Source organism: Flavobacterium sp. LHD-80, assembly GCF_030929605.1.
GTDB lineage: Bacteria > Bacteroidota > Bacteroidia > Flavobacteriales > Flavobacteriaceae > Flavobacterium.
On record NZ_JAVFVS010000001.1, the window covers coordinates 288,358 to 346,028 of the forward strand.

General features: G+C 33.8%; 50 protein-coding genes (2 of these 50 only partly in view). 26 read left to right on the forward strand and 24 right to left on the reverse strand.

The genetic code is table 11. The features are described from left to right. The 3 genes from RB619_RS01220 to RB619_RS01230 form a co-directional block, all read left to right on the forward strand. Positions 1-747, forward strand: partial view of an AraC family transcriptional regulator gene (locus tag RB619_RS01220; protein WP_308093117.1) — the 3' portion only. Its footprint begins 126 nt before the window's first position; 747 of the gene's 873 nt are visible here — the last part of the coding sequence; the start codon falls outside the window, past its left edge; it ends in the stop codon at positions 745-747. Positions 748-1,055: 308 nt separating this feature from the next. Then, positions 1,056-1,925 (forward strand): alpha/beta hydrolase-fold protein, encoded by an 870-nt coding sequence (locus tag RB619_RS01225; RefSeq protein ID WP_308093119.1) that lies wholly within the window; start codon positions 1,056-1,058, stop codon positions 1,923-1,925. A gap of 99 nt (positions 1,926-2,024) precedes the next feature. Continuing rightward, positions 2,025-2,546: a hypothetical protein gene (locus RB619_RS01230; protein ID WP_308093127.1), complete on the forward strand. Its 522-nt coding sequence runs from the start codon at positions 2,025-2,027 to the stop codon at positions 2,544-2,546. A gap of 76 nt (positions 2,547-2,622) precedes the next feature. On the opposite strand, the gene RB619_RS01235 is transcribed toward RB619_RS01230, so the two are convergent. Then, the gene (locus RB619_RS01235; protein WP_308093134.1) at positions 2,623-3,594 is read right to left on the reverse strand and encodes a TerC family protein; all 972 of its coding nucleotides are present in this window, start codon (positions 3,592-3,594) and stop codon (positions 2,623-2,625) included. Positions 3,595-3,980: 386 nt separating this feature from the next. Continuing rightward, a complete protein-coding gene (locus RB619_RS01240; protein ID WP_035648945.1) occupies positions 3,981-4,997 on the reverse strand; it encodes a glutamine synthetase beta-grasp domain-containing protein in 1,017 nt (338 codons plus the stop codon). 427 nt (positions 4,998-5,424) lie between these two features. Between RB619_RS01240 and RB619_RS01245 the strand changes: the two genes are divergently transcribed. The 13 genes from RB619_RS01245 to RB619_RS01305 all read left to right on the forward strand — a co-directional run bounded on the left by RB619_RS01245 (position 5,425) and on the right by RB619_RS01305 (position 19,711). Next, positions 5,425-7,614, forward strand: a complete 2,190-nt coding sequence (locus RB619_RS01245) for a glutamine synthetase III (RefSeq protein WP_308093138.1) — start codon at positions 5,425-5,427, stop codon at positions 7,612-7,614. 393 nt (positions 7,615-8,007) lie between these two features. Continuing rightward, complete coding sequence (locus RB619_RS01250) at positions 8,008-8,625, forward strand: hypothetical protein (RefSeq protein WP_308093140.1); 618 nt, start codon at positions 8,008-8,010, stop codon at positions 8,623-8,625. A gap of 64 nt (positions 8,626-8,689) precedes the next feature. Further along, complete coding sequence (locus RB619_RS01255; protein WP_308093142.1) at positions 8,690-9,172, forward strand: hypothetical protein; 483 nt, start codon at positions 8,690-8,692, stop codon at positions 9,170-9,172. 4 nt (positions 9,173-9,176) lie between these two features. After that, positions 9,177-9,914, forward strand: coding sequence for a CsgE family curli-type amyloid fiber assembly protein (locus RB619_RS01260; RefSeq protein WP_308093144.1), 738 nt, complete (start codon positions 9,177-9,179; stop codon positions 9,912-9,914). A gap of 75 nt (positions 9,915-9,989) precedes the next feature. Beyond that, entirely contained in the window at positions 9,990-10,466 is a 477-nt protein-coding gene (locus tag RB619_RS01265; RefSeq protein WP_308093147.1) for a curli assembly protein CsgF, read from the forward strand. Positions 10,467-10,519: 53 nt separating this feature from the next. Beyond that, positions 10,520-11,896: a CsgG/HfaB family protein gene (locus RB619_RS01270; RefSeq protein WP_308093149.1), complete on the forward strand. Its 1,377-nt coding sequence runs from the start codon at positions 10,520-10,522 to the stop codon at positions 11,894-11,896. A 73-nt stretch (positions 11,897-11,969) separates the two neighbouring features. Beyond that, complete coding sequence (locus RB619_RS01275; RefSeq protein ID WP_308093153.1) at positions 11,970-13,460, forward strand: carboxypeptidase regulatory-like domain-containing protein; 1,491 nt, start codon at positions 11,970-11,972, stop codon at positions 13,458-13,460. Between the two features lie 189 nt (positions 13,461-13,649). Next, entirely contained in the window at positions 13,650-14,828 is a 1,179-nt protein-coding gene (locus RB619_RS01280) for an AIR synthase related protein (protein WP_308093155.1), read from the forward strand. A 99-nt stretch (positions 14,829-14,927) separates the two neighbouring features. Continuing rightward, complete coding sequence (locus tag RB619_RS01285) at positions 14,928-15,284, forward strand: hypothetical protein (RefSeq protein WP_308093157.1); 357 nt, start codon at positions 14,928-14,930, stop codon at positions 15,282-15,284. Positions 15,285-15,527: 243 nt separating this feature from the next. Next, positions 15,528-16,136 carry a GNAT family protein gene (locus RB619_RS01290; protein WP_308093159.1) on the forward strand — a complete coding sequence of 203 codons (609 nt, stop codon included), beginning with the start codon at positions 15,528-15,530 and terminating at the stop codon, positions 16,134-16,136. 339 nt (positions 16,137-16,475) lie between these two features. After that, on the forward strand, positions 16,476-18,812 hold the full coding sequence (locus RB619_RS01295; protein ID WP_308093160.1) for a GH92 family glycosyl hydrolase: 2,337 nt from the start codon (positions 16,476-16,478) through the stop codon (positions 18,810-18,812). 6 nt (positions 18,813-18,818) lie between these two features. Further along, the gene (locus RB619_RS01300) at positions 18,819-19,187 is read left to right on the forward strand and encodes a hypothetical protein (RefSeq protein WP_308093163.1); all 369 of its coding nucleotides are present in this window, start codon (positions 18,819-18,821) and stop codon (positions 19,185-19,187) included. An 80-nt stretch (positions 19,188-19,267) separates the two neighbouring features. Then, a complete protein-coding gene (locus RB619_RS01305; protein ID WP_308093165.1) occupies positions 19,268-19,711 on the forward strand; it encodes a hypothetical protein in 444 nt (147 codons plus the stop codon). A 99-nt stretch (positions 19,712-19,810) separates the two neighbouring features. On the opposite strand, the gene RB619_RS01310 is transcribed toward RB619_RS01305, so the two are convergent. The 15 genes from RB619_RS01310 to RB619_RS01380 form a co-directional block, all read right to left on the reverse strand. Further along, positions 19,811-21,670, reverse strand: a complete 1,860-nt coding sequence (locus RB619_RS01310; protein ID WP_308093166.1) for a PDZ domain-containing protein — start codon at positions 21,668-21,670, stop codon at positions 19,811-19,813. Between the two features lie 101 nt (positions 21,671-21,771). Beyond that, complete coding sequence (locus RB619_RS01315) at positions 21,772-22,050, reverse strand: DUF2805 domain-containing protein (protein ID WP_155100609.1); 279 nt, start codon at positions 22,048-22,050, stop codon at positions 21,772-21,774. A gap of 120 nt (positions 22,051-22,170) precedes the next feature. Continuing rightward, entirely contained in the window at positions 22,171-22,998 is an 828-nt protein-coding gene (locus tag RB619_RS01320) for a sterol desaturase family protein (protein WP_308093168.1), read from the reverse strand. Positions 22,999-23,206: 208 nt separating this feature from the next. Beyond that, on the reverse strand, positions 23,207-23,449 hold the full coding sequence (locus RB619_RS01325) for a GlsB/YeaQ/YmgE family stress response membrane protein (RefSeq protein WP_308093171.1): 243 nt from the start codon (positions 23,447-23,449) through the stop codon (positions 23,207-23,209). Positions 23,450-23,480: 31 nt separating this feature from the next. After that, positions 23,481-24,188, reverse strand: a complete 708-nt coding sequence (aqpZ, locus tag RB619_RS01330) for an aquaporin Z (RefSeq protein ID WP_308093173.1) — start codon at positions 24,186-24,188, stop codon at positions 23,481-23,483. A 33-nt stretch (positions 24,189-24,221) separates the two neighbouring features. Beyond that, positions 24,222-24,578: a DoxX family protein gene (locus RB619_RS01335; RefSeq protein WP_308093174.1), complete on the reverse strand. Its 357-nt coding sequence runs from the start codon at positions 24,576-24,578 to the stop codon at positions 24,222-24,224. A gap of 88 nt (positions 24,579-24,666) precedes the next feature. Next, positions 24,667-25,563: a DMT family transporter gene (locus RB619_RS01340; protein ID WP_308093175.1), complete on the reverse strand. Its 897-nt coding sequence runs from the start codon at positions 25,561-25,563 to the stop codon at positions 24,667-24,669. A 219-nt stretch (positions 25,564-25,782) separates the two neighbouring features. Beyond that, positions 25,783-26,943, reverse strand: coding sequence for a peptidylprolyl isomerase (locus RB619_RS01345; RefSeq protein ID WP_308093176.1), 1,161 nt, complete (start codon positions 26,941-26,943; stop codon positions 25,783-25,785). Positions 26,944-26,975: 32 nt separating this feature from the next. Further along, positions 26,976-28,052 carry a peptidylprolyl isomerase gene (locus RB619_RS01350; RefSeq protein WP_308093177.1) on the reverse strand — a complete coding sequence of 359 codons (1,077 nt, stop codon included), beginning with the start codon at positions 28,050-28,052 and terminating at the stop codon, positions 26,976-26,978. 15 nt (positions 28,053-28,067) lie between these two features. Next, positions 28,068-28,757 (reverse strand): gliding motility-associated peptidyl-prolyl isomerase GldI, encoded by a 690-nt coding sequence (gldI, locus tag RB619_RS01355; RefSeq protein ID WP_308093178.1) that lies wholly within the window; start codon positions 28,755-28,757, stop codon positions 28,068-28,070. A 6-nt stretch (positions 28,758-28,763) separates the two neighbouring features. Further along, entirely contained in the window at positions 28,764-29,771 is a 1,008-nt protein-coding gene (locus RB619_RS01360; protein ID WP_308093181.1) for a bifunctional oligoribonuclease/PAP phosphatase NrnA, read from the reverse strand. 148 nt (positions 29,772-29,919) lie between these two features. Next, the gene (locus RB619_RS01365; protein WP_308093184.1) at positions 29,920-31,176 is read right to left on the reverse strand and encodes a voltage-gated chloride channel family protein; all 1,257 of its coding nucleotides are present in this window, start codon (positions 31,174-31,176) and stop codon (positions 29,920-29,922) included. Positions 31,177-31,358: 182 nt separating this feature from the next. Beyond that, the gene (locus tag RB619_RS01370) at positions 31,359-31,742 is read right to left on the reverse strand and encodes a RidA family protein (protein WP_035648901.1); all 384 of its coding nucleotides are present in this window, start codon (positions 31,740-31,742) and stop codon (positions 31,359-31,361) included. 162 nt (positions 31,743-31,904) lie between these two features. Beyond that, entirely contained in the window at positions 31,905-32,210 is a 306-nt protein-coding gene (locus RB619_RS01375; RefSeq protein ID WP_308093188.1) for a chaperone modulator CbpM, read from the reverse strand. Continuing rightward, positions 32,200-33,120 (reverse strand): J domain-containing protein, encoded by a 921-nt coding sequence (locus RB619_RS01380; protein ID WP_308093190.1) that lies wholly within the window; start codon positions 33,118-33,120, stop codon positions 32,200-32,202. Before RB619_RS01380 ends, RB619_RS01375 begins: the two co-directional genes overlap by 11 nt. Positions 33,121-33,420: 300 nt before the next feature. On the opposite strand from RB619_RS01380, the gene RB619_RS01385 reads away from it, so the two are divergent. Then, entirely contained in the window at positions 33,421-34,143 is a 723-nt protein-coding gene (locus RB619_RS01385; protein ID WP_308093192.1) for a hypothetical protein, read from the forward strand. Between the two features lie 163 nt (positions 34,144-34,306). Here RB619_RS01385 and RB619_RS01390 read toward each other — a convergent pair whose 3' ends face one another. Beyond that, complete coding sequence (locus RB619_RS01390; RefSeq protein ID WP_308093193.1) at positions 34,307-34,834, reverse strand: hypothetical protein; 528 nt, start codon at positions 34,832-34,834, stop codon at positions 34,307-34,309. A gap of 231 nt (positions 34,835-35,065) precedes the next feature. Here RB619_RS01390 and guaA point away from each other — a divergent pair, with 231 nt between their 5' ends. The 4 genes from guaA to RB619_RS01410 all read left to right on the forward strand — a co-directional run bounded on the left by guaA (position 35,066) and on the right by RB619_RS01410 (position 41,150). Further along, on the forward strand, positions 35,066-36,595 hold the full coding sequence (guaA, locus tag RB619_RS01395) for a glutamine-hydrolyzing GMP synthase (RefSeq protein WP_308093196.1): 1,530 nt from the start codon (positions 35,066-35,068) through the stop codon (positions 36,593-36,595). A 62-nt stretch (positions 36,596-36,657) separates the two neighbouring features. Continuing rightward, positions 36,658-38,574, forward strand: coding sequence for a LysM peptidoglycan-binding domain-containing protein (locus RB619_RS01400; protein WP_308093199.1), 1,917 nt, complete (start codon positions 36,658-36,660; stop codon positions 38,572-38,574). Positions 38,575-38,670: 96 nt separating this feature from the next. Further along, on the forward strand, positions 38,671-40,749 hold the full coding sequence (locus RB619_RS01405) for a LysM peptidoglycan-binding domain-containing protein (RefSeq protein ID WP_308093209.1): 2,079 nt from the start codon (positions 38,671-38,673) through the stop codon (positions 40,747-40,749). Then, positions 40,749-41,150, forward strand: a complete 402-nt coding sequence (locus tag RB619_RS01410; RefSeq protein WP_308093212.1) for an OsmC family protein — start codon at positions 40,749-40,751, stop codon at positions 41,148-41,150. Before RB619_RS01405 ends, RB619_RS01410 begins: the two co-directional genes overlap by 1 nt. A gap of 50 nt (positions 41,151-41,200) precedes the next feature. Here the strand turns inward: RB619_RS01410 and RB619_RS01415 are convergent, their stop codons facing one another. From RB619_RS01415 to RB619_RS01435, 5 genes are all read right to left on the reverse strand, one after another. After that, the gene (locus RB619_RS01415; RefSeq protein WP_308093214.1) at positions 41,201-43,057 is read right to left on the reverse strand and encodes a beta-galactosidase; all 1,857 of its coding nucleotides are present in this window, start codon (positions 43,055-43,057) and stop codon (positions 41,201-41,203) included. 84 nt (positions 43,058-43,141) lie between these two features. After that, positions 43,142-44,518 carry a Gfo/Idh/MocA family oxidoreductase gene (locus RB619_RS01420; RefSeq protein WP_308093216.1) on the reverse strand — a complete coding sequence of 459 codons (1,377 nt, stop codon included), beginning with the start codon at positions 44,516-44,518 and terminating at the stop codon, positions 43,142-43,144. Between the two features lie 72 nt (positions 44,519-44,590). Then, positions 44,591-45,913: a DUF3472 domain-containing protein gene (locus RB619_RS01425; RefSeq protein WP_308093220.1), complete on the reverse strand. Its 1,323-nt coding sequence runs from the start codon at positions 45,911-45,913 to the stop codon at positions 44,591-44,593. A gap of 81 nt (positions 45,914-45,994) precedes the next feature. Further along, positions 45,995-47,692 carry a RagB/SusD family nutrient uptake outer membrane protein gene (locus tag RB619_RS01430; RefSeq protein ID WP_308093223.1) on the reverse strand — a complete coding sequence of 566 codons (1,698 nt, stop codon included), beginning with the start codon at positions 47,690-47,692 and terminating at the stop codon, positions 45,995-45,997. Positions 47,693-47,702: 10 nt separating this feature from the next. Further along, a complete protein-coding gene (locus RB619_RS01435; RefSeq protein ID WP_308093225.1) occupies positions 47,703-50,765 on the reverse strand; it encodes a TonB-dependent receptor in 3,063 nt (1,020 codons plus the stop codon). A 584-nt stretch (positions 50,766-51,349) separates the two neighbouring features. Between RB619_RS01435 and RB619_RS01440 the strand changes: the two genes are divergently transcribed. After that, entirely contained in the window at positions 51,350-51,991 is a 642-nt protein-coding gene (locus RB619_RS01440; protein WP_308093228.1) for a sugar-binding protein, read from the forward strand. A gap of 200 nt (positions 51,992-52,191) precedes the next feature. Here the strand turns inward: RB619_RS01440 and RB619_RS01445 are convergent, their stop codons facing one another. After that, positions 52,192-53,229 carry a LacI family DNA-binding transcriptional regulator gene (locus tag RB619_RS01445; RefSeq protein ID WP_308093230.1) on the reverse strand — a complete coding sequence of 346 codons (1,038 nt, stop codon included), beginning with the start codon at positions 53,227-53,229 and terminating at the stop codon, positions 52,192-52,194. Between the two features lie 233 nt (positions 53,230-53,462). Between RB619_RS01445 and RB619_RS01450 the strand changes: the two genes are divergently transcribed. The 4 genes from RB619_RS01450 to nagB form a co-directional block, all read left to right on the forward strand. Beyond that, a complete protein-coding gene (locus RB619_RS01450) occupies positions 53,463-54,554 on the forward strand; it encodes a galactokinase family protein (RefSeq protein WP_308093232.1) in 1,092 nt (363 codons plus the stop codon). A 9-nt stretch (positions 54,555-54,563) separates the two neighbouring features. Beyond that, positions 54,564-55,439: a sugar phosphate nucleotidyltransferase gene (locus RB619_RS01455; protein WP_308093235.1), complete on the forward strand. Its 876-nt coding sequence runs from the start codon at positions 54,564-54,566 to the stop codon at positions 55,437-55,439. 174 nt (positions 55,440-55,613) lie between these two features. Further along, entirely contained in the window at positions 55,614-56,987 is a 1,374-nt protein-coding gene (locus RB619_RS01460; protein WP_308093238.1) for a sugar MFS transporter, read from the forward strand. Positions 56,988-57,018: 31 nt separating this feature from the next. Then, positions 57,019-57,671, forward strand: partial view of a glucosamine-6-phosphate deaminase gene (gene nagB, locus RB619_RS01465; RefSeq protein ID WP_308093240.1) — the 5' portion only. Its footprint extends 1,276 nt past the window's final position; the window shows 653 of its 1,929 coding nt (coding positions 1-653); its start codon is at positions 57,019-57,021; its stop codon lies beyond the right edge, outside the window.

Sequence of the window (57,671 nt, forward strand, 5' to 3'; positions counted from 1 at the left end):
TTGGTTTATATTAATGGAGGTGCGGGAAAAAGACAAATAGGAAGCCATGTTTCTTATTACACCAATGGAGATTTGATATTAATAGGTGCAAATTTGCCACATTGTGGTTTTACAAATGAACAAACGGGAAATAAAAAAGAAACCGTTATTCATATTAAACCAGAATTTTTAGGGAATGATTTTTTTGTTGCACCCGAAATGAAAAGAGTGCAGAATATTATTAGTCAGTCAAAAGCCGGAATTGCTTTTAACGGAGAGACTAAAAAACAGATTGGCAAAAAAATCGAAATGATGGAGCATCAGCTTCCTTTTGAGCGTTTGCTGACACTTTTGAGTATTTTAGATGAATTAGAAGCATCAGATGAATATACGGTTTTAAATGCTGACGGATTTTCGTTAGAATTGCAAACACAGGACAGTGATCGTATGAATTTGGTTTTTAATTATGTGAAAGATCATTTTCAGGAATCTATAGCTATTGACGAAATTTCAAATCTGGTTAGTATGACGACGCCTTCGTTTTGTCGCTATTTCAAAAAGATTTCGAATAAAACATTTACTGAATTTGTAAATGAATATCGTTTAGTTCACGCTTCTAAACTTTTGGCAGAAAAACAAATTAGTATTAATGAAGTTTGTTATGAAAGCGGTTTTAATAATTTCAGCCATTTCAGCAAATCGTTCAAACAATATACAGGTAAAAGCGCATCGCAATACCGTTTAGAGCACAAAATTATAATTAGTTAGTTTTTTTAGGCCACTGATTACACAGATTGAAATGATTTTTTTGCTGCCACGAATTGCACTAATTTTCACGAATTAAAATTTGATAAAGTTTTAAATTTTGTCAAAGTTGGAATCGCATAATTAAAAATTAGTGGGAATTAGTGTAATTCGTGGCAAAATAATTTGATCAAAAATATAAATCCATAGAATCATTTTAATCTGTGGCAAAAAAAACAAATCCGATTAGCAAAAGCTGGTCGGATTTTTCATATATTTTATTTTGAAAAAAGTATATTTACATTCCCTAATCAGAAAAAAAATATATAAAAATGAAGAAATTTAAAATGCTGTTGTCTGCATTTTTGCTTTGCGTAACTACCATGACATACGCTGCAAAAGTAGATACTTTACAAGTTGCCAGTACCGCGATGGGTAAAACCTATAAAGCGGCGGTAGTTTTACCAAATTCTTATGCTAAAAGCAAACAAGCTTTTCCGGTTATGTATCTTTTACATGGTGCTTATGGACATTTTAGCGACTGGTTAAAAAATACGCCAAACAAAAAATTAGTTCAGAGTTTATCAGATCAATACAATATGATTATTGTGATGCCAGAAGGCGAAGTGTTTAGTTTTTATCTAGACAGTCCGGTAAATAAAGAAAGTCAGTTCGAGACTTTTATAACTCAGGAAGTAATTCAGAAAGTAGATAAAACCTACCGAACCATCAGCAATAAAAATGGAAGAGTAATTACAGGGCTTTCAATGGGTGGCCATGGTGCTTTGTATCTTTCAGCAAAACACCCCGATTTATTTTGTGCAGCCGGAAGTATGAGTGGCGCAGTTGATATGAGTACGATGTTGAACAGAGATTCGGCAGCTCAAGTTGTAAAATTAATGCAGCCTGTTTTTGGAGATAAAAGTGGCAGTACCGAAATGTACGAGCAATATGCTGTTATGAATATGCTCGATAAAATAAAAGCAAATAAATTGCCGTTGATTATTGATTGTGGCGTTGATGATTTTTTAATTGAACCAAATAGAGAATTGCACCGAAGATTAGTTTACAACAAAGTAGAGCACGATTATACCGAACGTCCTGGAGCGCATACTTGGGAATATTGGGAAAATTCACTACCTTGCCATATATTATTTTTCAATAAAATATTGCTTAAAAACCAAGTTGTTGCGAAAAAATAATTAGAAATTTTATTCAAAAACCTGTTTGACAAAATTTTTGGTTTGGTTTTTGGAATGCTTTTATAAATTTTTAAAAACAATTTAAATACCACAAATATTATGAAAAAGATACTTACCTTATTTGCCCTAGTTGGATTAATTGCTTTTACAAGCTGTGAAGGGCCAGAAGGACCTCCGGGAGAACCAGGGCCAGCGGCGGAAGTTTTCCAAGTTAAAGGAGTGAATTTTACGGCATCAAACAATTATAATCCTATAATTCCTTTAAATCCAAATATTTTTTCATCGGATATGGTTCTAGTTTACAGAAAATCTGGTGTAGATAATGGTGCCGATGTTTGGAAAATGGCTCCAGAGCTTTATTATTTTGATGATGGAACTTTTAACTTTGGTTATAATTTTAATTTCACATTAAGAGATGTCAGTATTTATTTAGATGGAGGAGATTTAGCAACTGTTGTTGATGGTTTTAGATTAAATCAAACTTTTAGAATAGTGATTATTCCAGGATATTTATCAGGCGCTGCTAAGTCAGTTAATAAACCTGATTTTTCAGATTATCATGCAGTTATTGCCAAATACGGTATTGATGACAGCAAAGTAAAAGAAATTACGGTTAAATAATTTTAGATGTAAATTCAATAAAAAAAAGGAAATCGTAAGATTTCCTTTTTTTTATTATGATTATGTTTTATAAATATTATTGTTCCGTAGAATCTGAATCAGTTAATAGTTTTTCTTTTCCAAATTTAAGAGAAACCAAAATCCCTACTAAAAGTGACAAAGCGATAAATCCTAAAGAAGCCCATTCTGGAACGTGAATCCAATCGTGAAGAAGCATTTTCAATCCTACAAAAGCTAAAATTGCAACTAAACTGTATTCCAAATAACTGAATTTTGCCAGCATGTTTGCCAAAAAGAAATACATTGAACGCAAACCAAGAATAGCAAAAATATTAGAACTGAATACTAAAAACGGATCTGAAGTAATTGCTAAAATCGCTGGAACGCTGTCAACTGCAAATAAAACATCCATTACTTCAATAACTATTAAAGCAACAAAAAGTGGAGTGGCAGCTTTTTTTGCGGTTTTGGTTGAAATGAAGAACTTTTCACCATCCATTTCTGCTGTTATCGGAATAACCTTTCCTAGTAGTTTATATATAAAGGAATCTTTTGGGTGAAAATCTTCATCTTCTCCAGAAAACAACATTTTTAAAGCAGTAAATATTAAGAAAGCACCAAACAGATAAGTTGTCCAAGTGAATTTATTAATCAGCATTACTCCGAAGAAAATCATCAAGCCACGGAAAACAATCGCGCCCAGGATTCCCCAGAATAAAACTCGGTGTTGGTATTTTTGCGGAATTTTGAATGAAGCAAAAATAATTGCAATTACAAAAATATTATCAACGCTTAGTGAAAGCTCAATTAAATATCCCGTAATAAACTTCATCGAAGCCGCCATAGGAAGCAACTTGTCAGGATTTGCAATATAGTCTGTAGTGTACAGCCAATAAATTACTCCCGAAAATAAGAAAGATAAAGTAACCCAGATCAATGTCCATTTACTGGCTTCTTTGGTGCTGATGATATGTGGCGTTTTATTGAAAACACCTAAATCTAAAGCAAGAATTAATACAACAGCAATTAAAAACAGAGTCCAGACCATTACGATAATTTTTTATAGTGATATACAAAGATAGGCTTTGATGTTTAACTTTTAAAAATTTATTGTACGAAACTTGTTCTTAAATTAAAGAGAATTTTGTAAAATGTTAGATGTGAAAGGTAAAAAGCATTTCGACTTCGCTCAATGTGACAATTGTTGTTTATTAGAACTTTGTCAAAGTTTAACACACTCTTGTCATTCCGAGGAACGAGGAATCTCTGCAAGAAGCTCTATAAAGATGGGATTATGGGAGCGGAGTTTCTTACGGAGATTCCTCGTTCCTCGGAATGACAAACTGTACTGTATTTCGATTCTGCTCACGCTATAAAATAAAAAAAGTGCCAGTAATAAAACTGGCACTTTTAGAATATAAATTAAGCTTTGAATTATAGCGCTGATTTAACAGTTTTGATAATTCTTGCAGCAATTTTGTATGGATCTCCGTTTGAAGCTGGTCTTCTGTCTTCCAACCATCCTTTCCATCCTTTTTGAACAGTCATCAAAGGAATTCTGATAGAACATCCTCTGTCTGAAACTCCATAAGAGAAATCGTGGATAGAAGCAGTTTCGTGTTTACCAGTTAAACGTTGGTCATTGTAAGCTCCGTAAACTGCGATGTGCTCAGCAGTAACAGGACGGAAAGCCTCACAAATTCTTTCGTAAGTAGCTTGATCTCCGCAAGTTCTCAATACATTGTTAGAGAAGTTAGCGTGCATTCCAGAACCATTCCAGTCAGTATCTCCTAGAGGTTTTGGGTGATATTCAATATAGTAACCATATTTCTCAGTCAAACGATCTAATAAGTAACGAGCAACCCAGATTTCATCTCCAGCTTTTTTAGCTCCTTTAGCGAATAATTGGAATTCCCATTGTCCGCAAGCAACCTCTTGGTTGATTCCTTCAAAGTTGATTCCAGCAGCGATACATAAATCAGCATGCTCTTCAACTAATTTTCTTCCGTGTGTGTTTTTTCCACCTACTGAACAGTAGTACATCCCTTGTGGAGCAGGGTATCCTCCAACTGGGAAACCAAGTGGAAGTTGAGTTTTAGTATCCATGATGAAATACTCTTGCTCGAAACCAAACCAAAAATCATCATCTTCATCATCAATTGTAGCTCTTCCGTTAGATGGGTGTGGAGTTCCGTCAGCATACATAACTTCAGACATTACTAACCATCCATTGATACGAGTTGGATCTGGATAAATTGCAACTGGAACTAAAAGACAGTCAGAAGAACCACCTTCAGCTTGTTTAGTTGATGAACCATCAAATGACCAATTTCCAAGTTCTTCTAATGTTCCTTTGAAATTTTCGTGCTCTTCAACTTTAGTTTTACTTCTAAGATTTTGAGTTGGCTCGTATCCATCTAACCAAATGTACTCTAACTTAATTTTAGCCATAATAATATAAATTTATTTTTTTTGTTTTTTCGCTGGGTCAAATATAGATTTATTTTTTTACTCCTAAAAATTAGGGGGCTATTTTGTTTTGCGGAGTATAATTTTTTAGAGAAGCATAATTTTCGCAGGGGTATATTTTTAAAAAAGCAATTTTTAACCACTATAAAAAATAAATTCGTAATAATTAAGGACTATTTTTGATTTTTTGAGTTAAGAAATTATGAAAAAATGTTTATTTAATGGGGATTATTGCTGTTTTTTGTTACATTTCTTGAATGCGTTTGGTTATTCTCTAAAAAAAGCATGATCTATTGAGAAATCACTGTTCAAAAATCTAAAACTTATATTCTAAACAGGCACTTTTATTGTTTATATTTGTTCCTCATTTTTTAGTGAAAATTATTACGAATTCTTAAAAATATTATACATGTCAACATTACGTTTTCAAGCTTTAAAAGAAGCTTCTACTAGAAAGCCGGTACACTTTGAAGAAATTGATAGAAAATCAAATCTTTTTGGTTCAAATGTGTTTAATGAAAAAGCAATGAAGCAGTACCTAACTTCAGATGCTTTAAAAGGAGTGCGAGATGCGATTCAGCATGGAACTAAAATAGAGAGAAAACTGGCAGATTATATTGCCATGGGGATGAAAGAATGGGCTTTGGCCAAAGGCGTAACACATTATACACACTGGTTTCAGCCATTAACGGGAACTACTGCAGAAAAACATGATGCATTTTTTGAAACTTCGTATGACGGAAGCGATCCTGTAGAGAAATTTGGCGGCGCACAATTGGTACAGCAAGAGCCAGATGCATCTAGTTTTCCAAACGGAGGAATCAGAAATACATTTGAAGCAAGAGGTTATACAGCTTGGGATCCTACATCTCCAGCTTTTATATATGGTACAACTTTATGTATCCCTACAGTTTTCATCGCTTATACAGGAGAAGCTTTAGATAATAAAATACCTTTATTAAGAGCATTATCTGCAATTGATGAAGCGGCTACAGAAGTTTGTAAGTATTTTGACAAAAACGTAAAAAAGGTAACTGCAACTTTAGGTTGGGAGCAAGAATATTTCTTGATTGATAAAGCTTTAGCAAATTCTCGTCCTGACTTAATGATGACGGGAAGAACATTATTAGGACATACCTCTGCAAAAGGACAGCAGTTAGACGATCATTATTTTGGTTCTATTCCAACTCGTGCTCTTACTTATATGAGAGATTTGGAGCAGGAATGTATGTTATTGGGAATTCCGGTAAAAACGCGTCATAATGAAGTAGCCCCAAACCAATTTGAGTTGGCACCAATTTTTGAAGAAACGAATTTAGCGGTTGATCACAACTCTTTATTAATGGATGTGATGCAGAGAGTTGCAGAACGTCATGATTTTAAAGTACTATTTCACGAAAAACCATTTAAAGGTGTAAACGGTTCAGGAAAACATAACAACTGGTCATTGGCAACAGATACTGGAGTTAATTTATTGAGTCCGAGTAAAACGCCAATGAGCAATTTACAATTTTTGACGTTCTTTATTAATACGATAAAAGCAGTAAATGATAATGAAACCTTATTAAGAGCTTCTATCGCAACAGCAAGTAATGACCACAGGCTAGGTGCAAACGAAGCACCGCCAGCAATTATGTCGGTATTTATTGGAGCGCAGTTGACAAAAGTTTTATCTGAATTAGAAAGTGTTACAACCGGAAAACTTTCTCCGGAAGAAAAAACAGATCTTAAATTAAACGTTGTTGGTAAAATTCCAGACGTATTATTAGATAATACAGACAGAAACAGAACTTCACCATTTGCTTTTACAGGAAATAAATTTGAGTTTAGAGCTGTTGGTTCAAATTCAAACTGTTCGAATGCAATGACAACTTTGAATGCAATTGTAGCAAAACAGTTGATTGACTTTAAAAATGAAGTAGAGAATTTGATCGAGTCGAAAGACATGAAAAAAGATGATGCCATTTTTAATGTATTAAGAGAATACATCAAACAATCAAAAAAGATTCTTTTTGAAGGCGACGGTTACAGCGAAGCTTGGGAAAAAGAAGCAGCAAAAAGAGGTTTAAGTAATTTTAAAACAACTCCAGAAGCTATTAAAGCCAAAGTTTCGAAACAAGCTTTAGACTTATTTGAAAAACTTGGAATTTTTAATCATGTTGAAGCAGAAGCGCGTTATGAGATTGAATTAGAGGAATATACTAAGAAAATCCAGATTGAAGGAAGAGTTTTAGGTGATATTGCTAGAAACCATGTTATTCCGACTGCAATTCGTTACCAAAATACTTTAATTGAAAATGTAAAAGGTTTAAAAGAAATCTTTGGAAAAGAATTTGAAAACATTGCAAAAGAGCAAATTACTTTAATTAAAGAAATCTCAGGTCATATTGAAGGAATCAATTCTAAAGTATTGGCAATGACTAATGAAAGAAAAAAAGCCAATCAATTGACCGATGCTCAAAAAATGGCAGAAGCTTATTGTAATAAAGTAAAACCTTATTTTGAAGATATTCGTTCACATTCTGATAAATTAGAATTATTAGTTGATGATGAAACTTGGACTTTAACAAAATATAGAGAGTTATTATTCACTAAATAACATTTTGCAAACATTTAGTTAAAGCCTGTCTCAAAAAGACAGGCTTTTTTTTATGAATATGTTAAAATAACCCCCTTTATAAGTTTTTTTAACGTCTGTTTAGCCATAAATGTAAAGAAATTATAAGAAATAAGTATTTTCTTACTAAGTAAAAAATCAAAAATGGCAGTTCATCGAGATAGTTTCACAGTTCATCGAAAACACGTTAAGTTCTTGTAAAATACGTATTTATACCTGTTTTGATTTTCGATAAGTTTCCTAATTTTGAAAAAGAAATCAAGAAATAAGCCCAAATTTCTAGTATAGATTTCGTTCGAAAAAGCCCAAATTTCGCATCCCCAAATTACAACCTGCATAATAATTTGTATTAATAACCAATTAAATATATTTATTATGAAAAAAGTAATTCTAAGCATCTCCGCGATGCTGTTTGTAGGTGTTGCCTTGGCACAAAACACTAGTAATGTTGACCAAAGCGGTTTTTTAAATGGAGCATTAGTTGTTCAAGTTGGATCAAATGATTCAGATGTTCAACAAGATGGTATTTTAAATACTGCAACTGTTCTTCAAATAGGTGTTGATAACTCATCAACTATTGATCAATTAGGTATTGGAAACTCTGCTTCAGTTACACAAATTGGATGGGGAAATACTTCTGATATTGAACAAGGTCCACTATTAGGAAATAGTGCTACAGTTTTCCAATTTGGAATTGACAATGATGCTGATCTAACACAAATCGGATTCTTTAATAGTTCTAGTGCAGTTCAAGTAGGTTGGGGCAACGATGCTAGTGCTTATCAATTTGGATGGGGCAACGTATCTGAAACTTATCAAGAAGGATTATTCAATTCAGCTTCAACAATTCAGCTTGGAATTGGAAACTATTCTAGTATTGATCAATACGGAGTTGCTAACTATGCTTTGACAGCACAATTAGGATGGGGAAATGTTAGTACTGTTACTCAAGCTGGGTTCTTAAATGGCAGCGTAGTGCTACAGGCAAACTAAAAAAACCAAGAAAAGGAAGGACTCGATATAATCAGTTCTTCCTTTTTTTATTATTTCAAAAATTATGAAAGCTATTGTAATCTTATTTTTTCTTTTTACAGGAATTGTATTCTCACAATCAATTGATGGGAATATGAATGATTATGTTATAGCCATGAATGAATCAAACAATCGCAATCAAAATCAGAATACAAACCAATATATTATAAGTCATAATATAGTCAAAATCGCTCAAATTGGCAATTACAATCAAGCCAATTTAACTATTATCAGTAATAATGCTAATGTAACTGCACAGCAAACTGGTAACAATAACTACATGAATGTCTACAAAAAAGCAGACGAAATAAACCAATCCTATATACAGTCCGGTAATAATAATTATATAAGTGATGTTTCATTTTACTCCCGCGGAGCTGAACAAATGAAAGTCAATCAAGAAGGCAATAATTTAACGATAGTCAGTACTGGATCAAATTCGATATCCAAAGATATGATCATTAATCAATCTGGAAATTCTGGTACTATTTACGTATTCAATCGCTAAGATCATGAAAAAGTATCTGAACATAATTGTTGCAACTTTTTTTATTTTTTTTTCTGAAAATGGATTTTCACAAACCGAATACAACAAAGAGGTAAAAGCGAAAATTGAAGTGAAAGAAATTGAAAATTTATTATTTATAACAGGAACTGCAGAAAATTTAAAATCAGAGTTTAAGAATATTTCATATAAGCTAAGTGTATTCAAGAAAAACAAATCAAATTCGAATAAATCAACAAACGCTCAAGACGGAAGAGTAACATTGGAGCCTATTCAAAAAGTTGAATTGTCAAAAACGCAAGTCAATTATACCAAACAGGATGAAGTGATTGTAATGTTGCTGATTTATGATGAAGCCAATGCAATAATAGGCAAAGATCGAATTGTTTTTAATGAAGAAACAGAATCAGATGCAGGAAAATCTGTCCCTGTTGATGGTATCGAAATGGTTGGAATTGTGGCCAATGATACCAAAACAAAGTTGGGAAATGATTTTTATGATATGTTTTATGCGCAATATTCTAAACTAAAAGTTCATACTACTAAAATTGTCAACGTTCAAGAAGAATTGACTTTTGGACGCACAACAAAAATTACAATATTAGTAGATAGTGATATTATAGAGGAGTTTATTTCACGTCCTGATGAAGATTTCTTAAAATACATGGCAGAATCATCTGCTTCAAAATTATTCAAGTATTTTAAAGATCAGGAAAAGCAAAGTAAGATGATTACTCAATACTAAAATTTGTAATTGAGTATATTTTTTTCGATAAAGAGTTTACTATTTAATGTTCAAAATAATAAAAAAAGTATCTATATGAAAACTATAGCATTACTCGTTTGCTTATTTGGTTTTACTACTATTTCGATAGCACAAAACCTTGCTTATAAGCCTGCAAACCCAAATTTTGGAGGAGACACTTTCAATTATCCTTGGCTGTTAAGTTCAGCTCAGGCTCAGAATGATTATAAGGAAGACAACACTTCGGCGTATAAACAGCAGACCGATTTGGAGCGTTTTAAAAGTAATTTGAATAATCAATTACTGAACAGACTTTCAAATTCTTTATTTGGCAATCAATTCGGATCAACCACTGGAGTCGCAGGAACTGGTACAGGAACAGGCACTGGTACAGGTACAGGAACGGGAACTGGCACAGGTCAGCTTTCTCCGGGAACTTATGTATTTGGAACTTTATCAATTGATATTTACCATTCCAATTTAGGATTGGTAGTCGATGTACTTGATACAGACACTGGCGAGCAGACACAAGTAATTTTGCCAGGTCAATAGATTTGAATTTTAGTGATAGTTAGGTTCATGTATTACTGTAAATAATTAAGATTATGAATAAAAGTCCCCTTTTTCTATTTTTATTAATTTGCCTATTCTCAGGATGTGGAGCATATTTTAATCAGCCTGTTGGGGTGCAAAAAGCCGTTTATGGAGAAAATACTCCCGCAACTGCTAAATTGGTAGAAATGCCAAAACCAAAAGAACAGGTAGTTGTAGGTGTTTATAAATTTAAAGACCAGACTGGACAATATAAGCCTACCGAATTAGGGAGTACCTTTAGTACCGCTGTTACACAAGGTGCAACATCAATCTTAATTAAAGCACTTCAGGACTCAAAATGGTTTGTACCTATTGAACGTGAAAACCTTGGTAACCTTTTAAATGAGCGAAATATTATTCGTTCAACTCGCCAGGAATATGCATCAAAAACAGAACCCAATGAGGCAGTTTTGACACCGCTTTTATTTGCAGGTGTTTTGCTTGAAGGTGGAATTATTTCTTATGATACCAATATTATTACCGGAGGTTTTGGTGCAAGATATTTTGGAGCTGGAGGTTCAACACAATACAGACAAGACCGCGTTACTGTTTATTTAAGATTGGTTTCTACTTCTAACGGAAAAATTTTAAATACAGTTTATGTTTCTAAAACTATTCTATCGCAAAGTGTCGACGCAAGTTTATTTAGATATGTTAACTTAAATAGACTTCTAGAAGTTGAAACAGGTTTTACGCGAAACGAACCCATTCAAATGGCCGTTACTGAAGCAATTGAAAAAGCGGTTGAAGGACTTATCGTAGACGGAATCAAAGATAAACTTTGGACAGTAGACGCACCACAAAAACAAGTTGACGATTTTGTAGCCCAATACGATAAAGAAAAAAGCGATGCCGATTTAGCTCAGTTATATAACAGAAATTTAAGCGAAAACAGAAGAGCACGATTTGGAATTGAAGCCGTAGGGGGAACAACCCTAATGCAAGGTGATTATCCAAACCCGAAACCTATGCCGATGGTAAGAGGTGCATTGAAGTTCTTTTTTTCTCCCATGTTCAACCTTAGTGCGTCATCAAACGCTTTTCAGGTAGCAAATAAAAATTATATGGATTACGGTTATCTCTCTTTAGATTTAAATCTGGAATGCATCGTATTGCCCCGGGACGTATTTACTCCTTATGTATTTGCTGGAACAGGATTCGAATTTGATCATCATCGTGAAAACTTTCACGCAAAAATACAAGCTGGAGCAGGACTTGAATATCTCGTTTCACCACATGTTGGAATAAAGCTCTACGGCGAATTTAATGCGGCTTTTAGTGATAATGTCGATCACTTGGTTGCTGGAGTCCGGGATGATTATTTCTATCGATTTGGTTTAGGAATGACCTATTATTTCCCTAAAAATCTTAATTATAAGAAAAAATAGCAGCCTTTAAATCTTTAATAACTAATGATTAAAGGATTAAGTTCAATATAAGTTTAATAAAATTCAGTCTCAAATGAAAATAGGATTAAAAATTTTGGCGTGCTTTATTCTTTTAATTTCTTGCAGCGAAGAAGGGTTCGAGGAAGGAGGAACAGGATCTGTAAAAGGAAGAGTTGTTGATGTTCGAACCTACAAAGGAATCGAAAATGCCCGTGTGTCTTCAAACCCCACAACGAGCACTGTTTATACGGATAAGGATGGATACTTTAAAATTGATAAAGTGTCAGCAGGTAAATATGCATTTCAGGCTCAAAAAGATGGTTTTATTGCCAGATTTCAACCGGCTACAATTGAAAAAGACATTGAAATCGAACTTATTTTTGAGTTAGAAGTGTCAACGGCAACTAATAAACCGCCAGAAATTCCAGTTCTTACGGCTCCTGTAGATAATGCTGTTGGTCAAGCCTTAAGCTTAAACTTAACATGGACTGCAAAAGATCCAGAGGGAGATCCGCTTACCTATACAGTAACAGTAAAAAACGGAACTACAGATGAAGTCAAAACCTATTCTGATCTAAAAACAACAACTTTAGCGATTAAAGATTTAAGTTTTAGTACCAAATATTATTGGCAGGTATCTGTAGATGACGGAATCAATAAGCCTATAAATAGTGTGACAAATTCGTTTACAACATTGGCTTTCCCGAATCCGAGATACATGTATGTTAAGAAAATAAAAAACAATAATGTGATTTTTACAGCAGATGATGCAGGAAATGAAGTTCAATTATCTTCTGCTGAAGTCAACAGCTATAGACCACGAAAAAATTTAAGCATCAACAGAATTGCCTATATCAGTTCTGATGGATCTTTAAATCAAATTTTCAGTATGAATCCGGATGGCACCGATGTCAAAAAAATAACAAATTTTGTCCCTATAGCCGGCTTTAATATGGATAATGTAAGTTATGCTTGGAGCACAAATGGAAGACAGCTTATTTATCCAAATTTTGACAAGCTCTATCGTATTGATTCTGATGGATCAGGTTTAGTGCAACTGTTTAAAACACCAAATGGTAAATTTATTTCAGAATGTGAATGGAGCCGCGATGGCAGTCGGATTATCTTAAAAGTAAATGATGTGTCAGGATACAGTGTTGAAATTTACGCAATAGACATGAGCGGAAATGTTTTATACACAGTGCTTTCTGGCGTGACCGGCGGAGCAAGCGGAATTGATATTTCTATTGACAATAAGAGTGTTGTGTACACTCGAGATGTCTCTGGATTTGAAAATGCAAATTACAGACGATTAGATTCTCGAATATTTATCTATACTGTAGCAACAAATACATCGGCAGAATTAGCTTCAAATAAAGAAAATGGTTTCAACGATCTTGATGTGAAATTTTCACCAAATGAAGCAAAAGTTATTTTTGTAAATACATCCAATGATGGATTGTCGGCCAAAAATATTCAAACCGTCAGTACAACATCAGACAGTAGTGGCACTAGTACAAGAACAACCTTGTTCCAGAATGCGTCAATGCCAGACTGGAAATAAAATATCAGAATTTTCGAATAATTTGAATTTAAAAAACCGGCAGTGTTCTCATTGCCGTTTTTTTTTTGAAACATTCATTTGCTAAATTAGGATAGTAAGACCGAATAAAATCTAATTTTAAATTGGAGAGCAACCAAAGAATTAAAAAAAGGGATTATCTTTGCATCACATCAACACAAACTAATTTTCATGAGTTCAGATTCTAGCAAAAGGTACGCACAAAGAGGTGTTTCGGCATCAAAAGAAGACGTACACAACGCCATAAAAAATATCGATAAAGGTTTATTTCCACAGGCATTTTGTAAAATTGTTCCTGATTATCTTACCCAAGATTCAGAACATTGTTTGATTATGCACGCTGACGGCGCTGGTACAAAATCGTCATTAGCGTATATGTATTGGAAGGAAACTGGAGATCTTTCTGTTTGGAAAGGAATTGCTCAAGATGCTTTAATCATGAATATTGATGATTTATTATGTGTTGGAGCAACAGATAATATCTTGCTTTCATCAACAATCGGAAGAAATAAAAACTTAATTCCGGCCGAAGTTATTTCAGCAATCATTAACGGGACAGAAGAATTAATCAACGAATTAAAATCTTTTGGAGTAACCATTCATTCAACAGGCGGAGAAACTGCAGATGTTGGAGATGTTGTGCGTACAATAATTGTTGACTCGACAGTAACGGCAAGAATGAAGCGTTCTGATGTTGTAGATAACGCAAACATTAAAGCTGGAGACGTAATTGTTGGTTTGGCTTCTTTTGGTCAAGCTTCTTATGAAAAAGGCTATAATGGAGGAATGGGAAGTAACGGATTAACTTCTGCACGTCACGATGTTTTCGGTAAATATTTAGCTAAAAAATATCCAGAAAGCTACGATGCAGCGGTTCCAGAAGAACTAATTTATTCTGGACAAGTTAATTTAACTGATGAAGTTGAAAACAGTCCAATAAATGCTGGACAATTAGTGCTTTCACCAACAAGGACTTACGCGCCAATCATCAAGAAAATTTTAGATAAATATACTCCGGCAGATATCCACGGAATGGTCCATTGCAGTGGAGGAGCACAAACTAAAATTCTTCATTTTGTTCAAAATTTACATATCATAAAAGACAATTTATTTCCAGTGCCACCATTGTTCAAGTTAATTCAGGAGCAATCAAAAACAGATTGGAAAGAAATGTATCAGGTTTTCAACTGTGGCCATCGTATGGAAATTTATGTTCCAGAAAATATTGCACAAGATATTATTGAGATTTCAAAATCATTCAATGTTGATGCACAAATCGTAGGAAGAGTAGAAGAAGCAGATGCTAAAAAGCTTACTATTACCAGCGAATACGGAACATTCGAATATTAAAATAATTCACATATAAGTGATATAAGTTCATTTTAGTTACTTTTTCAAGCGCTTTTAATATGAACTTATATCACTTATATGGTTTAAAAACATTTCATTATGTACGAACTGCTTTTTTGGAGATATTTAGATGAAATTTACCTGAACAACCAGGAAGTTTATGAAGCTCTTATTGAGAAAGAAGAGATCGAAGGGCTTGCCGTTCTTCCAGTCGATGTAATTATCAACAGAATCAATTCGGTATTTTCAAAATGGGAAAGAGTCGATGAAAACAGTTGGAAAAATAATGCAGGAAAAGGTGCTTTTCAAGTAATTACAACACCACAAAGCATAAAAATTGATTGTTATGGAACCGAAGGCAAAACCATGAATCAATTGGTTTCTGTAATGGAAGAATTTAAGTGTCCGTTGTATGATCCTCAAGTTCCAGAACGTTATGATGAAATGAGTGAATAATTTTTTGAAAAGAAATTATAGACTTTAGAAAAATAAAAGCAGAAAAGTAAAGTCCCTAATGGGGCTTTTTTTATTAAGATGATTTTTTTTTGCTACCAATATTTTACTCCTATCGGAGTGTATAAATTAGAAGAAATATCTCGGAGAGATCAAATATTGGTAGAATTTAAAATATCACCAATTATTATTTGTCCCGTAGGGACATTATATTTGAAGAATAATTTAACAAACAAAAAATAAATTATGAATAAAACATCAAATTTCAATTTCACAGACAATATCATTTTAGAAGACGATTCCGTTTTATTACGTCCGCTTCAAGAATCAGATGTAGAAAATTTATTGGATATCTCAATCAATGAGCCAGAAACTTGGAAATATTCATTAGTTGGCGCAGATGGAAAAGAAAATTTGATCAATTATATTCAGCAAGCAATAAAAGCAAGAGAAAGCGAAAAAGAATTTCCCTTTATAGTCTTCGATAAAAAATCTCAAAGGTATGCCGGTTCAACCCGCTTCTACGATATCAATCTTGATTTTAAAACTTTGCAGTTAGGTTATACTTGGTATGGTTCGGCTTTTAGAGGAACAGGTTTAAACAAACACTGCAAATTTTTACTTCTTCAGTTTGCCTTTGAAACACTTGGATTAGAAAGAGTTGAATTTCGCGCAGATAATAATAATGAAAGAAGCATCGCTGCGATGAAAAGCATTGGCTGTAAAGTCGAAGGTGTTTTAAGAAGCAATATGCCAACAAGAGACAACAATCTCAGACGTGATTCAATAGTTTTAAGCATTCTTAAAAATGAATGGTTTGATGAGGTAAAAGAAAACCTTAAAAACAAACTATAATAAAAAACGGCCAAAGGCTCAAACTATTTTTCAACGAGATTAAAATCAAGCTCTACAATATAAATCGTTCCTTCAGAACTTTTCTTGATTGTATATATTTTTTAAATCGATCGCATTTTTTCATAGAATCAAAAAAATGAACAGAATCATTGTAAAGAGCCATTAGGCTCGAGTCAAATTGTAGGGCTGGACTTCACTCCAGTTTAAATTGTGCTAAAATTTATATTTTTTAAAAGCATATTTTGTTGTATTTTTCTAACCTAAAAACACAGGTAAATCGTTTTAGTAAATACCTGATTTGTTTTTAGATAAAAATGTAATGATTTTAAAAAATACCCAATGAATAGAATAAACTGCAAAAGCCTTCTTTTCGGATTTTCATTTTTGATGCTTGGTACCATTTCAAATGCACAGAAAAAAAAAGTTGAAAAACGAAACTTAATTCAATATGTTGACCCAATGATAGGAACCGCAAGAATGGGACACACCTATCCAGGCGCAACAGTACCATTTGGAAGCGTTCAATTGAGTCCAGAAACCGATACCATTGCCTACAGCTTAAACGGAAAATACAATGGCGAAGTTTATAAATATTGCGCAGGTTATCAATATGAAGATAAAACGATTGTAGGTTTCAGCCACACGCATTTCAGCGGCACAGGGCACTCCGATTTAGGAGATTTTTTAATTATGCCAACAACTGGAAAACTGCAGTTAAATCCGGGCATTGCATCAAAACCAGAATCAGGATACAGATCAGCATTTTCACATTCGACTGAAAAAGCAGAATCAGCATATTACAGCGTTTTTTTAGAAGATCATAAAATTAAAGCCGAATTGACTGCTACAACCAGAGTCGGAATGCATCAATATACTTTTCCAAAGTCAGATGAAGCGCATATTATTCTTGATTTAACATCAGGGATCTATAATTACGACAAGAAAAATGTTTGGACATTTGTTCGTGTTGAAAACGATACTTTAATAACCGGTTACCGCCAGACAAATGGATGGGCAAGAACCAGAACTGTTTATTTTGCAATGTCTTTCAGCAAACCAATTAAAAACTATGGACAAGCTGCGCAAGAAAAAAGTGTTTACAGAGGTTTTTGGGGAAGATTTGATCAGACGAAAAATTTCCCAGAAATGGCAGGGCAAAATCTAAAATTATTTTTTGATTTTAATACCGAAGAAGGCGAAAAAATCAAAATCAAAATGGCTTTATCTCCAGTAAGTTCAGCTGGCGCATTAGAAAACATGAAAAAAGAAGTTCCAAGCTGGGATTTCGAAAAAGTAAAAAAACAGAGCCAGGAAGTTTGGAACAATGAGCTGAATAAAATTCAGATTGAAGCCATTCAGAAAGAAGATTACGTAAATTTTTACACCGCAATGTATCACGCTTTTTTAGGTCCAACAGAATACATGGATCTTGACGGGAATTACAAAGGCTTGGATATGAACGTTCATAAAGCCGAAAACTTTAAAAATTACACAAGTTATTCATTGTGGGATACTTATAGAGCTTTGCATCCTTTTTTCAACATTATACAGCCTGCAAGAAATGCCGATATGGTAAGTTCGATGTTGGCACATTCAGATCAGAGTGTGCATAAAATGTTACCAATCTGGTCACATTATGCAAATGAAAACTGGTGCATGATTGGTTATCATTCGGTTTCAGTGGTTGCTGATGCGATAGTAAAAGGAAATATAAAATTTGATGCCGAAAAGGCACTTCAGGCTTGTGTTAATACAGCGAAAGTTCCTTATTATGACGGATTGGAATATTATATGAAAATGGGTTATGTTCCCGAAGATAAAAATGGCGCTTCGGTTTCAAAAACTTTAGAATATGCTTATGATGACTGGGCGATTGCGCAGGCAGCGAAAAAATTAGGCAAAACAGCCATTTATAATGAATTCATCGAGCGATCTAAAAACTATAAAAACGTTTACGATGAGAAAACCGGATTCATGCGTCCTAAATTAAATGACGGAACTTTCAAGAAAGAATTTGATCCGCTGGATACACATGGACAAGGTTTTATTGAAGGGAATTCATGGAATTACAGTTTGTATGTCCCACAAGATCCTGCCGATATGATTAAAATGATGGGTGGAAATGATAAATTCAAAGTTCGTTTGGATTCATTATTCAACATGCATTTGCCGGATAAATATTTCGAAAATACCGAAGATATTACAAGAGACGGAATCATCGGAAATTATGTTCACGGAAATGAGCCTTCGCATCATGTAGTTTATTTATACAATTGGACAGATTCGCCTTGGAAAGCACAAGATAAAATCAGAATGATTTTGAAAAAAATGTATCGAAATGGTGCCGACGGTTTAGGAGGAAATGATGATTTCGGACAAATGAGTGCTTGGTATATTTTCAGCAGTTTAGGATTTTATCCTGTTGCACCGGGTTCAGACGAATATGTATTAGGAAGTCCCTTAGTAAAGAATGCAACTTTTAATTTAGAAAATGGAAAAAAATTCGAAGTTGAAACCGTAAATCAATCCGATAAAAATGTGTTTGTGAGCAAAGTTTTATTGAATGGGAAAGAACTTTCTGAACCTTTCTTAAAACATTCAGATGTTATGAAGGGTGGGAAAATTACATTTTATATGAGTAGTAAACCGAATAAAAAGAATTTTATTCGTAATTAATTTCAAATGGAAAAGGAAATTATAATTGAAAATGTTGGTGTCTGGATGGATGGGGGAACTGTCACATTAAAAATGAAAAAAGATAATTCAATTTTTTATGAAATTGATTTTGTACAAAAAGTCATTTTAGAAAAAAGTAAAAGACAAATTGAAAATAGTTTAGTTCCTGGGAGCCTCTTGTTGAACAGAAAGGAAGTTGAGATAAGATCATCATTAGAGAAGGAAATACTTTCAGAAATTAAAGCTGCTAAATTCGGAACAAACATATCCCAAAGTGAAATAGATGCGTTGAATCGGATAATTTTAGAAGCTATAAACTTTGTTGAATCTGAAGATTACATCACAGTTGCTAGAAAAGTTGGACGTATTAAATAATTAATTTTAATAAAAACAGAATTGTACCCAATTTTATAAAAACTTCACGAAATTTGCATTTCAATTAAAGACAATCAAATATGAAAATAAATCTAAAATCAGGAATCGATAAATTGCTTTTCGGAATGAAACAAAACGACGTTACAGCCGTTTTTGGAAAGCCTGATAAAAACTATAAAGACGAAGATGACAATGTGATTTTTGTATATAATTTACACAAAATCAGATTGACATTTTATGAAGAAGAAGATTTGAAGTTAGGGTATCTTGTTGCTTCAAGCAATGATTTAGAAGTTTTCGGATTCAAAATAATCGGAAGAAAAATTGCTGATGTAAAGAAAGATTTCGCTGCAAAAGGCATTACAAAATACAATCAGGAGACTTTTGATACTTTTGAAAATTACTTCAATGAAGACAATTGGTTTATTCTTCAAACAGAATTTGATGAAGTGGTAAAGTTCGAAATTGGAGCGATCATCAATGATAAAGATGAATTTGCTTGGAAATTTCCAGTGAAGAAATAAACGCATTTTAAAAACTTTGACAAAGTTACATAGCACATAATGAATCATAAAAAAAACCGACAATCACTTGTCGGTTTTTTTATATTGTATTAAAAGAAATTACCCTTTTAACCATGCATTTTTAAGTTTTTCTTTTGAAGCATCAGTAGCTTTAAAAGTTTCTGATTCTTCATAAGGATGTTTTACAGTTCCTTTAATAGTTTCTTCTTTTCCAGCACGTTTAATTTTTACAGTAATTGGATCATTTTCTTTCCAGTTGTCACTTTCTGTAATTAATTCGTAAATATTTGCTAGAGAATATGGTTTATCGTTTATTGCAACAATAACATCTCCGCCTTTAAGATTAAGGTTTTTGAAAAAATCATTCGGTTCAATATCAGAACGAACAGTAATTTCTTGAGTTTGTTTGTTTACAGAAATATAAGGAGTTTGTCCTTTAAGGAAAATTGGACCCGATTTTTTCTCAGTTGCTTTTGTTACACCTACTTTAGCTAAATAAACATCATAAGGAATTGGCGTAGTTCCGGCCACATATTTAGTTAAAAATTCTCCAACTTCAGGATAAGTCAGTTGTGTAATTTTTGCAAAAAGCTCCTCATCGTTGAATGGTTTTTCAATTCCGTATTCATTTGATAATTTGTGCATTAAGTCAAGAATTCCTCTTTCTCCGTTGCTCTTTTCTCTAATGATTATGTCAATACACATACCAATCAGTGCCCCTTTTTGATATACGTTTAAATATTGATCTTTGTAAGGTTCCTGTAAAACGTTTTTACTCATTACAGTAAATGACATAGTATCATTTAAACCTTTTGCCTGCTCAATTTTGTCAGCAATACGAGTATAAAATTCAGCTTCGTCGATCAAACCTTGGTTGATTTGGAAAAGGTTTGCAAAGTACTCTGTTACACCTTCATACATCCATAAATGCTCTGACATTTTTGGAGCATTGTAATCAAAAAACTGAATTTCTTTTGAGTGAATTGTCAATGGTGTTACAATATGGAAAAACTCGTGCGAAACCACATCTTTCATTGATTCAACCAACTTTTCTTTAGGCATTGATTCTGGCAATACAACTGTTGTAGCCGTTGGGTGCTCTAAAGCTCCGAAACCATGCGCATCATCTTTTGCTAAGCTTGATAAATACAATAAAACAGTATATTTTTTAGTCGAATTAATTTTTCCTAAAAAGTTTTTCTGCGCCGTCATCATCGTTTTCATTTCCGGAGTGATGCTTTCAGCAGTAAATTTTCCAGTTGGAGAATACACAGCAATTAAAATATCCATTCCGTTTACGTTGAATGTCGTGTAATCTGGCTTAGAATACATAATTGGATTTTCAACCAAAACAGCATAACGAGGCGTTACAAAAACATCACTTGTTTTGCTTGCATCTTCATCTGTCATCGACGTCGCGCCCCAAAGTGTTTCTGGATGTGTAATTGTAACTTTATAAGGAACATCTAGTTTATCTTGAAAATAACCTACAAAACCATGTGTGTTAACCATGAAGTTTACTCCAGCATTAATGTTTGTTCCTGCTGGTGAAAATACGTCATCATTACCAAAACCAGTTCCTTTTTCAGTATCGAAAGTATCGCCAACTAAATAAGTGATTTTTTTAAGTGTTTTTGCATTCGAAATTGACCAAGAATTATCGTCAATTCTTTTTACAGTTAGTTCGTTTCCTTTGGCATCAAAAGCTTTAAAATCGTCTGAATATTTACCATAATTATCTGTAGAATAAGTTCCAGGAACCGTCTTAGGGATACTGTAAATAATTTCATCCGTTTTAATTGCAGGAGGCGTTACAGTCACCAAAACTTTGTCGTCTTTTACATCAACAAGGTTAATGTTGACATCAACCGTTTTGCTTTTTGCATCTCCCGATGTGCTTCCGGTTTTACAGCTCCATAATGTTACAGCAAGAGCTAGTGTGTAGATTATTTTTTTCATTTGTTCGCGTTTAGTTTTGTGTATTTGACTTATAAATTATGAAAATGTTACACACTTTATATAAATATAAAAAAAAACTCCTGAATTTCAGGAGTTTTCTTTTAGTCTAGTTTGTTTTTTATGTAATATTTACCATCCAAATCTTCATCAAAGTCATCAATTTTGACTGGTTTTGGTTTTGGTTTATTTGCAATTGCCTTCTTTTTCCACATTTCAAATTTTTCTACAGGCATCTTCTTTTTCATGATTTCCAGAACTTCCTTTTCTGCTAATCCAAATTCTTTTTTTATAATTTCAAATGGATTTTTTTCTTCTAAAGCTAAAGAAACAAGTCTTTCCGTTTGTTCCCAATTCAATTCTTTGCGGTTACTCTTTTTCATCTCGTGAAAATTAATTCAAAATAGAGGTTAATGATTAATAGATTGATTTTCATTTTATATATCAATATTAATAAAAAAAATAATTAGTTGGTACTCCGAACTATATTTTTTTTGCTGATTTTAACTGTTTTTTGCTGATCTTGATTTTTGAAACGGAATTTGTAATAAATTTTTCAATTTGTTATGTTCTTCGGGCTCTGGATGAGTATCTACTCCATAAATCAGCTGGTCTTTTGGTAAAGTGGTAAAAGTGCTGAAAAGTCGGTCCCAAACTGAAAAAATATTCCCATAATTACTGTCTGTGTAAGGCAGTACATAATGATGATGAACTTTATGCATATTTGGAGAAACAATAAAGTAGCTCAAGAAAACATCAAGTTTATTTGGCAATGAAATATTAGCATGATTGAATTGCGAAGCGATTACAGATAATGATTGATACAGAAAAACCATCCACATTGGACTTCCCACAATTAAAACGCCTAAAGTTGTAAATATAAACCGAATTACGCTTTCCCCCGGATGATGCCTGTTTGCAGTTGTCGTGTCAATCCAAGTATCGGTATGATGAATAAGATGAAATCGCCATAAAAACTTCACTTTATGTTGTACTAAATGCGCCAAATAAGCACCAATTAAATCAAGTAAAAGCAAACCAATTATGGCATAAAGCCAAAGTGGCATTTCTGGAAGCCACTGCAAAATTCCAAAATGATTCTCAGTTGTCCAAGCTGCAGTTTTTATTAAAATAAAAGCCAAAACAAAATTGACTATAATCGTAGTAACTGTAAAAAAGATATTTATTCCTGCGTGATGCCATTTTTTATACTGCATTTGAAAAAGCGGAAAAGCATTTTCAATCAACCAAAAAATAGTTATTCCTCCTATCAAAATTAAACTTCGATGCGAAGATGGAATTGTACCAAAATATGCAATAATATCATTCATGATTCTATAATGTATTTTTTCAAATGTAATAAAATTGATGAAATAATAACATTAATTTTAAGAAATGTAAATTTTTGTTATTGCTTTAATGCGTATTGTTTAATAAGGGCAAAGTATTGGACAAAAAAAAAGAGAAAAAAGGTCAATAAGACTTCTTTTTTCTCTTTATAAGATATTAGGTTAACTAATTTATTTTGATGCTTTTGGTCTAAGCTTTTTTAATAAGGCTAATGATAAACAGTAAAACCCACGCGCCACCAACAGCAATTAAAATTTGCCAAAGAAGAGTGCCTCCACCAATGCCAAGTTTTCCAGCGATCCAACCACCAACTATACCACCAATGATTCCAACGATGATATTGCCAATTAATCCAAATCCGGCACCTTTCCAAATTTGACCAGCTAGCCATCCAGAAATTGCCCCTATAAGTAAGAAATATAAAAATTCCATATGTTTTATTTTTTAGTTTGTATTTGAGTTATTATGCTTCAGCATGATTTTGTAGTAAATTCTTATAGATGAATCCTGCTACAATTGCACCTAAAATAGGAGCGACCCAAAACAGCCAAACTTGAGATAACGGTTCACCGCCAGTAAAAATAGCCTGAGATAAAGATCTCGCAGGATTTACAGAAGTATTTGTAATTGGAATACTAATTAAGTGAATTAGAGTTAATGCCAAACCAATTGCAATACCGGCAAATCTTCCGTTTGCAAATTTATCTGTAGCTCCCAAAATAACCAAAAGGAAAAACAAAGTCAATACAAATTCAGCTATAAAAGCAGATTGAAGCGAATAGCCGTCTGGTGAAAAAGTACCAAAACCGTTTGATGCAAATGCACCTGCTTTAGTATTGTCAATTACAAAACCAGCTTTTCCAGAAGCAATGGTATACAAAGTGCCTGCCGCTGCAATTGCGCCAATACACTGAGCGATAATATAAGGAATAAGGTCTTTTGCTGAAAATCTTCCGCCAGCCCATAATCCAAAAGAAACGGCCGGATTAAAATGTCCGCCAGAGATGTGTCCAACGGCATAAGCCATTGTCAAAACTGTTAAACCAAAAGCTAAGGCTACACCAGCAAATCCAATTCCTAGATCTGGAATTCCCGCTGCAAAAATAGCGCTTCCGCAACCTCCAAAAACTAACCAAAAAGTTCCAAAAAACTCTGCAAATAATTTTTTCATAATTAAGTAATTTTAAATTAATAGATTCGATTGTTAAAGGGTATATTGGTATGCCCAAAAAATCAAAACAATTTGTAAGGGCAAACGTATAAATAAAATCCATTTTGGTAAATTAAAACTTGCTTTTTTATTTTGATACATGTACAAATTGGCAGGAAATATTGCAATTAACAATGCAATAATTCCCCATGCAGCAAAACTTTTTGTAAAAGGAAGCAATAGGAGGCAACCTAGAATAATTTCGGCAGCTCCACTTAAATTATTTATTAATTTGGGGTTTTTAAATACAGGCGGAATGATTCTAATGTACATTCCGGGTTTTCTAAAATGATTGAAACCAGCAATTATATATAAAAAAGCCATTAAATATAAATGCCAAGGTTGTTTCATGATATCTTGTTGTTTATCACGAATTTATAAAAAAAATTAACAATTATTGCATTACAAGGTGCTTTTTTTTAAAGCTATGCAAAATTGACTATTTTTTAGCCTTAAAATTTATGTTCATAATAATAATGGCAAGAATGATCAAAACAATTCCAACCCATTGTAGAAAGATTACTTTTTCGTTCAAAAGAATGAAAGCCATTGTTACAGAAACCGGAAGTTCTAGCGCAGAAACAATACTTCCTAAACCAATTCCAGTTAAAGGAAAACCTGCGTTCATAAGCATTGGCGGAATTATAGTTCCAAATAAAGACAAAACAATTCCCCATTTCATGAAAATGGCAAGATTAAAAGTTTCTGTTTGAGTTGCCAATGCAAAAGAAAACACAATTACAGCACCTCCCAAAAGCATATATAAACTGCGTTGCGCCGATGAAATTTCTGTAGCAACACTATTGGCAGTAAACATAGTTGTAGTAAAAGAAGCTGCCGCTAATAATCCCCAAACTATTCCTCTCCAATCCAGTTTGAAATCAGCATGGATTAGGTTTGTAGCCAAAGCAGTTCCTATCAACACAATAAAAACGGCAATTACTTTTTGTTTTGAAGGCAGTTTTTTTTCTAAAATCATTTCAAGAAAAACACCCATCCAAACGGTCTGCATCAATAAAACGATTCCAATTGAAACCGGAATATATTTTACAGCCAAATAGTAAAACAAACTTGTCATTCCTAATGAAGTTCCGGCAAGCATCAAACTGAAAATGTTTTTTGATGAAGCTTTTACAGCAGTTCCTTTATTTTTTATTTTCTGAAATGCATTGATTATTAAAATTCCAATTATTCCTAAAACAAATTGTGAAGTAGTAACTTCTGCAGTAGTATAACCTTCTGTATACGCCATTTTTACAAAAGTGGCTAACATTCCGTAAGTTGTAGCTCCTAAAGCAACTAGAAAAACTCCTTTTAATACATTGTTTTGTGACATCTGAAATTCCTGTTTTAAAAATTAAGGCCGGCAAAGGTAAGCTATTTTGTTTATGATTTAATAGAAATACGAAGCAAACATTAAGATTAATATTGTTCAGGTTTTGTTTTAGGGACTTAAATTGTGTATTTTTCAAAAAGTGAAAACCTTTAAAAAATGAAAAAACCATCAAAACTTTTGCTTTGATGGTTTCTGTTTTTTATAAAACTTTCAGATTAATTATTTGACTGGCTTGTTTTTATAAGTTTCAATTTCGAAAATTAAAGTTGCATTTGGTGGAATTACACCTCCAGCACCTTTTTCTCCATAAGCTAAATTTGAAGGAAGAAAGAAAATTGCTTTTTCTCCGTCAGTCATCATATCTAAAGCTTCAATGAAACCTGGAATCATACCTTCTTTTTTTCCAACTGTGAAAGGGAAGGCTTGGTATCCTCCACCAGCATCTCTGCCAGCGTCATATTTGCCATACTCTTTAGCTACATTAGCTATACTACTGTCAAAAAGATTTCCATCTTCAAAATAACCTGCATAGTGGAAATATATTGTAGATCCTTCAGCTCCTTTAACACCAGTTCCTTTTTGCGTAATCACATATTTTAGGCCTGATGCAGTTGTAGTTGCTTTTGCTTTAGTTGCTGCAAAATAAGCCGCTTTTGTTGCGATTACTTTTTTTGCTTCATCTTTTTTTGCTGCGTCTTTTTTCACATCATCAGCTAAAACTTTTACCGCATCAAATTTTTTAGCTGCAGCGCCTTTACATGTAATTGTAATTTTGTTCATGATGTCATCTTGAACAATTTTGTTTACATTATCCATTCCAGAAACTACATGGCCAAAAATGGTGTGTTTTCCGTTTAACCAAGGAGTGTCTTTATGTGTAATGAAAAATTGGCTTCCGTTTGTTGCTGGGCCAGAATTTGCCATTGCTAAAATTCCACCTTTGTCAAATTTCAATTCTTCAGTAAATTCATCTTTAAATGAATATCCCGGACCTCCAGAACCGTTTCCGTCTGGATCTCCACCCTGAATCATGAAATCATTAATAACACGGTGGAATTTTAAACCATCATAGAATGGTTTTCCTTTTAGTCTTTCTACTTTAACATTTGGATTTGTTCCTTCTGCCAAAGAAATAAAATTAGCCACTGTAACAGGAGCTTTTACATATTCTAATGAAACAACGATGTCACCTTTTGAAGTTGAAATTGTTGCAAAAATACCATCGTTTGGATCAGTAGGAACAGCTGGTTTTGCAGCTGAGGCTGTTTTAGCAGGTATAGTTTTAGCTGAAGTAGCTTTTGGTTTTGCTGCCGGTTTTTTTGTTTGTGCTTGAAGATTTACAACTGCCAAACAGAATAATAATAGAAATTTAAATTTCATTTGTTTCAATTTTAAGTCTGCGAACTAATTTATTATTGTGGTTTTTCTAATAATTGAATTTCGAAAATGATATTTGCATTTGGCGGGATAACTCCTCCAGCACCAGTTGCTCCGTATGCTAAATGAGATGGAATAAACAAAACTGCCTTGTCTCCAAATGAAAGTTGCTCAATTCCTTCGATGAATCCAGGGATTAAACCGTCTTTTTTTCCTGCCTGAAAAGCAAGTGGCTGGTAACCGTTTTGTTCTGCTCTTGCAGTATCGAATTTTCCAAATGTTTTATTCACATCAGCAATACTTGAATCGAACAAAGTTCCGTCTTCAAGAAAACCTGCATAGTGAATGTAAATGTGAGTTCCAATAGCTGGTTTCTTGCCTGATCCTTTTTCAGTAATAACAAACTCTAAGCCTGAATTCGTTTTAGTTGCTTTTGGTTTAATAGAAGCATAATAAGCAACTTTTTCTGCTTGAACAGCAGCATATTTACTTTTTTCTTTTGCAATTTCTGAGAAATAATCACCAAATACTTTTACAGCATCGAATTTTTTCGCTGCTTCACCATTTCTGATAATTGTAACTTTTACAATTGTATCGTCTTGTTTTACTTGGTTTACAACTTCTTGTCCTTTTTCAACTACATGACCAAAAATAGTATGTTTTCCTGTCAACCAAGGAGTTTCAACATGTGTAATGAAAAATTGGCTGCTGTTTGTTCCAGGACCGTTATTTGCCATTGCCAAAACTCCAGCTGAATCAAATTTCAAATCTGTGATTTCGTCTTTAAATTTGTATCCAGTATCGCCAGAACCTGTTCCTTCAGGATCTCCAGACTGAATCATGAAATCTTCAATAACTCTGTGGAATTTTAATCCGTCGTAAAAAGGTTTGCCTTTTTTGTAATCTTTCGTTACAAATTCGTTTTTACCTTCTGCCAAAGTCACAAAATTTGCTACAGTAACAGGTGCTTTTTTATAATCTAATTCAACAATGATGTGTCCTTTGTTTGTTTCAATATCGGCATATAAACCATCAGGCAAATTGCTATGTTCATCTTTACAAGAATAAAGTGAGGTTACGGCTAATAGTAATACTAAAATACTTTTTTTCATTTCTAAAATGTTTTATTAAGGGTTTACTGTGTCTTTTTTGATTTGCGAAGCTGGTTTTACAGCGACTGGTTTTGGAGAAACTGGCTTTGGTGCTTGTCCTGCTGGAGCTTGTTGAGCTGTATTTTGTCCTGCAGGAGCTGCAGTTTTTGGAGCTGCCGGATCTGGAACAAAATTACGAAGCGTAACAGTACACATCAAAGATTCATTTGGCCCAATTTTGTTATTGTCGCCATGATATCCGTAAGCAATGTGTGATGGAAATAAAAAAGTAACCGTTTCATTTTTATGCATGTACTTGATACCGTCACGTAATCCCATCATGATATCTTGTTTGTCTACAAAATAAGTTTGCGGACCAAGATCAGCTTCTGAATAAATTATATTGCCTTGAATATCTTTTATTTCTAAGTTGAAATAAGCAATATCGCCTTTTTTAGGCGTTAAAGTTTCGGTTGGATTTTTTTCATCATAAAAGAACCAATATCCTTTTCTGGTCGCGTAATATTTTACTTTTGGATTGCTTTTTATAATTTTTTTGATGACTTCCTCTTCATTGGCTACTAGTTTTTTATTTCGGTCAGCCGATTTTTTCATAAAAGTACCCGACGCTCTCGAAAGCGGTCTTCTGGCTTCTTCGTGCTGTTTACAGCTGGCTAATAAAATAGTAAAAAGAAGTGTATAAATACTGATTTTTAAATACTTCATATACAGTTAAATTGTTAGTTTAGTTACTAAATCTTCAAATTTACGCAGCGTTTCTTCCATTGACAAAAGAGATTTTCCGCCAGCGGCATTGCTGTGGCCTCCGCCATTAAAATGATCTCTTGCAAATTGGTTTACGTCAAATCCGCCTTGTGAACGGAAAGATATTTTGATGATTTTCTCCTCTTTATTTTCGATAAAAATAGCAGTAAAAACAATACCTTTTATACTTAAGCCGTAATTTACAATTCCTTCAGTATCACCTTTAACATAATCAAATGAATCTAATTCGTCCTGTGTTAGCGAAGTATAAGAAGTTTTATGCGCTTCAAGAACCTTCATGTTTTGCAAAGCTCTTCCAAGCAATTGAAGACGGCTGTACGAACTGTTGTCAAAAAGTAAAACAGGAATTTGGGTGTTTTCAACTCCTAAATCAATCAATTCTGCAATAATTCGGTGTGTATTTCCTGTTGTTCCCGGAAAACGAAACGAACCAGAATCGGTTAAAATTCCAGTATAAATGCAGGTTGCAATGGTTTTGTCGATATCTCCTTTTTTATTTAAAAACGAAATAAAGTTGTAAATCATTTCACAAGTTGATCCAAATGAAGTATCAGAATACATATAAGTCGCATAATCATCCGGTTTTTGATGATGATCGATCATGATAAACGGAGCTGTTAGTTTGGCTAAAGTTTGCTCCATGATTTCACCTGTACGATGAAATGCATTAAAATCAAGTGTGAAAATCAGTTCAGCTTCTTCTAATATTTTGGTGCAGTTTTCAGTATCTTTTTCAAATATTTTTACTGTTTCTGAACCTGGAAGCCAAGCTAAAAAATCGGGAAAATCATTTGGCGCAATTACTGTTGGCTGATGATTATTTTTAAGTAAAAAATGGTATAATGCTAAAGTTGAACCCATAGCGTCGCCATCTGGTCCTCTGTGTGGGATTATTGCAATTTTCTTTGGGGCAGAAAGCAACAATTGTATTGCCTGAATATCTTGTATTTTCATAGTGTGCGAATTTACATTTTTTTAATGTAATGTTGCAATCATTTTATAGATTAACACACTTTTAAGTTATGAGTTAGGAGTTATAAGTTATAAGTTATTAGTTTTAGAATTTGGAATTTTATAAAGAAACTTCGGGTTGGAATTTGAATTAAAGATGTTCCAATTCTTCTTTCCTAAATCTTTGATACAATTTGAATTTTGCACCTTTTACAATTTGAGATTTATAAATCCCAACAGAACCTGATGAAAAATAAGCAATTGTACAGCCAATTGCAATAAAGATTCCGGGCTGAATGCCAAACAATTCCATTCCCATAATGGTGCAGGCGATAGGCGTGTGGGTTGCGCCCGAAAAAACGGAAACAAATCCAATTCCGGCTAAAAGAGCAATTGGCATTGGAATAATTAACGATAAAGCACTTCCTAAAGTTGCGCCAACAAAAAATAATGGTGTTACTTCACCGCCTTTAAATCCGGCTCCAAGGGTAAATCCGGTGAAAAGAATTTTCAGCAAAAAGTCATACCATTGATTTGCATTTGAAAAAGAATCTACAATAACGGGAACGCCAAGTCCAGAGAATTTTGTGAACCCGAAACCCGCAATTGCAATTGATAAAATTACACCGCCAATAACAGGACGAAGCGGCGGATATTTTATGTTTTTTGAGAAAAGCGAACTCCAAAAATGTGTGCTTCTTGCAAATAATAAAGCTGCAAAACCAGATAAAAGTCCAATTATTATTGTATAAAAAATAGTATTGAAACTAAGTTCTGAAACAACGGGAATGCTATAATGTGTATGCTTTATTTCCCAAAATTCTACTGTAAAATAAGCAAAGTAAGCGACTAAAAAAGAAAGTAAAATGCTTTTGAAATTGATTTTGCTGAAATACAAAACTTCCAAAGCAAAAATAGCGCCTGCCAAAGGTGTTCCAAAAACCGATGCAAAACCAGCACTGATTCCGAGAATAATTAAAATTTTGCGTTCTGAATTGTCAAGTTTGAAAATTTTGGTGAATTGATCAGCAATGGCGCCTCCCATTTGTACCGCAGTTCCTTCACGCCCTGCAGAACCACCAAATAAATGTGTCAGCAAAGTTCCTAAAAGAACCAAAGGAGCCATTTTAAACGGAATCACTTTTTGTGGATTCTCATATTCTTCTAGCAGTAAATTATTGCCTTTTGCTACAGATTCTCCCCAATAATAATAACTCAAACCAACTAATAATCCGCCGAAAGGCAAAAACCAGATAATCCAATCGTTCTGAATCCTAAATTGTGTTACCCATTCTAAAGAAACAAGAAAAAATGCAGATGCAGATCCTGATAAAATACCAATTAAAGCACAGATAAGAATCCATTTTTGAATTGAGAGCAGTAATTGTTTTGGGTTTTGGGAAGTCATTAATGAATGCTAAAATAGTTCAGCCACGAATTTCACGAATTTTCACGAATTAAAACAGAAAAAATCATTTTTAATCTTTTTATCCCGATTGCTATCGGGAGTGGCAAAAGAAAAATAATTAGTGGAAATTCGTGCAATTGCTTCGCCTATTCGCTATCGCTCGGGTCGTGGCAAAAAAAACTTTACTGTACAACAGCTGTAAATTCGATTTCTACCAAATATTCTGGTGCAACTAATTTACTGATTTCATAAAATCCTGTTGTAGGTTTTACATCTTTAAAGAAAGCAGAATGCGCTCTGGCAACTTCTTCAAAAGTAGAAACATCCGTTGTAAAAATTCTAGTTCTGATCACGTCTTTTATTCCCACATTCAAATCCTCCAAAACTTTTTCAACGCGTTCGATTATATTATAGGTCTGCGCATAAGCATCATCGGCTTTTACTTTATCGCCGTCAACGATTGCAACAGTTCCCGAAACTTCAATGATATTACCAATTCTTACAGCACGGCAGTATCCCATTTTGTCTTCCCACGGTGATCCTGTTAAGATGTTTTCTCTTTTCATTTTATGAGTTTTTTTGAATTGTTTTATGCAGTTTTAAAAACAAATTCAGGTTAATTAATGCGTTGCAATTTATGAAATAAGCCAATGAAAAAGAATCATTTTAGTTTGAAATCCCACTTAAAATCAGTCTTTTTTGTGATATTTTAAAATAGGAATAAAGGTTTATGCGTTGTCCTCTTCTTCGTAAATTCGAAGTTTGTTTTGTGTATTTGTCAAATGTTGCTGTAAAACTTCAATTTTATTCAACAAATGATAAATGGCATCAATTCCTTCTAAATTGATATTTAAATCATAATGCATTCGCATCATTTTTTCGATTGCAGGCAATTGTTCTGGTTCTAGGAATTCATCATTTTCTTCAAAAATAATTTCGACCAAACCATAATTATTCAGCTCTTTTATAAATGTATTTTCAATTTCGTGATACAGACAAAATTGTTTTATTTGGATTAAATTTTTACTGCTCATGATTTCTTAGTTTAGATAATTCGGTAAACAATTCTTTTTCTTTTTCAGACAATTTGGTAGGGACTTTTAGGTTGTAAATAACATATAAATCACCAAATTGATTGTCTTTTTTATAAACAGGAAAACCTTTTCCTTTTAATTTGACTTTTGTTCCCGTTTGAGTTTCGGCTGGAACTTTGATTTTTACTTTTCCGTCAAATGTTTTAATGCTGATTTCTCCGCCTAAAACTGCAGTGTATAAATCCAAATCAACATTGGAATACAAATTATTTCCATCTCTTTTAAAATCAGAATTATTAGAAATTGAAAAAGTAATATACAAATCGCCGTTTGGACCTCCGTTAACGCCAGCGCCACCATGTCCCGGAATTTTTATAACCTGACCATTTTCAACTCCGGCTGGAATTGTAATTCTGATATTTTTGCCATTTACGGTTAAACTTTGTTTGTGTGTTGTATAGGCCTGTGCTAAATCAAGCTGTAATTCGGCATTAAAATCTTGGCCTCTATATTTGGATTGAGCTCGACTGCTTCGTCCAGATCCATACATCGAATTGAAGAATTCTGAGAAATCACTTCCTGAAAAATCTCCGCCAAAACCAGAAAAATCTTGTCCGCTTTGCTGTCTTGAGTATTGCTGTTGCTGCTGATTTGGGTCATAACCTGCTTTTTCAAATTCGTCGGCATGTTTCCAGTCTTTTCCGTATTTATCATACTTTTTGCGATTTTCCGGATTGCTTAAAACTTCATTCGCTTCGTTGATTTCCTTGAATTTTTTCTCCGCCTCTTTATCATTCGGATTTAGATCAGGGTGATATTTTCGAGCTAATTTTCGGTACGCTTTTTTGATTTCAGCTTCAGTTGCAGCTTTTGTTATTTCAAGTGTTTTGTAGTAGTCGATATAATCCATCTTTTTGATTTTTTATAAACGTGAATTAAAACCTTGAATTTAAGAATAAGTTGTTAAGAATCAAAATACTGTATTCGTTTTAAAAGAAAAAATTAACGATTAACAACGATTCATCTGGAATTTGGTGTTTTTTTATTGGAAACTTAATATTGAAATTTGGCAGGTTTTTTGATTCTAAAAATTAGCCCAAATTATTGTTATAAAATCCTTAAAGTTAAAGTGCATAAACAAATTATATTATTTTTGCTTTGCTATACTATTTTATAAAATTATAAAAGCGAGATCGATAAAACTTTTTCAATGAAGCATATTTTATTTTTCATATTATTTTTTACCGCTGCAACAGTATCAGCCCAGACAGAGTTTAGTACTAAATTTAAGAGTATTCCAGCTCCGAAATTTGGTGCAAAACCAAAAAAAATGCCGGCTCCAGATATGCCAGATCTTAACGATCCTGCTGCTCCAACTGCTGAAATCCCGAGTATCAAAACGCCAAATGTTTATGATAATACCAATTTGACTACAAAATCGAAGTTTCAGGTAGGTGAAGAAAAAAGCAAATTTACGATGTCGACTGAAACTGAATTTGCAAATCCAGGCGATCGTTATATTGCCAAAATGGAAAAAGATTTAGATAAAGCCTTGAAAGATGCTGGACTTCGTGAAGGCCGAGGAACATTAGTGAAAAAGAATATTTCACTGGGTGATTTTAAAACAAAATCGCAATATTTTATTGTGAAGTTCCGTGATTTTGGAGCAATCGACGGCGATTTAGTAAAAGTTTCAAATAATGATAAAGTAATTCGGGATCAAATATTTTTGGATTCTAATTTTAAAGATGTAAAAATTGATCTGGCTAACGGATTTAATAAATTAGATTTTGAAGCTTTAAATATAGGAAGCCTTGGAGGAAATACTGCCGAAATTCAAGTATTTGACGATAAAGGGCAATTGGTTACAAATGATTATTGGGACAATCTTGCTGCTGGATTTAAAGCTTCTATTGTTGTAACTAAAGAATAATTTTTAGAGATGCTAAGATTCTAAGATACTAAGGTTCTGAGATTTTAATATTGATATATAAAAAAGAAGGTTCTAAAAATTAGAACCTTCTTTTTTATAGTTAGTGATTAAAGTTTGAAAAAAAACTTAGAACCTTAGTATCTTAGAATCTCAGAACCTTAGATTAAAATGGATCCGCAGTAACTTTAAAGCTCATAGCGGCTTTTAAAGTAACATCTTTAGTAACAGATTCTTTCAGAGTAACTTGTGTTCTGATTTTATATTTGTCTGCTTTTATATATTGATCCAGTTTTTTATCGGTACAAATTAAATCAATTACGTTGGTTGTGGCCATAATATTGTCTTGATATGCTAATTCTATTTCGTCTGAATTTGTAGTCGAAATATACAAATGAACCGATTTTAGAAACGTAAAAGTCTTATCTGAAGGATCAGAAATCGATAATTTTAGCGATCTCAGTTTTACATCTTTCACAAGACTAGCTTTAGTTTTGTTATTTTCAAATTCGGCAGATGAATTTGTCGTTACTTCCGGAGTGATAATTTCCGAAGGTAAATTAATAGGTGAAGTGCTTGGGATTTTTATTGAAGTTTCATTTGAAATGTTAAACGTCAATAAATCATCAACAGCATCACAAGAGGTTAAAAAGATTGACATTACTAGCGTCAGGGCAATAAATTTTGATTTCATAGTTAAATTTAAATTGGGTTTTTCGTTACATACGAAATTTTTTAGATTTTGGATTTTTTTGCGACGATACTAAGTTGCTAAGGTTCTAAGATTCTAAGTTTTTTTGTTTTTAAGGTATAAAAGAAAACTCAGAACCTTAGGAACTTAGTATATTAGCAACTAAAATGAAAAAAAAATAATTTTTTCAACGTTCCGATTTTTCAATTTCGAGAATAAAAAGTATTTTTGCGCATGCAACACAACGTACTTATTTTAGATTTCGGATCGCAATATACACAGCTTATTGCGCGTAGAGTTCGCGAATTAAATATATTCTGCGAAATTTTCCCTTACAATCACTTCCCTAGTGATTTATCACCTTATAAAGCCGTAATTTTAGGAGGAAGCCCATTTTCTGTTCGTGCAGAAGACGCTCCGCATCCTGATTTATCTCAAATTCGTGGCAAGCTTCCAATGTTGGCAGTTTGTTATGGAGCGCAATACTTGGCACACTTTAGCGGTGGAGAAGTAGCAGCTTCAAACACAAGAGAATACGGAAGAGCAAATTTATCTTATATTAAGGAGAACGAAGTTTTCTTTGATGGAGTTTCAGAGAACAGTCAAGTTTGGATGAGCCACAGCGATAGTATCAAAGGACTTCCAACAAATGCTGTAAAATTAGCAAGCACGCATGATGTAGAATTTGCTGCTTACAAAATTGAAGGCGAAACAACTTACGGTATTCAATATCATCCAGAAGTTTTCCATTCTACAGATGGATCAAAAATGTTGGAAAACTTTTTAGTTAAAATTGCCGAAGTTCCTCAAAACTTTACACCAAATGCTTTCGTTGAAGAAATGGTGGCTGAGTTAAAAGAGAAACTAGGAAATGATAAAGTAGTTTTAGGATTATCAGGAGGAGTAGATTCTACTGTTGCAGCGGTTCTATTGAATCAAGCAATTGGTAAAAACCTTTACTGTATTTTCGTAAACAACGGACTTTTACGTAAAAACGAATTCCAAAACGTTTTAGATCAATATAAAGGAATGGGATTAAACGTGAAAGGTGTTGATGCCGGAGATCGTTTTCTTTCTGAACTTGCTGATATCAGTGATCCTGAAACCAAACGTAAAACTATCGGACGTGTATTTATCGAAGTTTTTGATGATGAATCACATTTAATCGAAGACGTAAAATGGTTGGCACAAGGAACTATTTATCCTGACGTAATTGAGTCGGTTTCTGTAAAAGGGCCATCGGCTACAATTAAATCGCACCATAATGTTGGTGGATTGCCAGATTATATGAAATTAAAAATTGTAGAACCTCTTAGAATGTTGTTTAAAGACGAAGTTCGTAGAGTTGGTGCTACTTTAGGAATAGATCCTGAATTATTAGGAAGACATCCTTTTCCAGGACCTGGATTATCAATCAGAATTCTAGGAGATATTACGCCAGAGAAAGTTAGAATTTTACAAGATGTAGATTCTGTATTTATCGAAGGATTAAAATCTTGGGGATTATACGACAAAGTTTGGCAGGCTGGAGCAATTTTGCTTCCTGTAAACAGTGTTGGTGTAATGGGAGATGAGCGTACTTATGAAAAAGTAGTTGCGCTTAGAGCGGTTGAATCTACAGACGGTATGACGGCTGACTGGGTTCACTTACCTTATGATTTCTTGATGAAAGTTTCGAACGACATTATAAATAAAGTAAAAGGCGTGAATCGCGTGGTTTACGATATAAGTTCAAAACCACCTGCAACAATTGAGTGGGAATAGTAAGATTTTTCAAATTAAGGCATTACATTTGTAATGCCTTAATTTTTTAAAACCTACTATTTATGAGAGAATTTTTAACGTTTTTTCTTGTCTTTGTTTTGTCTTTTAACAGAATAACTGCACAAGATTCATTTATTGAGCACAAAATTCAAAAGGGAGAAACCGCTTATTTTATAGCCCAAAAATATAAGGTTTCGGTTGATGAAATCTACAAACTCAACCCCGAATCACAAAACGGAATCAAAGACAATCAAGTAATAAAGATTCCAGTTCATTCTTCAGAAAAACCAAAATTAGATTCTCAAATTATTCACACCGTTTTGGCAAAAGAAACACTTTATGCTTTATCAAAAAAGTACAATGTTTCTCAAGAAGCTATTCAGGAAGTGAATAAAGAAATTCTTGCTGGCGGACTTCAAATAGGTCAGGAATTAATTATTCCACAAAATACTTCAAATTCTTCTAAAACAGAAAATACAACTATTTCAAAAAGCTCGCATCTTGTTGTGGCTAAAGAATCATTATTCAGTATTGCCAGACAATATAATGTTTCGGTTCAAGATTTAGAAGATCTCAATAAAAATCTATTGCAAAACGGATTGCAGATTGGCCAGACGATTGCAATTCCGAATAAGAGAAAAACATTAGACGGAAGAGTTCGTGTGATTAATCAGGAAACGATTTTTCATGTGGTTGAGTCAAAAGAAACTAAATTTTCGATTTCCAAAAAATATGGAATTTCAATTGATCAGCTGGAATCTCAAAATCCAGAAATTGTAAATGGATTAGTTGTGGGGAATAAATTGGCCATCAACACGGCAGCAATTAAACCTGCAAACGAAAGCGAAGAATTGATGCTGGCTCTTGCCGAAAAGCAAGTTGTGGTTGAAAAAACAAAAGCAAAAACAGTTGAAATTGATGATTTAAAAGACCGATTGGTTATTCAGAAAGAAATGAATCAGAAGATTATAAAAATCAATGATTTAAAAGTGAATCTGAATGATATGAATGGTTCTAAAGAAAATTCGGTTGAAAAACTTCGATTGGTTTTAGAAGCTAATAAAAATGTTCAGGAGATTTTAATGGCAAAATTAGATTCTTTGGTAAATACAATGAATAATGATTTGGTTGAATTAAAACGCATGGATATTTTGAATGTCGATGAATCTAAACGTTTGGAAAAACAATCGTATGAGAGCATCGGAAAAACAAGCGAATTGTCTTCTCAGCTGAAAAAAGAATTGGCTGAAAACCGAAAAGCATACGCCGGTTTGATGAATAAAGTAGAAAAAATTGCTGTTGAAGAAAATCAGGAATACAAGAAGAAAATCCGCGAAAGCGAAAAAAATAATAACATCACTTCAATTCAGCAACGACTTTCTTTGGAAGAAATTAAACGCTACAAAATTGAGCAGGAGCAAGGTGATGCACAGAATCAGTTATTAATTGCAAAAATTGATTCGCTAGATATTCAGAAAAAAATTGAAGTAAAAAGACACATCAGCAAGGCTTCTTATTATAGTATGGAAGCAAGGAAATTTGATGATAAATTGGCTTTGGTAAAATTGAAAAAGTATCAGGATGAGGCAATTAAAAATAAAAGCAAATTGGGTACTTCTGAAAACTCAAAAACGCTTTCGTTAGAAGAAATGAAACGTGAACTAAAAGAAAATCCGCTTAGAAAGGACAAAACTGTAAACGTTGAAGTTTTTGATAATCTTAAAGAAGTTTCGAATGGGTATTACTTAGTTTTGGGTATATTTACAGACGCAACACTAAGAGATAAGTTTATTATGAAACTTATTGATTCTGGTGATTTTAACGCAAGTTTCTTTTTCAATATCAACAGTCTATCGTACTATGTTTACTCTGATAAGTTCGAAAATATGGAAGAAGTTCTATATAAATGCAAGAAAAAGGAAGAAGATGAGTTATATAAAGAAATTAGTATTGCTAAAGTTGAAATCGATCTCAGGTAATTTTTGGGTTGGAATTAACAGTGGCCCGAATCTTGCTTTGACAAGAATTTAGTAACTTGTTTTTGAATTAAAAATTAAATTGTTTTAAGTCTTATTATGAAATATTATTCAACATTATTGTGTCTCGTTTTTTTTGTAACCTGTTCTGCTTTTTCACAAGAAAAGGTAGTGAAATATACAGTTTCGGGCGGAGAAACGATAAACCAGATTGCGGTAAAATTTAAAACTACGCCTTATGATATCTATACTCTGAACCCAGATGCAAGAAATGGAATAAAGCCTAATACGGTTTTATTGATTCCTGCAAGTGGTGCTAAAGCAGCGGTGCCTAAAACTACCGCTAATTCAAAAGAAATTATTCATGAAGTACAGGCAAAAGAAACGTTTTGGAGTATCGAACAAAAATATGGAATTTCTGACGAAGCGTTGAAGGCGGCAAATCCTTTTTTAGAAAAAGATGGCGTTCAAACGGGACAGAAATTGGTAATTCCGGCAAAGGGTTCTGCTTCAAAAACTGCATCTGCAAGTACAAAAACGGTGAAAAGTACAGCACAAGAAAAGTATGTCTATCATGATGTTTTGCCTAAAGAAACGAAATTTGGTATTGCAAATAAATATGGCATTTCTGTTGCAGAATTAGAAAAACGTAATCCTGAAATTGTGCAGAATTTGCCAATTGGTTACAGATTAACTATAAAAGGAACCGCACCTAAAACGGAAGCCGCGCCAATTACAAATGCAGTTAAACCAGCTGAAACTAAAAAAGCGACTGAAACTTCTAAAAAAGCAGTTTCTTATATGGAATATCAAGTAAAACCAAAAGAGACTTTTTATAGTTTAGGAAGAACATTTCATTTGTCTCAAGAAGAATTGACGGCTTTAAACCCGTCGCTTTCTGAAGGTGTAAAAGAAGGAATGGTTTTAAAAGTTCCGACAGGATATTTAGCGCCTCAGCCAATTATTGCTCAAGCACAGCCTACTGAAAAAGCTATTGAGAAACCAACTATAAACAATGTAGACGCTCCAAGCGGTATTAAAATTGTTGACAAAGTAAAATCAGAAACGGTTTCTGCTGATCCAGAAATAGTTGAATTGACAAAGAAAAGAGGTCAGACCGAGCGTCAGAAAGTTGTTTTGTTATTGCCATTTAACTTGGCAAAACTTCAAAGCGATACGACAAGTATGGCAACTAAAATTAAAAATGACAAATTTTTAAATATGACGCTGGACTTTTATTCGGGAGCTATGATGGCAATTGACTCGGCTAAAACTTTAAAATTGCCAATTGATGTTGCTATTTATGACTCGCAGGAAACAAAAACGTCATCAAATATTTCGAGTTTAATTGCTCAGAATAAATTACAGAATGCAAACGCAGTTATTGGGCCATTTTATCAAAATAATGCTGAAGCGACTGCAAATATGCTTCGTGCCGATAGTGTTCCTGTAATTTCGCCATTATCAAAAGATGCAGCAAATCCAATTGATAACTTGTATCAGGCGATCCCATCAAATGATGTCATCCGCAATGCTGTTTTTGATTATATGCGTGCTAAAAACGGAAACATTGTGGCTGTGGTTGATAAGAAAAAAGAATCGGTGATTAATTATATTAAGCAAAATCAAAAAGGTGTTGTATTTGCTGCGTTAACTGAAACTGGCGGATTAGATGTTGCTAATTTAAAAAGTTTGCTTTTGCCAAATAGAATGAACTACGTTGTGATGGAAACAGGAAATACAGCGATGGTAAAAACAACAATAAAAGCATTGCTTGATTCGCAAAAAACATGTCAGGTACAATTGGTTATTTTGGAGCCAAACAGCACATTAGATACAGACGAAATTAGCTTTGACAATTTAATTAAACTGAAATTGATGTATCCGTCTGTAACGCGCGAAAGTGATGAAGCTGGAGCTTTAATTTTCAAAAAAGCGTATAGATTAAAAAACAAGGTAAATCCGACTGCTTATGCAACGAAGGGATTTGATGTTACTTTTGATACCATGATGCGCTTGGTTCAAGGGAAAACATATCAAGAAACGGCAGATTTAATGACCACAGAGCAAGTGGATAATAAATTTCAATATTACAAAAAAGAAGATGGCGGTCACGCAAACAAAGGTGTTTACATTTTATATTATGACACCGATTTAACTTTAAAAGCAGCAAATTAATGACATCAAAAGTAACCTATTTAGGCGATTTAAGAACAAGCTCAATTCATGTGCAATCTGGAAGTGAAATTATCTCAGATGCACCATTAGATAATAACGGAAAGGGAGAAGCTTTTTCTCCAACAGATACAGTTGCCAATGCTTTAGCAAGCTGTATGATGACGATTATGGGAATTAAAGCCCGTGATTTAGAAGTTGATTTTGTAGGCTCTACAGCCGAAGTAACAAAAATCATGAATGCAGAACCAAGACGAATTGGAGCAATTGAAATTGTGTTTAATATGAAGAGCAATGCTGATGAAAAAAGCAAAACAATTTTAGAACGTGCTGCAATGACTTGTCCTGTATTCTTGAGTTTAAGCAACGAAATAGAAAAGAAAATTACTTTTAACTGGAGTTAATTTTCGACTAAATAAAATAGAAAAGCCATTCATTACGAATGGCTTTTTTTTCATCCCTTTTCAGGTTTTAGATCTTCCAAAATTGGCGTTGCAATAGTTTTGACTACTTTTTGCAAGGTTTCATTTTTTTGTTCCAAAATGGTAATTTGGTTTTTACCTTTTTTAAGCCAGCATCCCGGAACGTATAATGTTTGTTGTGGCCCGACGCTCCAATAACGACCAATGTTGATTCCGTTTATAAAGACAATTCCTTTTCCAAAATCTCGCATATCCAGAAACGTATCTCCAGTTTTTTTCAAATCAAAAGTCCCTTGATATAAAACAGGACGATTTGCTTTTCCTGTGTTTTTATATGCGGCTAAATCAGGTTCTTTGCTCATTGGAAATTTATACATTTCCCAGTTGCCAGTAATCGTTTCTCCATTGATAATTACCGGACTGATAATTCCTTTATTATTAGAATTAATTTGAGAACCGTAATTGATGCGTCCCATATTTTCGACAAAAATATCTAAAGTTGCATTAAAGGGAACTTCAATTTCACAGCTGTATTTTTTGTAATATCGATTTAATTCGGCAACCTTTTTTCCATTAAGATAGACGATTGCATAATCACGTAATCCATTTAATTCTAATTTTCCACTTATAGGTTGTGTGAATTTTTTGCTGTACCAAACATAGCCGTCGCCTTGATTTAATTGCTCAAATGTTTGTGGCGTATCTTCGATAACAGGTTCTATTTTTGATTTTAAATCTTCTAAATCTACAACTTTCGATAAGGAAATGTTTGGAATTGTAATCACTGCAATTTTTTCGGGAACGCTCGGGGTTTCATTCGTTTTTAAGAGTTCTCTTAAAGCATTATATTTTGGAGTGGCCCAACCAGCTTCGCTTATTGGTGCATCATAATCGTATGATGTCATGTCGGGTTGAATGTCATGTTCCTTATCATAATTAGCACCAGAAGTAAATCCGAAATTAGTGCCACCATGAACCATATAATAATTAAACGAGACATTGTTGTCTAAATATTTTTTGGTCTGGCGAACCGTTTGTTCTGGTTTTTGAGTAGGGAAGGGCTCTGCCCAATGATCCAGCCAACCCGGATAAAATTCGGCTACCATATAAGGACCTTGTCCATTATTAAATTGATCTACGACTTTTTTTAGTTTTACAACGTCATCTTCACCATTTGCTGTTGGTAAAGCTCCGGGAAGCGCTCCGCCTTCAAAAAGCCAACTTCCATCTGAAGTAAAAAAGGGAACTTCAAAACCAATATCTTTTAATTGCTGAAAAACCGCAGCACTGTATTTTTTATGTTCTTCTAACGGAATATCTTTTCGTTGTGAAACATATGAACCAAATTCATTTTCGCCCTGAACCATAATAATTGGTCCACCTTTTGTGATTTGTAAATTAGCAACCTGTTTGTACAATTCTGTAAAATAGGCTTTTGTAGCGTTTAAATACGCAGTGTTGTTGCCACGAATAACCATATTAGGGACATTCTGCAAAAACCAAGGATAACCACCAAATTCCCATTCGGCGCATACGTAGGGGCCTGGACGTAAAATCACAAACAAACCTTCTTCTTGAGCGGTTTTAATATATTCTGATAAATTTTTATTGCCTGTTTTAAAATCCCAGACTCCGGGAGCAATTTCATGATAATTCCAAAATACATAAGTCGCAACAGCATTTAAACCCATTGCTTTCATCATTTTTAAGCGATGTCTCCAATACGGTTGCGGAATACGGGAATAATGCATTTCGCCAGAATGAATTTGTATTGGCTTTCCGTCCAAAAGAAAATTTCCGTCTTTAATAGCAAAGGTTTGTTTGTTTTGTGCCGATAGATCAGAGAATAAGCAAAAAGCGACAAAGAAAATTACATATATTTTTTTCATTTTATTTGAATATGAATTGTCTAAAAACAAGACAAGAGAGCAATATTTACTTCACTCTCTTGTCTTTTCTAACTAACCAATAATTTATTCTGAAAACTCTAATTTTTTCAATTTATTCCATCCTCCACGTGTGAAATCTGGTATTTCAACTGGAGCAGAATTGTTGTCCAATGAAATTTCTGTTAACGGACCAAGACAAGACCATTCAGCTAAATCGTAAACATCCATATCTAACGGAAGTCCTTTTTGCAGACAATGAATTAAACGGTAATCCATGATGAAATCCATTCCGCCGTGACCGCCTACTTTCTTAGCTTGCTCTTCAATTCCTTTTGCAATTGGGTGTTTGTATTTTTCCATCAATGCTTTTTTAACTTCTTCTGGAACAAAAGAGTGTGCACTTAATTTTTCGTGATTTGTTTTTACATCATCACTTAATTCTTTTCCGTCTAAAGCATAACCTTCTAAAGGATATTTGTTTGCAAAACCTTTTGTACCGCTCAATTGGTACATTCTGCTGTATGGACGAGGTGATGTAACGTCATGCTGAATCTGGATTGTTTTTCCATTTTCAGTACGAATCATTGTCATTGTATGATCACCATTTCTAAAATCTTTGATTTCCTGACCTGATTTTTGTTTGATATAAGCTGGGTTTCCAACTGCTTTTGTATCCATAGAAACCAAGAAATTCATTTTGTCTCCTCTATGAATATTTAATGCTTGACAAGCCGGTCCCATTCCGTGCGTCGCATATACATCACCACGGTGTTTGATGTTGTAATCCATTCTCCAGTTGTTCCAATATTCTCCCCAAAATGGTTGTAAACCATGAATGTAAGAACCTTCAGCATGAAGAATTTCACCAAATAAACCTTGTTGTGCCATGTTTAAAGTAGTCAATTCGAAGAAATCGTAAACACAGTTTTCTAACTGCATACAGTGTTTTCTAGTTTTTTCTGAAGTATCAATAAGTTCCCAAATTTCTTTCATAGTCAAAGCTCCTGGAACTTCAATGGCAACGTGTTTTCCGTCTTTCATTGCTTGAACTCCAATTACAGCATGATGAAGCCAATCTGTAGCAACATAAACTAGATCTACATTTGGAAGAGCAGTAACTTTTCTCCAAGCGTTCTCGTCGCCATAAAATTCCTGTGCTTTAGGAAGTCCGGCTTTGGTTAAAATTTCATTCGCTTTTGAAGTATTTTCCTGAGTCATGTCGCATAGCGCCACAATTTCTACACCTGGAATATGCGTCATGCGCTCTACAGCACCTGGTCCGCGCATTCCTAAACCAATGAAAGCGATACGAACATTTGGAATTGGTGCAGCAGCCATACGTAAAACATCTTGCTGGCCTTTTGCACGTGCTGGTGTTTTGGTCTTAATCATTTGTGCCGATGCTGTCCATCCGAACAAAAGACATGTGATTAACATGAATCTTAAAATACTAGTTTTCATAATTGAATTAATTTGATTTAATAATTGATAATCTAAATAGTGATTATCTGGGAATATCTTTTTTTTTTGTTTTTATGGTAAAGTCGCAAAGTTTATTTCTGGTTTTTTATTTGCCAAAGGTCTTGTGAAATTCGTTTTTGGAATTGTTAAATCATTGAAAAAACCTCCATTTTTAAGAAAGAAAGAGGTATTGTCAAGACCACCTGCAAAATCCATTCTATATTCTTTTGCCCCTGTATTGTCCGTTGTAAATCGGGCAGTGTTGATTTCTGTCCAATTGTCTTTGTCATCGCAAACCCATTGATTATCAAATAAAACTTTGCGAGACAAATCGCCTTGTTCCGGAATAAAATTCTCTAAAAAGGAATGGAATCTTTTTAAATAAGTATTGGTTTCGGGACGATTAAAACTAGCAATTAATAGCCATTTTTGCAACTCTGGTGCATAAAAATACGCAGTATATATTGTTGTGTTATTGCCTTGCGGAAATCCTTGCAACAAGAATTTGTATGTTGTTCCGGCTTTCCAGTTGTATTTCAGATAGCTTTGGCCTCCTGAACCTTCGTTTCCAAATTCGCCAGTATGTACGTTTTCTCCTTTTTTAAGCATTTTTATTTTGTGAGATTCAGGAATGCTTTTAGGATCATCAGTTTGAAATGGGCTCCAAACAGAAAATAAAACTCTTCTTTCTGATGCCGAATTAACCTGAATTCCAAAATAACCTTCTCCAAAACCATTTGCCATAAAATAAGATCCTATTTTGTCTTCGTCCTTTGGAACTGTAAGTTCGTTATAATACCATTTTGCATTTATGTTTTCAGGAACCTGATAATTTAAATGTACCGATGGTCCGCGACGCCCCCAATGATAGAAGTTTCCTTCGTTATTTGGAACAAAAGATATTTTTGCATCATAATCTGCGCTTGAAATGGTAATACGGTTAATGGATGGAAATTGATTTCCGGTTTTACTGATTCCTTTTATTTTTAAAGCAACATAACCTTCTTTATTGATTTTCCAGCTGCCAATAGTAATTGCTTTTTTTGAAGCAGTAAATTGCACTTTTCTAGATTCGTTGTCAATGGAAAATTCAAGCTCTGATTTTTCAAAAACTTCAACTGATTCTTCAACGGTAAATTGAAATGTTCCCGGTTTTGAAATCTTAAAATAAACCGTAAAAAATTCAGAAGCATTGGTCCAATTTTCAATGCCATTATCCGTAATGGTTTGGTTTTCTTCTAAATGTTTAGAACTGTAGGCATTTCCGGCCATTGGCACAGAAATACTTGTTTTTGGATTTTCCAGAATGCTCTGATCTTTGCTTGCAGTATTATCTTCAGCACAAGAAAATGAAACTAATAAAGAAGCTAGAAATAAGTAAAATAAGTTTTTCATTTTTGGAATATTAGATTTCTTAAAATTACCTCTCTAATTAAAAAATTAGAGAGGCTTCAAAAAACAACTAATTCTAAATAATTAAGGATTTTGTGTCAAAGTTCCCGGATATGCATTGATTTCTGACTGCGGAATATACTGTACCACACGTAAACTTGTAGCCGGTACATCGTTCATTGGCAAATGCGGACCTGGGTAACGGCGCGTCATGGTTTGTCCATTTCGGTAAACATCATAACCTCTATGTGCTTCGAAAGCTAATTCCAATTGGCGTTCTTCGTCAATAAGCTGCGCAGCATTTGTACTGTTTAATGAAGTATATCCTCCGCCAACAATTGATCTTTCACGAATGATATTCAGATTTGTTCTTGCATTTGCATAATCTCCTTTTTTAGCATAAGCTTCGGCCATGTTCAAATACATTTCGGCTAATCTTGAAATAGTAGGCGAGTGCAGGTGAGAGTCATTATTTTGTAAAGAACATTTTGTAATGTAGAACATTGGATAAACGCGGTTCAGCAACATCATATAGTCTTTTTCACCTGTGTACGTTTTACCAGCATACACAATAGAGTATTGATTTTCAGCAGCATTTACAACAGTCAAATTATAATTTGTATTTGAGATTGTAATATAATACGAACCATCAGGATTTGTTTTAAGAGGCTGTTGCATGTAATTGTAGCCAGTTTGTGTTCCGCCTGCATTGAAAACGTCGTAAATGAAACGGAAAGCAGCAGTTTTGTTTCCAGCATCATCTGTAACATATTGTGGATCAATAAATGCCCAACGTGCGTCTTTTTTCAAGCCTGATTTTCTTAATAAATCAAGGTATTCTGCACTTGCATACATTTCGCCCCAACCCTGACCTTGAATGTTAGCGTACATACCGCCAATTCCGTAATAGTGGTCGTAACCTGAAAACTCTGAAGCAACTTGTTTTACAGCAAAAATAGTTTCAGTTTGCTCATCAGAATCTGGAGCATAAGTGTTATATTTCATAAAACTGTCTCGGCTCAATAAACTATAACGTCCGCTTGCAATTACTTTATTTGCATAATCAATAGATAGCGTCGCATATTCTTGATTTGGAGTTTGATACGTTCCACTCATATACAAGTATACTCTTGAAAGCATTGCTTGAGCCGCTTCTTTAGTTGCATATGCTGCAGGTCTGTCAGCAGTCATTAATGCTTCTGCTTTTTTCAAATCACTTATTGCTTGTGCATAAGTGTCTTTCACAGTCGATCTGTCTGGAAGCGTCAAATTGTTTAAATCAGCAGGTAATCCATTTACGATTGGCACTCCTAAATTTGTTTCAGGCGATTGCGAATAAGGTCTTCCATAAGTACGGCATAAGTAAAAATAGATCATGCCTCTTAAATAATAAGCTTCACCCAATTGCTGATCAACAGCTGCACTTTCTCCTTCTTTAATAATTTTGATCAAATCACTAGATTGTGAGATTATTTTGTAGCTATTGTTCCAAAATACCGATAAACGACCGTTATCAGGAATATGCTGATAAGAAATGAAAGAGTAAAATGAGTCGGTAGATGTACCTCTAATCATAATGTTGTCACCTGGATATTCTCCAACTCTGTGCATAACATCGGCCCAGCCTTTTAATTGTGCGTAACATCCGTTTAGTAAAACTTCGATTGATGCTTCTTTATCTTCCTGAATTTTATCTTGAGTATAGGAATCAAATGGTTCTCTGTCTAACTCACATGAGGACAGGAAACTAATTGCCATGCATAATATAAATATCTTTTTCATGATTTTGTTTTTAAAGAGTTAAGTTAAGTCCTAATACAATTTTGCGTGTTGAAGGATATACTTGTGTTGCAACACCAGTAATTTGATTGTTTGCAGGTGGTATTTCAGGGTCAACTCCAGAATAATGTGTAATTGTAAATAAATTTTCTCCTGCGATGTACAATCTTAAATTTGAAATGTGCAAACGCTCGATTGGCATATTGTATCCAAAAGTGATGCTTCTCATTTTTAAATATGTTCCAGTTTCTAAGAAACGAGACGAAGCTTTGTTTGAATTGCTTGGGTTATTGTAAAGTGCTTGTGGATGCGTTGCAATATCACCTGGCTTTTCCCAACGGCTCCATCCACTATGAAGATTCATTTGATTTCTGTCCGTATAAGCACCGTCTGAGTCAAATTCTGCTCTTGCATAGTTATAGATTTCGCCTCCAACAGAATAACTGAAAATAGCAGCAAAATCAAAATTCTTATAGTTTAAGTTGGTTGAAAATCCTCCGAAAAAGTCAGGAGTATAAGCACCAATTACTTTCTTAAATTTAGAAGCGTCGCCATAGCTATACGTTTTTACACGTTCTCCGGCAGTGTTAGTTGTGTACCATTGTGGTTTTCCGTTTTCAGGATCAACACCAGCCCATTCTGTTAAATACCAGCTGTCAACATCGTTTCCAGGTTTTAAAAGTTTGTTAGCAGAACCTGCAATACCACTTCCGTCTCCTACAATAATTTCTTGTTTGTCTCCATAAAGGCTTGTCACTTTATTTTTATTGGTACCAATATTAGCATCAACAGACCATCTTAAATTATCAGTTTTGATGATATCCACATTAACAGAAGCTTCAAAACCTTTATTATTAACTGCACCAACGTTTCTCCAGATACTAGTTACCCCAATAACTCCAGGAAGCGGTACTCTATATAATAATCCAGAAGTATTTTTATTGTAATAATCTAAAGTAATATTAACACGATTAAAGAAACTTACGTCAACTCCAACACCGCCTGTATATGTTTTTTCCCAGCTTAAATCAGGATTTGCCAATTGAGAAATTAAAGCTCCCGGATTTTCATTATAACTTTGTGAAAAAGAATATAATGGAAGATGTGGGTATAAACTATTTGGACGATTTCCTACTGAACCATAACTAGCTCTTAATTTTAAATTATTAATATAATCTGCATGGAAAAAAGCTTCTTTATGAATGTTCCATCCACCACTTACAGAAAAGAAATTTCCGTATTGTGCATTTTTTCCAAAATTTGAAGCACCATCACGACGGAAAGATACTTGAGCCAAATAGCGATTATCAAAAGAGTAATTCACATTTGTCAACAAAGATTGTACAGCCCATTGAGATCTGTTTCCACCTACTTTTTCAGGAACTGCTGCAGCATCAGGTACTATAATTCCAGGAGGAATTCCAGTTGCAACTCCAGTACTGTATTTTGAATTGTATTCATTCCACTCATAACCAGCAACCGCATTGATGTCATGTCTGCCAAATGATTTGTTGAATTTGAATAATTGGTTGGTATATAATCTGTTATATGTTGAGAAATAATCTTCAATTCTTCCTTTTACTGCTTCTCCTGCAGATGATCTTGGATCAGAATAGTAAGTTGAATTGTAGTTTCCAAAAATATAATTGTTTACAGAAGAGAAAGTAAGCCAGCTCGTAAACTTAATGTCAAAATCAAGATTCGTACGAACAGTATAGCTTTCAGATTCACCATAATTCCATTGTAAATCATATAAATAGTTTGATCCTGTAGTGTTTACCCAAGTTGGATTTGGAGCATTTCCTACCAATGTTCCATCCTCTAAATAAGGGCTGTCCCAAGGCATGTTACCGTACAATGCACCAACAGAATGCTGTTGATCAAAAGTAGTTTCCTTAGTAATATTTGCCATTGGTTTAAAAGTAAACCAGCTGTTAGGTTTGTATTCGAATTTTAAAAGGCCATTGTATTTTTTGTATTCATATCCTTTAACAGCTCCAGTTTCGTCATATACGTTAAGAGAAGCATAGCTTTTAAAGTTATCACCGCCTCCGCTGATAGACAAATTATAATCCTCAGCAATACCTGTTTGCGTAGCATTATCCCACCAGTCATAATTTTTATTTCTTAATTCAGGAGTCCACCACCATACATTTTGAAAATCTTGTTTGTTAGCAAATGAATCATACAAATCATATAATTCAGCACCGTTCATAATTTTAAAATTTCCATTATTAAGTGACGTTAAAGCTGTTTTAGCAGTAAAATTGATAGTTGCTTTTCCTGCTTTGCCACTTTTTGTGGTAACTACAATAACACCATTTGCTCCTTGCGAACCATAAACTGCTGTCGAAGCAGCATCTTTAAGAACCGTCAAGGTCTCAATATCAGATGGGTTCATATTGGCGGAGCTATTCCCCACAATAACTCCGTCAATAACCCATAACGGATCTGTACTTCCGTTCACGGTTGTTCTTCCTCTAATAATAATTTTTGCTTGAGATCCTGGCTGGCCACCACCTGTGTTAACAAATACTCCTGTAGCTTTACCAGCAAGCATGTTTTCAACATTTGGTGTAGTTACGTCTACAATTTTCTTATTGTCTAGTGTTTGCAATGATCCAGTTAAGCTCTCTTTTTTTACTTTGCTGTAACCTACAACAACAACTTCATCCATTTGCTGTCCGGCTTCTTTCATTGTAACATTTAATGTTGAATTTCCTGCAGGAACTTCTATTTCTTGCATTCCAAGAAATGAAAATACTAATATTGTTGAGGCATTTGGTACTTCTATGGCAAATCCGCCATCCATATCAGTTTGAACGCCAGTTTTACTTCCTTTAATTATAACGTTAACTCCAGGAATTGGATTTCCTTTTTCGTCTGTTACTTTTCCTTTTACAACTTTTTGAAATGCTAATAAACTCGTTTCGTTTAAAGCATTTTCACTAATCGATGCAGCAGACGCTCCTTGAATACTTAAAACCAACAATGAAAACAAAGTTGTTTTTAAGCTTTTTTCAAGTACTGAATGCATTCTAAAAGCGCGAGACTTTTTAGTGAATACTTTTTTCATACTCTGGTTTTGGTTTTGGTTAATAATTGAGTTTTTTGTTTGGTTGTTCTTTTTTGATTGAAATCACTTTGTTTTTTCCTACTTGATTTGATGTTTTTTGAACAAAAAATTGATTTAAAAATGAGAAAAAACAGTTCTTGTAATTTCAATTGTGGGACGAAACTATAGATTATATTTTTATAAAACAAGAAAAAACACAAAAAATGTGTTCGAACACACTAATTTTATGTTCTCGAGCACATAAAATTATGCAAATCGTTTTTTTTAATCTAAAATGATATGATATTTTTAAATTTTTTTAGAAATTAGCGGTTATATAAAACGGATGGTTTTTGAATAATAAATGGTGTTTTTTGAAAAACTTGTGAATTTCGCAATTACTTGCTGGAAAATGTAGAAATTAAGCAGTCTTTTCTTATGGGTTTTATGAGGCAAAATTTTAGTTTTTGTCCAAGAAATAATGCCTTTTTTAACTGAAGTTTGAGATGTGATAACTTTGTTTCAAAAAGACTCAAAAACAAAAAAACACTTGAGGTCATTTTGACTTTTATTGAAAACCAAATAACAACAAAATTTTAAACCAAATGATGAAAGAATATCAAGTAGTTTTAATCGACGAAAATAGGAGAAATGGGGATTCAATATTGGATTCTTCTTCGTGGGAAAATGCAAATTCTCTTGTTGATTTTTCGTCGCCTTGGAGCAATGAATCATTTTCAAAAATTGAATTTCGCGCGCTTTGGGATTTTGATAATCTATATTTTAAGTTCAAAGTTTTTGATTCCGAGATTTATATTGATGAAAAAGACAATGGTTTTGACAGTATTGGAAACTCTGACCGTGTTGAGCTTTTTTTCAGAAAAAATAATTCGTTAAATCCATATTATTGCCTCGAAATGGATACTTCAGCAAGATTAATGGATTTTGAAGCGCTTCCGGGTAAAGTATTTGATTTTGATTGGAAATGGCCAAAAGAAGAAATAAGCTTAAAATCATCAAAAGATGAAACTTCTTTTACTGTTGAAGGAAGAATTAGCGTTAAATCATTGAATCAGTTGGGTTTGATTCAAGATAATGTAATCGAAACAGGCGTTTTTAGAGCTAAATTTTCTATAGATGAAAATCAAAATTACGAGCCAACTTGGATTTCATGGGTAAATCCAAATACTGCCGAACCAAATTTTCATATTGCTTCTTCTTTTGGGAAATTGATTTTACTAAGATGATCAAATAAAGTTTAGTAGTGACATTTAATCTCGCAAAGTCGCGAAGTCGAAAAATGTTATACTCGATATTTAACCTTTGCAGAAATGACTCACTGTGTAGAAAAGTTGTTTTAATAAACTTTGCGACTTCGCGACTTTGCGAGAAATATTTCTCAAAGTATAAAAAGCTTAGTACCTTAGAATCTTAGCGACTTAGCATCTTACGAATAAAAACATGCATTTTCGACATTGATAATATCGATTGGCAATAGAATCGTTTCTGGAATTTCTTTTCGGAATAAAAAATATTCTACTAATGTGCTGACTCCTAAATAAGCCTGTCTTTTTTGATTTTGGTGAATTAAAAAATGCACCAAGCCTTGGTTTAGGAAATTGACGTTTTTCTCGATCAAGTCGTAGCCGATAAGCGCAATTTTTTTGTTTTTTGCCAAAGATAAAAGAGAGGCAATTTGATATGCTTTTGAAGTAGTAATGAAAATGCCGGCTAAATTTGGATTTTCTTCTAAAAATGATGCAAATTTTGTTTCAATATTCGAATATTTCAGCTTAAGTGTGGTTAAAGAAAAGTCTGGAAGCTCTTTTTCGTCAAAATAATTTCTGAATCCTTTTTCCTTTTCCTGCATATGCACAGCATTTTTAAGGCTTTCATCAATATGTATAATGGCAATCTGACCTTGATTTAAAATCAAATTCATTAAACTGGCGGCAACGCGTCCGCTTTTATGTAAATCCTGGCCCACAAAACTTTTGATAGAAGAAGATTCAACTTCGTTGTTGAATGTATTTACCATAACCCCCAATTCGTCATACTGTTTTATGATTTCTACGGTTTCTTTATGAAAAAGCGGCGTAAGCAAAACAGCATCGGGCGATTGTGCAATAATGGTTTCGTTGACTTTTAAAAATGATTTTGTGCTTTCGGGATTAAAGTAGTGTGTCTCAATAATGACGTTGTAAGCTTTGAATTCAAGTATGGCATCCTGAATTCCGTTGACACAAGGAAGCCAGTATGGATCGAATGCAGGATCAGGAAGCAAAACACATATGCGATAAACTTTGGTGCTTTTTAAATTTCGGGCAATCAAGTTTGGCTCGTAGTCAATAACATTCAGTACTTCATTGATTTTCTCCAGCGCTGCAGGAGAAACCTTTCCTCTATTATGCAAAACACGATCTACAGTTCCTTTAGAAACTCCGGCCATTTGTGCTATATCCTTAATTGTGTATTTTTTATCCATATAAGCAAATATAAAAACTTTGATTTAATTATCAGGAAAAAAAATACTTCATATTAGTTATTGTGCTCGAGAACATAAATTTTAGTGTGCTCGAGCACATTTTTTAATATTTTCTTGTTTTATCAAAATATAATATATAGTTTCGTAAAATCAAAAACGAAAATCAAAAATAAATTTATAACCAAAAATATTACAAAACATTGGTTTTTAATATTTTAATGTAAAATTTTTACATGAAAAAAATTACTTCATTAGCCCCAGGCCGTACTTGTCTCTTTGGAGATCATCAGGACTATTTAGGTTTGCCTGTTATTGCCTGCGCGATAGACCGAAACATAAAGCTGACAGCAGAGCAAAATAAGACCAATACATTTGTTATTAATATGATTGATATTAATGAGGTTCGCGTCATTGATATTAATGCAACTTTTGAAAAACTGGAGCCGCGAGATTATTTCGCTTCATCATTGCGCGTTTTGAGAAGACATGGATGCGTTCCTACGACGGGTTATACTATTACAATTACGGGCGATATTCCAATTAATTCGGGGACATCAAGTTCATCGGCCTTATTAATGGCTTGGATTCGGTTTTTAATTGAAGCTTTTGGAGTCGATGAAGAGCCAACTCCTGATTTTATTGCCAAAATTGGATACGCATCTGAGGTTCTAGAACACGGAGAACCAGGCGGAATGATGGATCATTTTAGTATTGGAGCAGGAAATATTGTTTATATAAATACAAAAGTTCCTTTTTCATATCAATGCATTGGAACAGAATTAAAAGGTTTGATTACAGGGGTTTCTGGCGTTCCAAAAGAAACAATCGGATTAATTGGAGAGTTAAAAGGAAATGCTTTAATGTCTATTGATATTGTGAAACAAAATTACCCTGACTTCGATTTAAACACTTCTGAAATTGAAGATGTTGACCGATATAAAAACTGTCTTCCAGATCGTTTGATTCCGTTTTTTGAAGCCGCTTTAAAAAATTATCATTACACGAAAGAAGCTTTAAAAGAGTTTGAAAAACCAGTTTTAGATCTTAAAAAAATTGGTTTTTGGATGAATCAGCATCATGAAGTTTTGCGCGATTTATTGAAAATTACAGTACCTCGAATCGATGACATGATCAATGCCGCTTTGCGCGCGGGTGCTTATGGAGCTAAAATCGTAGGTTCTGGCGGTGGCGGAAGCATTGTTGTTATTGCTGATCCTGAAAAAGAAGCTCAAGTTACCGAAGCAATTTTAAAAGCGGGCGCACAAGAGGCGTATGGCGTTGCGGTTGATCCTGGAGCGCGAATTATTGAAAACATTGAAATTTAGAGAAAAAATATGCACAACAATTTAGTTATTCTTGCGGGCGGAGCATCGTCTCGTATGAAAAAAGAAGCCATTACAGATAATTTAACTCCAGAAGAAATCGCTCAGGCAAACGAACGAAGCAAAGGCTTGATAGGCGTTGGTTCAAGCGGAAGACCTTTATTGGATTATCTTTTGTTGAATGCCAAAAAAGCAGGTTATCAAAACATTTATATCATTATTGGCGAACAAGGGCAATTGTTTAAAGAATTTTATGGAAATCACGATACAGATAATGATTTTCATGGTTTGAACATTTCATTTGCTGTTCAATATATTCCGGAAGGAAGAGTAAAGCCTTTTGGGACTGCAGATGCTCTTTTTCAAGCTGTTGAGCAATTTCCGGAGCTGAATGAATTAGAATATTCTGTTTGCAACAGCGATAATTTATATTCTGCTGAAGCTTTATTGGCTCTAAGAAAAACAGAAAGTCCCAATGCATTTATCAGTTATGATCGCGATGCTTTAGAGTTTCCTTTAGAAAGAATTTCACGTTTCGCAATTGCAAAATTAGATGAAAATAATCAGCTGTTGGATATTTTAGAAAAACCAGAAGCTTCAGATTTAGAACATTATAAAGATGTTGAAGGCAAAATAAGAGTGAGTATGAATGCTTTTAAATTTACAGGAAAAACATTGTACACGCATTTAGAAAATTGTCCGGTAAATCCTGAAAGAGATGAAAAAGAGTTGCCGACAGTGCTGTTGAATTCTGTAAAAGCAAATCCAAACACAACTATCGGAATTCCGTTTTCTGAGCATGTTCCTGATTTAACTGCAAAAGAAGATATCGCCGACGTTAAAGAATATCTTAAAAAACACTATCCAGTACTGGACTGGGAATCTTAAAAAATATTAACAAAAATTTCATATCTATTTTAGGGATAAGTCTAACTTAATATATTACTTTTGTATTGCAAAAAAATCGCAGAATATTGCGTAAAAATCGCAATACAATTATTTAGTGTTGATTCTATCATAGATTGAAAGTAAAAAATCTATTAACAATCAACCCAAAGTATTATGTCGAACATTGAAAATGTCATCCAAGCAGAAAAAAGGAATGCAATTATTCCGATGGTTATCCTGACCGCATTATTTTTTATTCTCGGATTTGTAACCTGGCTAAACGGACCTTTAATTCCATTTTTTGAATTAGCTTGTGAGTTGTCTTCTTCTCAGGCTTACTTTGTAACTTTTGCCTTTTATATTGCATATTTTGTCATGGCAGTGCCATCATCATGGGTTATCGAAAAAGTAGGCTACAAAAATGGTATTTCGCTCGGATTATTGATAATTGCTTTAGGAGCATTTTTGTTTTATCCAGCAGCCGAAAGCCGTACTTTTTTACTGTTTTTAATAGCGCTCTTTGTCATGGGAACTGGTTTAGCAATTTTACAAACGGCTTCAAATCCTTATGTAGTTGTAATTGGTCCGAGAGAAAGTGCCGCAGCAAGAATCAGCGTTTTAGGGATTGCCAATAAATTAGCCGGATTTGTGGCGCCAATTATATTAACAGCTTTGGTTTTGTCTAATATGCAAGAGTTCACGGCAGACAAGATTGCGATGCTGGATTCAGTCTCAAAATCAAATGCTTTAAATTCTCTTGCATTACAATTACAAAGACCTTATCTTTATATGGGATTGATTATTATAGTGTTAGCTTTATTTGTGAAGCTTTCGCCGCTCCCAGAAATTGATTTAGATGAAGAAGGAAATATTTCAAATTTGAGTATTTTCCAACAAATTAAAAATGCATTCAAACGTCCTCAATTGGTTTTAGGAGTAATCACTTTAATGCTGTATTTGGCAGCCGAAGTTTTGGCTGGAGATTCAATTGGAGGTTTTGGAAAACAATTAGGCGTTTACGGCGACGAAGGAAATTTTTATTTAAAACTAACTTCTTTTACAATGTCGGCGATGGTTGTGGGGTATATTTTAGGAATAACATTGATTCCAAAATACCTTTCGCAGGTTACGGCTTTAAAAGGATCTGGAGTTTTAGGAATCATTTTGGTTCTGGCAATAGTTCTGATTTCGCCAAAATTGGCAATTCAACTGCCAGGAATTCCAAGTTTGCCAATTGTGATTTTATTGGTTGCAATGTTAGGTTTGGCAAATGCACTTTGTTGGCCGGCAATTTGGCCAATGGCGTTAGAAGATTTAGGCGGATACACTAAAATAGGAAGTGCTATTTTAATTATGGGAATTATTGGCGGTGCTATTTTTCCTTTGTTTTATGGCTTGATCACCGAAACAATAAATACAGCAAATATTGAAGCTGGAACAGTGGAAACATCACGAAGCGGAAATCAATTGGCCTATTTAATGCTTTTACCATCGTATTTAATGATTCTTTTTTATGCTGTAAAAGGGCATAAATACAGAAGATGGTAGAATAAATAAGAGAAATTAAAAAAACTATATCATGTTAAAAAGTAAAATCGACAAAGCAACGGGATTCGAAAAACGATTCGAAAACATCAATACGGTTGTTTTTGAAAATTCGTCAGATGCTTCAAAAGCAGTTGCTCAAGAAATTGCAGCTTTAATTCAATCAAAACAAAAAGAAAATCAGCCTTGTATTTTAGGTTTGGCAACAGGTTCTTCTCCAAAAGGGCTTTATGCTGAATTAGTTCGCTTGCATAAAGAAGAAGGTTTGAGTTTTAAAAACGTAATCAGTTTTAATTTGGATGAATATTATCCAATGGAACCAAACTCAATCAACAGTTATGTTCGTTTTATGAAAGAATTGCTGTTTGATCATGTCGATATTTTACCTGAAAACGCGCACGTTCCAGACGGACTTTTGACAAAAGAACAAATTGCTGATTATTGTCATGAATATGAAGCTAAAATCGAAGCTTTGGGCGGTATTGATTTGCAAATTCTTGGAATTGGAGGAAACGGACATATCGGTTTTAATGAATCGGGTTCGCTTCAAAACTCTAAAACACGTTTAGTGGCTTTAGATCATATTACAAGAGTAGCGGCAAGTAAAGATTTCTTCGGATTGAACAATACGCCAAGAACGGCAATCACACTCGGAGTTAAAAAAATCATGGAAGCCAAAAGAGTAAT

Coding starts and splice junctions, on each gene's coding strand:
- RB619_RS01275 (WP_308093153.1), top strand. CDS start 11,970: ATGAAAATAGGATTAAAAATTTTGGCGTGCTTTATTCTTTTAATTTCT.
- RB619_RS01385 (WP_308093192.1), top strand. CDS start 33,421: ATGAAGCATATTTTATTTTTCATATTATTTTTTACCGCTGCAACAGTA.
- RB619_RS01430 (WP_308093223.1), bottom strand. CDS start 47,692: ATGAAAAAGATATTTATATTATGCATGGCAATTAGTTTCCTGTCCTCA.
- RB619_RS01365 (WP_308093184.1), bottom strand. CDS start 31,176: ATGACTTCCCAAAACCCAAAACAATTACTGCTCTCAATTCAAAAATGG.
- RB619_RS01400 (WP_308093199.1), top strand. CDS start 36,658: ATGAGAGAATTTTTAACGTTTTTTCTTGTCTTTGTTTTGTCTTTTAAC.
- RB619_RS01450 (WP_308093232.1), top strand. CDS start 53,463: ATGAAAAAAATTACTTCATTAGCCCCAGGCCGTACTTGTCTCTTTGGA.
- RB619_RS01250 (WP_308093140.1), top strand. CDS start 8,008: ATGAAAAAAGTAATTCTAAGCATCTCCGCGATGCTGTTTGTAGGTGTT.
- RB619_RS01285 (WP_308093157.1), top strand. CDS start 14,928: ATGTACGAACTGCTTTTTTGGAGATATTTAGATGAAATTTACCTGAAC.
- RB619_RS01245 (WP_308093138.1), top strand. CDS start 5,425: ATGTCAACATTACGTTTTCAAGCTTTAAAAGAAGCTTCTACTAGAAAG.
- RB619_RS01370 (WP_035648901.1), bottom strand. CDS start 31,742: ATGAAAAGAGAAAACATCTTAACAGGATCACCGTGGGAAGACAAAATG.
- RB619_RS01270 (WP_308093149.1), top strand. CDS start 10,520: ATGAATAAAAGTCCCCTTTTTCTATTTTTATTAATTTGCCTATTCTCA.
- RB619_RS01280 (WP_308093155.1), top strand. CDS start 13,650: ATGAGTTCAGATTCTAGCAAAAGGTACGCACAAAGAGGTGTTTCGGCA.
- RB619_RS01295 (WP_308093160.1), top strand. CDS start 16,476: ATGAATAGAATAAACTGCAAAAGCCTTCTTTTCGGATTTTCATTTTTG.
- RB619_RS01240 (WP_035648945.1), bottom strand. CDS start 4,997: ATGGCTAAAATTAAGTTAGAGTACATTTGGTTAGATGGATACGAGCCA.
- RB619_RS01340 (WP_308093175.1), bottom strand. CDS start 25,563: ATGTCACAAAACAATGTATTAAAAGGAGTTTTTCTAGTTGCTTTAGGA.
- RB619_RS01305 (WP_308093165.1), top strand. CDS start 19,268: ATGAAAATAAATCTAAAATCAGGAATCGATAAATTGCTTTTCGGAATG.
- guaA (WP_308093196.1), top strand. CDS start 35,066: ATGCAACACAACGTACTTATTTTAGATTTCGGATCGCAATATACACAG.
- RB619_RS01410 (WP_308093212.1), top strand. CDS start 40,749: ATGACATCAAAAGTAACCTATTTAGGCGATTTAAGAACAAGCTCAATT.
- RB619_RS01300 (WP_308093163.1), top strand. CDS start 18,819: ATGGAAAAGGAAATTATAATTGAAAATGTTGGTGTCTGGATGGATGGG.
- RB619_RS01235 (WP_308093134.1), bottom strand. CDS start 3,594: ATGGTCTGGACTCTGTTTTTAATTGCTGTTGTATTAATTCTTGCTTTA.
- RB619_RS01420 (WP_308093216.1), bottom strand. CDS start 44,518: ATGAAAACTAGTATTTTAAGATTCATGTTAATCACATGTCTTTTGTTC.
- RB619_RS01325 (WP_308093171.1), bottom strand. CDS start 23,449: ATGGAATTTTTATATTTCTTACTTATAGGGGCAATTTCTGGATGGCTA.
- RB619_RS01265 (WP_308093147.1), top strand. CDS start 9,990: ATGAAAACTATAGCATTACTCGTTTGCTTATTTGGTTTTACTACTATT.
- RB619_RS01380 (WP_308093190.1), bottom strand. CDS start 33,120: ATGGATTATATCGACTACTACAAAACACTTGAAATAACAAAAGCTGCA.
- RB619_RS01230 (WP_308093127.1), top strand. CDS start 2,025: ATGAAAAAGATACTTACCTTATTTGCCCTAGTTGGATTAATTGCTTTT.
- aqpZ (WP_308093173.1), bottom strand. CDS start 24,188: ATGAAAAAATTATTTGCAGAGTTTTTTGGAACTTTTTGGTTAGTTTTT.
- RB619_RS01425 (WP_308093220.1), bottom strand. CDS start 45,913: ATGAAAAACTTATTTTACTTATTTCTAGCTTCTTTATTAGTTTCATTT.
- RB619_RS01390 (WP_308093193.1), bottom strand. CDS start 34,834: ATGAAATCAAAATTTATTGCCCTGACGCTAGTAATGTCAATCTTTTTA.
- RB619_RS01315 (WP_155100609.1), bottom strand. CDS start 22,050: ATGAAAAAGAGTAACCGCAAAGAATTGAATTGGGAACAAACGGAAAGA.
- gldI (WP_308093178.1), bottom strand. CDS start 28,757: ATGAAGTATTTAAAAATCAGTATTTATACACTTCTTTTTACTATTTTA.
- RB619_RS01460 (WP_308093238.1), top strand. CDS start 55,614: ATGTCGAACATTGAAAATGTCATCCAAGCAGAAAAAAGGAATGCAATT.
- RB619_RS01290 (WP_308093159.1), top strand. CDS start 15,528: ATGAATAAAACATCAAATTTCAATTTCACAGACAATATCATTTTAGAA.
- RB619_RS01320 (WP_308093168.1), bottom strand. CDS start 22,998: ATGAATGATATTATTGCATATTTTGGTACAATTCCATCTTCGCATCGA.
- RB619_RS01435 (WP_308093225.1), bottom strand. CDS start 50,765: ATGAAAAAAGTATTCACTAAAAAGTCTCGCGCTTTTAGAATGCATTCA.
- RB619_RS01225 (WP_308093119.1), top strand. CDS start 1,056: ATGAAGAAATTTAAAATGCTGTTGTCTGCATTTTTGCTTTGCGTAACT.
- RB619_RS01445 (WP_308093230.1), bottom strand. CDS start 53,229: ATGGATAAAAAATACACAATTAAGGATATAGCACAAATGGCCGGAGTT.
- RB619_RS01375 (WP_308093188.1), bottom strand. CDS start 32,210: ATGAGCAGTAAAAATTTAATCCAAATAAAACAATTTTGTCTGTATCAC.
- RB619_RS01260 (WP_308093144.1), top strand. CDS start 9,177: ATGAAAAAGTATCTGAACATAATTGTTGCAACTTTTTTTATTTTTTTT.
- RB619_RS01310 (WP_308093166.1), bottom strand. CDS start 21,670: ATGAAAAAAATAATCTACACACTAGCTCTTGCTGTAACATTATGGAGC.
- RB619_RS01350 (WP_308093177.1), bottom strand. CDS start 28,052: ATGAAAAAAAGTATTTTAGTATTACTATTAGCCGTAACCTCACTTTAT.
- RB619_RS01415 (WP_308093214.1), bottom strand. CDS start 43,057: ATGAAAAAAATATATGTAATTTTCTTTGTCGCTTTTTGCTTATTCTCT.
- RB619_RS01455 (WP_308093235.1), top strand. CDS start 54,564: ATGCACAACAATTTAGTTATTCTTGCGGGCGGAGCATCGTCTCGTATG.
- RB619_RS01405 (WP_308093209.1), top strand. CDS start 38,671: ATGAAATATTATTCAACATTATTGTGTCTCGTTTTTTTTGTAACCTGT.
- RB619_RS01255 (WP_308093142.1), top strand. CDS start 8,690: ATGAAAGCTATTGTAATCTTATTTTTTCTTTTTACAGGAATTGTATTC.
- RB619_RS01440 (WP_308093228.1), top strand. CDS start 51,350: ATGATGAAAGAATATCAAGTAGTTTTAATCGACGAAAATAGGAGAAAT.
- RB619_RS01345 (WP_308093176.1), bottom strand. CDS start 26,943: ATGAAATTTAAATTTCTATTATTATTCTGTTTGGCAGTTGTAAATCTT.
- RB619_RS01335 (WP_308093174.1), bottom strand. CDS start 24,578: ATGAAACAACCTTGGCATTTATATTTAATGGCTTTTTTATATATAATT.
- RB619_RS01360 (WP_308093181.1), bottom strand. CDS start 29,771: ATGAAAATACAAGATATTCAGGCAATACAATTGTTGCTTTCTGCCCCA.